At 72.4% G+C, this 57,169-nt stretch carries 53 protein-coding genes and 2 pseudogenes (2 of these 55 only partly in view); 31 read left to right on the top strand and 24 right to left on the bottom strand.

The genetic code is table 11. The features are described from left to right. The 4 genes from abc-f to V1633_RS31435 form a co-directional block, all read left to right on the top strand. Positions 1-1,563: the 3' portion of a ribosomal protection-like ABC-F family protein gene (gene abc-f / locus V1633_RS31450; RefSeq protein ID WP_331217936.1), read on the top strand. Its footprint begins 75 nt before the window's first position; the window shows 1,563 of its 1,638 coding nt (coding positions 76-1,638); its start codon lies beyond the left edge, outside the window; its stop codon occupies positions 1,561-1,563. A 24-nt stretch (positions 1,564-1,587) separates the two neighbouring features. Then, positions 1,588-3,309, top strand: coding sequence for an ABC-F family ATP-binding cassette domain-containing protein (locus tag V1633_RS31445; protein WP_331217935.1), 1,722 nt, complete (start codon positions 1,588-1,590; stop codon positions 3,307-3,309). Positions 3,310-3,439: 130 nt separating this feature from the next. Beyond that, positions 3,440-3,745 carry a DUF5522 domain-containing protein gene (locus V1633_RS31440; protein ID WP_331217934.1) on the top strand — a complete coding sequence of 102 codons (306 nt, stop codon included), beginning with the start codon at positions 3,440-3,442 and terminating at the stop codon, positions 3,743-3,745. 133 nt (positions 3,746-3,878) lie between these two features. Further along, a complete protein-coding gene (locus V1633_RS31435; protein ID WP_331217933.1) occupies positions 3,879-4,424 on the top strand; it encodes a hypothetical protein in 546 nt (181 codons plus the stop codon). A gap of 45 nt (positions 4,425-4,469) precedes the next feature. On the opposite strand, the gene V1633_RS31430 is transcribed toward V1633_RS31435, so the two are convergent. Further along, entirely contained in the window at positions 4,470-5,159 is a 690-nt protein-coding gene (locus V1633_RS31430) for a metal-dependent transcriptional regulator (RefSeq protein WP_331217932.1), read from the bottom strand. Between the two features lie 98 nt (positions 5,160-5,257). Between V1633_RS31430 and V1633_RS31425 the strand changes: the two genes are divergently transcribed. Continuing rightward, complete coding sequence (locus tag V1633_RS31425; RefSeq protein ID WP_331217931.1) at positions 5,258-6,124, top strand: sulfurtransferase; 867 nt, start codon at positions 5,258-5,260, stop codon at positions 6,122-6,124. A gap of 70 nt (positions 6,125-6,194) precedes the next feature. Then, positions 6,195-7,376 carry an acetoin utilization protein AcuC gene (locus V1633_RS31420; protein ID WP_331217930.1) on the top strand — a complete coding sequence of 394 codons (1,182 nt, stop codon included), beginning with the start codon at positions 6,195-6,197 and terminating at the stop codon, positions 7,374-7,376. Between the two features lie 204 nt (positions 7,377-7,580). Here V1633_RS31420 and V1633_RS31415 read toward each other — a convergent pair whose 3' ends face one another. Next, complete coding sequence (locus tag V1633_RS31415; RefSeq protein ID WP_331217929.1) at positions 7,581-8,561, bottom strand: TetR family transcriptional regulator; 981 nt, start codon at positions 8,559-8,561, stop codon at positions 7,581-7,583. A gap of 134 nt (positions 8,562-8,695) precedes the next feature. On the opposite strand from V1633_RS31415, the gene V1633_RS31410 reads away from it, so the two are divergent. Beyond that, positions 8,696-9,622: an ABC transporter ATP-binding protein gene (locus V1633_RS31410; protein WP_331217928.1), complete on the top strand. Its 927-nt coding sequence runs from the start codon at positions 8,696-8,698 to the stop codon at positions 9,620-9,622. Beyond that, positions 9,619-11,247, top strand: a complete 1,629-nt coding sequence (locus tag V1633_RS31405) for an ABC transporter permease (protein ID WP_331217927.1) — start codon at positions 9,619-9,621, stop codon at positions 11,245-11,247. Before V1633_RS31410 ends, V1633_RS31405 begins: the two co-directional genes overlap by 4 nt. Before the next feature lie 72 nt (positions 11,248-11,319). Here the strand turns inward: V1633_RS31405 and sigB are convergent, their stop codons facing one another. Further along, entirely contained in the window at positions 11,320-12,375 is a 1,056-nt protein-coding gene (gene sigB, locus V1633_RS31400; RefSeq protein WP_407952139.1) for an RNA polymerase sigma factor SigB, read from the bottom strand. Between the two features lie 333 nt (positions 12,376-12,708). Here sigB and V1633_RS31395 point away from each other — a divergent pair, with 333 nt between their 5' ends. Continuing rightward, positions 12,709-13,497, top strand: a complete 789-nt coding sequence (locus V1633_RS31395) for a sporulation protein (RefSeq protein WP_331217925.1) — start codon at positions 12,709-12,711, stop codon at positions 13,495-13,497. A 52-nt stretch (positions 13,498-13,549) separates the two neighbouring features. Here V1633_RS31395 and dtd read toward each other — a convergent pair whose 3' ends face one another. The 6 genes and pseudogenes from dtd to V1633_RS31365 form a co-directional block, all read right to left on the bottom strand. Then, entirely contained in the window at positions 13,550-13,972 is a 423-nt protein-coding gene (gene dtd, locus V1633_RS31390; RefSeq protein WP_331217924.1) for a D-aminoacyl-tRNA deacylase, read from the bottom strand. A gap of 5 nt (positions 13,973-13,977) precedes the next feature. Beyond that, positions 13,978-15,462: a DUF7782 domain-containing protein gene (locus V1633_RS31385; protein WP_331217923.1), complete on the bottom strand. Its 1,485-nt coding sequence runs from the start codon at positions 15,460-15,462 to the stop codon at positions 13,978-13,980. A 159-nt stretch (positions 15,463-15,621) separates the two neighbouring features. Next, positions 15,622-16,272 (bottom strand): annotated as a pseudogene (locus V1633_RS31380) (lytic polysaccharide monooxygenase auxiliary activity family 9 protein); the annotation flags it as partial. Positions 16,273-16,701: 429 nt separating this feature from the next. After that, complete coding sequence (locus V1633_RS31375) at positions 16,702-17,142, bottom strand: cupin domain-containing protein (protein ID WP_331217922.1); 441 nt, start codon at positions 17,140-17,142, stop codon at positions 16,702-16,704. A gap of 252 nt (positions 17,143-17,394) precedes the next feature. Next, complete coding sequence (locus V1633_RS31370) at positions 17,395-17,979, bottom strand: hypothetical protein (RefSeq protein WP_331217921.1); 585 nt, start codon at positions 17,977-17,979, stop codon at positions 17,395-17,397. Positions 17,980-18,412: 433 nt separating this feature from the next. After that, entirely contained in the window at positions 18,413-18,814 is a 402-nt protein-coding gene (locus tag V1633_RS31365; protein WP_331217920.1) for a hypothetical protein, read from the bottom strand. Positions 18,815-19,112: 298 nt separating this feature from the next. Between V1633_RS31365 and V1633_RS31360 the strand changes: the two genes are divergently transcribed. After that, positions 19,113-19,691, top strand: a complete 579-nt coding sequence (locus tag V1633_RS31360; RefSeq protein WP_331217919.1) for an HhH-GPD-type base excision DNA repair protein — start codon at positions 19,113-19,115, stop codon at positions 19,689-19,691. A 172-nt stretch (positions 19,692-19,863) separates the two neighbouring features. After that, positions 19,864-21,081, top strand: a complete 1,218-nt coding sequence (locus V1633_RS31355; protein ID WP_331217918.1) for a low temperature requirement protein A — start codon at positions 19,864-19,866, stop codon at positions 21,079-21,081. Positions 21,082-21,156: 75 nt separating this feature from the next. Here the strand turns inward: V1633_RS31355 and V1633_RS31350 are convergent, their stop codons facing one another. Together V1633_RS31350 and V1633_RS31345 are read right to left on the bottom strand one after the other, a co-directional pair. Continuing rightward, positions 21,157-21,531: a hypothetical protein gene (locus V1633_RS31350; protein WP_331217917.1), complete on the bottom strand. Its 375-nt coding sequence runs from the start codon at positions 21,529-21,531 to the stop codon at positions 21,157-21,159. Positions 21,532-21,550: 19 nt separating this feature from the next. Then, positions 21,551-21,838 carry a hypothetical protein gene (locus V1633_RS31345; protein ID WP_331217916.1) on the bottom strand — a complete coding sequence of 96 codons (288 nt, stop codon included), beginning with the start codon at positions 21,836-21,838 and terminating at the stop codon, positions 21,551-21,553. A 161-nt stretch (positions 21,839-21,999) separates the two neighbouring features. On the opposite strand from V1633_RS31345, the gene V1633_RS31340 reads away from it, so the two are divergent. After that, the gene (locus tag V1633_RS31340; RefSeq protein ID WP_331217970.1) at positions 22,000-22,356 is read left to right on the top strand and encodes a DUF3099 domain-containing protein; all 357 of its coding nucleotides are present in this window, start codon (positions 22,000-22,002) and stop codon (positions 22,354-22,356) included. Between the two features lie 130 nt (positions 22,357-22,486). Next, the gene (locus tag V1633_RS31335; RefSeq protein WP_331217915.1) at positions 22,487-22,861 is read left to right on the top strand and encodes a DUF4259 domain-containing protein; all 375 of its coding nucleotides are present in this window, start codon (positions 22,487-22,489) and stop codon (positions 22,859-22,861) included. Between the two features lie 59 nt (positions 22,862-22,920). Here the strand turns inward: V1633_RS31335 and V1633_RS31330 are convergent, their stop codons facing one another. Next, on the bottom strand, positions 22,921-23,853 hold the full coding sequence (locus tag V1633_RS31330) for a carbohydrate kinase family protein (RefSeq protein ID WP_331217914.1): 933 nt from the start codon (positions 23,851-23,853) through the stop codon (positions 22,921-22,923). Next, positions 23,850-24,770, bottom strand: coding sequence for a pseudouridine-5'-phosphate glycosidase (locus V1633_RS31325; protein WP_331217913.1), 921 nt, complete (start codon positions 24,768-24,770; stop codon positions 23,850-23,852). The genes V1633_RS31330 and V1633_RS31325 overlap by 4 nt, the downstream gene beginning before the upstream one ends. 78 nt (positions 24,771-24,848) lie before the next feature. Here V1633_RS31325 and V1633_RS31320 point away from each other — a divergent pair, with 78 nt between their 5' ends. From V1633_RS31320 to V1633_RS31310, 3 genes are all read left to right on the top strand, one after another. After that, complete coding sequence (locus V1633_RS31320; RefSeq protein ID WP_331217912.1) at positions 24,849-25,124, top strand: DUF3039 domain-containing protein; 276 nt, start codon at positions 24,849-24,851, stop codon at positions 25,122-25,124. 150 nt (positions 25,125-25,274) lie between these two features. After that, positions 25,275-25,907, top strand: coding sequence for a trimeric intracellular cation channel family protein (locus tag V1633_RS31315; RefSeq protein ID WP_331217911.1), 633 nt, complete (start codon positions 25,275-25,277; stop codon positions 25,905-25,907). Positions 25,908-26,127: 220 nt separating this feature from the next. Then, a complete protein-coding gene (locus V1633_RS31310; protein ID WP_331217910.1) occupies positions 26,128-27,855 on the top strand; it encodes a DEAD/DEAH box helicase in 1,728 nt (575 codons plus the stop codon). A gap of 207 nt (positions 27,856-28,062) precedes the next feature. Here V1633_RS31310 and V1633_RS31305 read toward each other — a convergent pair whose 3' ends face one another. After that, a complete protein-coding gene (locus V1633_RS31305) occupies positions 28,063-28,296 on the bottom strand; it encodes a DUF7455 domain-containing protein (protein ID WP_101371992.1) in 234 nt (77 codons plus the stop codon). Positions 28,297-28,540: 244 nt separating this feature from the next. After that, positions 28,541-30,187, bottom strand: coding sequence for an RNA polymerase sigma factor (locus tag V1633_RS31300; RefSeq protein WP_331217909.1), 1,647 nt, complete (start codon positions 30,185-30,187; stop codon positions 28,541-28,543). Positions 30,188-30,476: 289 nt separating this feature from the next. On the opposite strand from V1633_RS31300, the gene V1633_RS31295 reads away from it, so the two are divergent. Next, on the top strand, positions 30,477-31,301 hold the full coding sequence (locus V1633_RS31295; RefSeq protein WP_331217908.1) for an inositol monophosphatase family protein: 825 nt from the start codon (positions 30,477-30,479) through the stop codon (positions 31,299-31,301). A gap of 189 nt (positions 31,302-31,490) precedes the next feature. On the opposite strand, the gene V1633_RS31290 is transcribed toward V1633_RS31295, so the two are convergent. Beyond that, on the bottom strand, positions 31,491-32,030 hold the full coding sequence (locus V1633_RS31290) for a LytR C-terminal domain-containing protein (RefSeq protein WP_331217907.1): 540 nt from the start codon (positions 32,028-32,030) through the stop codon (positions 31,491-31,493). A 423-nt stretch (positions 32,031-32,453) separates the two neighbouring features. Between V1633_RS31290 and V1633_RS31285 the strand changes: the two genes are divergently transcribed. Together V1633_RS31285 and V1633_RS31280 are read left to right on the top strand one after the other, a co-directional pair. Continuing rightward, entirely contained in the window at positions 32,454-32,750 is a 297-nt protein-coding gene (locus tag V1633_RS31285) for a DUF4193 domain-containing protein (RefSeq protein WP_101370510.1), read from the top strand. A gap of 135 nt (positions 32,751-32,885) precedes the next feature. Next, positions 32,886-33,806 carry a hypothetical protein gene (locus V1633_RS31280; protein ID WP_331217906.1) on the top strand — a complete coding sequence of 307 codons (921 nt, stop codon included), beginning with the start codon at positions 32,886-32,888 and terminating at the stop codon, positions 33,804-33,806. 54 nt (positions 33,807-33,860) lie between these two features. Here V1633_RS31280 and V1633_RS31275 read toward each other — a convergent pair whose 3' ends face one another. Beyond that, on the bottom strand, positions 33,861-34,379 hold the full coding sequence (locus tag V1633_RS31275) for a DUF3093 domain-containing protein (protein WP_331217905.1): 519 nt from the start codon (positions 34,377-34,379) through the stop codon (positions 33,861-33,863). A 95-nt stretch (positions 34,380-34,474) separates the two neighbouring features. Here V1633_RS31275 and dut point away from each other — a divergent pair, with 95 nt between their 5' ends. From dut to V1633_RS31255, 4 genes are all read left to right on the top strand, one after another. Further along, entirely contained in the window at positions 34,475-34,978 is a 504-nt protein-coding gene (gene dut, locus V1633_RS31270; RefSeq protein ID WP_331217904.1) for a dUTP diphosphatase, read from the top strand. 107 nt (positions 34,979-35,085) lie between these two features. Further along, the gene (locus V1633_RS31265; protein WP_331217903.1) at positions 35,086-35,817 is read left to right on the top strand and encodes a DUF3710 domain-containing protein; all 732 of its coding nucleotides are present in this window, start codon (positions 35,086-35,088) and stop codon (positions 35,815-35,817) included. A 276-nt stretch (positions 35,818-36,093) separates the two neighbouring features. Continuing rightward, the gene (locus tag V1633_RS31260; RefSeq protein ID WP_331217902.1) at positions 36,094-36,474 is read left to right on the top strand and encodes an OB-fold nucleic acid binding domain-containing protein; all 381 of its coding nucleotides are present in this window, start codon (positions 36,094-36,096) and stop codon (positions 36,472-36,474) included. Between the two features lie 43 nt (positions 36,475-36,517). Further along, positions 36,518-37,219: a DUF3159 domain-containing protein gene (locus V1633_RS31255; protein WP_331217901.1), complete on the top strand. Its 702-nt coding sequence runs from the start codon at positions 36,518-36,520 to the stop codon at positions 37,217-37,219. A 38-nt stretch (positions 37,220-37,257) separates the two neighbouring features. Here the strand turns inward: V1633_RS31255 and V1633_RS31250 are convergent, their stop codons facing one another. Continuing rightward, positions 37,258-37,953: a potassium channel family protein gene (locus V1633_RS31250; protein WP_331217969.1), complete on the bottom strand. Its 696-nt coding sequence runs from the start codon at positions 37,951-37,953 to the stop codon at positions 37,258-37,260. Beyond that, positions 37,950-38,615: a potassium channel family protein gene (locus V1633_RS31245; protein ID WP_331217900.1), complete on the bottom strand. Its 666-nt coding sequence runs from the start codon at positions 38,613-38,615 to the stop codon at positions 37,950-37,952. The genes V1633_RS31250 and V1633_RS31245 overlap by 4 nt, the downstream gene beginning before the upstream one ends. A 244-nt stretch (positions 38,616-38,859) precedes the next feature. Here V1633_RS31245 and V1633_RS31240 point away from each other — a divergent pair, with 244 nt between their 5' ends. Both V1633_RS31240 and V1633_RS31235 read left to right on the top strand, forming a co-directional pair. Further along, the gene (locus V1633_RS31240) at positions 38,860-40,941 is read left to right on the top strand and encodes an APC family permease (protein ID WP_331217899.1); all 2,082 of its coding nucleotides are present in this window, start codon (positions 38,860-38,862) and stop codon (positions 40,939-40,941) included. Further along, the gene (locus V1633_RS31235) at positions 40,938-42,320 is read left to right on the top strand and encodes a class I SAM-dependent RNA methyltransferase (RefSeq protein ID WP_331217898.1); all 1,383 of its coding nucleotides are present in this window, start codon (positions 40,938-40,940) and stop codon (positions 42,318-42,320) included. Before V1633_RS31240 ends, V1633_RS31235 begins: the two co-directional genes overlap by 4 nt. 38 nt (positions 42,321-42,358) lie before the next feature. Here V1633_RS31235 and V1633_RS31230 read toward each other — a convergent pair whose 3' ends face one another. From V1633_RS31230 to V1633_RS31220, 3 genes are all read right to left on the bottom strand, one after another. Continuing rightward, entirely contained in the window at positions 42,359-42,847 is a 489-nt protein-coding gene (locus tag V1633_RS31230) for a hypothetical protein (RefSeq protein WP_331217897.1), read from the bottom strand. Between the two features lie 164 nt (positions 42,848-43,011). Further along, positions 43,012-43,791, bottom strand: a complete 780-nt coding sequence (locus V1633_RS31225) for an RNA ligase family protein (protein WP_331217896.1) — start codon at positions 43,789-43,791, stop codon at positions 43,012-43,014. A 101-nt stretch (positions 43,792-43,892) separates the two neighbouring features. Further along, entirely contained in the window at positions 43,893-44,144 is a 252-nt protein-coding gene (locus V1633_RS31220) for a hypothetical protein (protein ID WP_331217895.1), read from the bottom strand. Positions 44,145-44,476: 332 nt separating this feature from the next. On the opposite strand from V1633_RS31220, the gene dxs reads away from it, so the two are divergent. Further along, positions 44,477-46,513, top strand: coding sequence for a 1-deoxy-D-xylulose-5-phosphate synthase (gene dxs / locus V1633_RS31215; RefSeq protein ID WP_331217894.1), 2,037 nt, complete (start codon positions 44,477-44,479; stop codon positions 46,511-46,513). Between the two features lie 189 nt (positions 46,514-46,702). Here the strand turns inward: dxs and V1633_RS31210 are convergent, their stop codons facing one another. Further along, positions 46,703-47,971, bottom strand: a complete 1,269-nt coding sequence (locus V1633_RS31210; RefSeq protein WP_331217893.1) for a hypothetical protein — start codon at positions 47,969-47,971, stop codon at positions 46,703-46,705. A gap of 423 nt (positions 47,972-48,394) precedes the next feature. On the opposite strand from V1633_RS31210, the gene V1633_RS31205 reads away from it, so the two are divergent. After that, entirely contained in the window at positions 48,395-50,209 is a 1,815-nt protein-coding gene (locus V1633_RS31205; protein ID WP_407952138.1) for a hypothetical protein, read from the top strand. Then, positions 50,206-52,278 (top strand): hypothetical protein, encoded by a 2,073-nt coding sequence (locus V1633_RS31200; protein WP_331217891.1) that lies wholly within the window; start codon positions 50,206-50,208, stop codon positions 52,276-52,278. Before V1633_RS31205 ends, V1633_RS31200 begins: the two co-directional genes overlap by 4 nt. A gap of 70 nt (positions 52,279-52,348) precedes the next feature. Here the strand turns inward: V1633_RS31200 and V1633_RS31195 are convergent, their stop codons facing one another. After that, entirely contained in the window at positions 52,349-54,154 is a 1,806-nt protein-coding gene (locus V1633_RS31195) for a hypothetical protein (protein WP_407952135.1), read from the bottom strand. Positions 54,155-54,245: 91 nt separating this feature from the next. On the opposite strand from V1633_RS31195, the gene V1633_RS31190 reads away from it, so the two are divergent. The 3 genes and pseudogenes from V1633_RS31190 to V1633_RS31180 all read left to right on the top strand — a co-directional run. Beyond that, entirely contained in the window at positions 54,246-55,622 is a 1,377-nt protein-coding gene (locus tag V1633_RS31190) for an outer membrane protein assembly factor BamB family protein (protein WP_331217890.1), read from the top strand. Between the two features lie 66 nt (positions 55,623-55,688). Then, positions 55,689-56,375, top strand: a complete 687-nt coding sequence (locus tag V1633_RS31185; RefSeq protein WP_331217967.1) for a response regulator transcription factor — start codon at positions 55,689-55,691, stop codon at positions 56,373-56,375. 8 nt (positions 56,376-56,383) lie between these two features. Next, positions 56,384-57,169: pseudogene (locus V1633_RS31180) on the top strand (sensor histidine kinase) (its annotated part continues 360 nt past the right edge of the window); the annotation flags it as partial.

The following is a 57,169-nucleotide window of genomic DNA, read 5'->3' as shown; positions in this document are numbered from 1 at the left end:
TCCTTCACCGTGCCGGGCGGCCGGACCGGCCTGGTCGCGCCGAACGGTGCCGGGAAGAGCACTCTGCTCAAACTGATCGCCGGCGAGTTGCGCCCCGGCTCCGGGAGCATCGCCGTCCACGGGGTGCTCGGCTACCTTCCGCAGACGCTGCCGCTGACCGGTGACCTGACCGTCGCCGACGTGCTCGGTATCGCCCCCGCGATCCGGGCACTGCACGCGATCGAGGCCGGCGACGCCAGCGAGGAGCATTTCGCCACGATCGGGGATGACTGGGACGTCGAGGAACGCAGCCGGGGAGAACTCGACCGGCTCGGGCTCGTCGACGTCCCGTTCGACCGGCCGCTGCGTACCCTCAGCGGCGGCCAGGTCATCTCCCTCGGCATGGCCGCACAACTGCTGAAACGACCCGACGTCCTGCTGCTCGACGAGCCGACCAACAACCTCGACCTCGACGCCCGGCACAAGCTCTACGCCGTACTGGAGGAGTGGGGCGGTTGCCTGCTGCTGGTCAGCCACGACCGTGCACTGCTCGACCGGATGGACCGGATCGCCGAACTCGACCGTGGCGAACTCCGGTTCCACGGTGGCGACTACACCGCGTACGAAGCGGCGGTCCAGGCCGCGCAGGAGGTCGCCGAGAAGAACGTCCGCAACGCGGAGCAGGAGGTCAAGCGGGAGAAGCGGGAGATGCAGCAGGCCCGTGAACGGGCGCAGCGGCGGGCCAGCAACGCCCAGAAGAACCTCAAGAACGCCGGCCTGCCGAAGATCTTCGCCGGCACGATGAAGCGGGGCGCCCAGGAGGCGGCGGGCAAGGCGAACGAGACCCACGCCGCCCGGGTCAGCGAGGCCAGGACCCGGCTCGACGAGGCGAGCCGGGCACTGCGCGAGGAGCAGCGGATCGCCCTCGAACTCCCGGACACCAGCGTCCCGGCCGGCCGTACCGTCTTCCTCGGCGAGCAGTTGCAGGTCCGGTACGCGGACCGCCCGCTCTTCGCCGGCGACGGCCTCGACCTGACGATCCGGGGGCCGGAGCGGATCGCGCTCACCGGGCCGAACGGCGCCGGCAAATCCACCCTGCTGCGCCTGCTCAACGGCGACCTGGAGTCGGAGGGTGGCCAGCTGAGGCGGGCCGAGGGCCGGGTCGCCCACCTGTCGCAGCGGCTGGATCTGCTGGACCTGGACCGGACCGTGGCGGAGAACCTGGCCATGTTCGCCCCCACGAGGCCGGAGGCGGAGCGGATGAACCTGCTCGCCCGCTTCCTGTTCCGGGGCTCCCGGATCCATCTCCCGGTCGGGGTGCTCTCCGGCGGCGAGCGGCTGCGCGCCACCCTGGCCTGCGTCCTGTACGCCGAACCGGCACCGCAGCTGCTCCTGCTCGACGAGCCGACGAACAACCTCGACCTGGTCAGTGTCGGACAGTTGGAGGGCGCGCTCGGGGCGTACCAGGGCGCGTTCGTGGTGGTCAGTCACGACGAGCGGTTCCTCGCCGAGATCGGGGTGGACCGCTGGCTGCGGCTGGCGGACGGCCGACTACGCGAGACGAGGGGACCGGACGAGGCCTGAGCACGGAATCTGTCGGTGACCTCCATGTCCAGACCAGCTCTGCTCGCCCACGATCTCGTCCGCACCTTCGGCGGTCGCCGGGTGCTCGACGGAGTCTCGCTCACCGCCGCGCCCGGTCACCGGATCGGGCTGATCGGCGAGAACGGCACGGGCAAGTCCACACTGCTCCGGTTGCTCGCCGGGGTGGACCGACCCGACTCCGGCACCGTCGTACGTCCGCCGGACCTGGGTTTCCTGCCGCAGGAGACGCCCTTCGACCCGACGTCGACGGTGGCGCACGTGCTCGACGACGCCCTACGCGAGGCCCACGAGGTGCTGGTCGCCCTCGACCGGCTCACCGGTGCGCTCGCCACCACCCCGGAGCACTCGCCGGACTACCCCGACCTGCTCACCGAGTACGCCGAGCGGCTCGACCAGGCGCAGGAGAGCGACGCCTGGGACGCCGACCGCCGCGCCGAGGTTGTCCTCGCCGGGCTCGGGCTCGGCGCGATGCCGTACGACCGGTCCCTGGCGTCGATCTCCGGCGGGCAGCGCGGCCGGCTCGGCCTGGCCGCGCTGCTGATCCGCCGACCCTCGGCGCTGCTGCTCGACGAGCCCACCAACCACCTCGACGACGCGGCGGCGACCTTTCTCGAGGAGCAGTTGCGTGGCCTTCCCGGGGTCGTCGTGCTGGCCAGCCACGACCGGGCGTTGCTCGACGCGGTCTGCACGGACCTGATCGACCTCGACCCGGCCGTGGACGGACCGGTTCGCTACGGCGGCACGTACCTGGACTACCAGGCGGCGAAGCGTGCGGCGCGGGCACGGTGGCAGCGGCGCTTCGCCGAGCAGCAGGCGGAGCTGGCCGAACTGCGCCGCTCGGTCGGAGCGACCGCACACCAGGTCGCGCCGGGCCGGGACCGGCGCGACAACGAGAAGATGGGGTACGGCCACACCGCCGGCCGGGTGCAGAACCAGATCTCCCGGCGGGTACGCGACGCCGCCCGCCGCCTCGACGAACTGGTACGTGACCAGGTCCCCGCGCCGCCGGAGCCACTGCGCTTCCGGACCACCGGGCCGACCGTCGGCGCCGGCACGGTCAGCGTCGTTCCCGGCGTCCGCACCGGCCGGGCCGACACTGCCGGCGTCCCCACCGACGGATCCGGCGTGCCCACCGAGCCGGCCGACGCTGTCGGCGGCCCGCTGGTGTCGCTGCGGAACCTGCGGGTGCCCGGTCGGTTGACCCTCGACCGGCTCGACGTGTCGGCCACCGACCGTCTCCTGGTCACCGGGGGGAACGGAACAGGTAAGTCGACCCTGCTCGCGGTGCTGGCCGGGCGGTTGGCAACCGGCGGCGGGTGCCACCGCCGACCCGGACTGCGGGTGGGCCTGCTGACCCAGGACACCGTCTTCGACGAGCCGGACCGTACCGCCGAGGAGATCTACGTACGGTCGATCGGGCCGGAGCGGGCGGACGCCGTACCGCTGCGTTCGCTCGGCCTGCTCGGCCCGGCCGACCTGGACCGTCGGGTGGGTGAACTGTCGGTCGGGCAGCGCCGTCGCCTCGCCCTGGCGCTGCTGGTCGCCGACCCGCCCGAGCTGCTGCTGCTCGACGAGCCGACCAACCATCTCTCCCCCCGGCTCTGCGACGAGTTGGAGGAGGCGTTGGGCACCGGTCCCGGCGCCGTGGTGTTGGCCAGCCACGACCGGTGGTTGCGGTCCCGCTGGCCGGGGCGGGAGATCCGACTACGCGCGGCGGGGCACTGACGGCCCGCCGACGGCGGTCGACCGTGTCGTCGACGGGAGGTGGGGCGTCCCGGCCGCCCGGCGGTCCGCCGGTGGGGTGGCGGCGGGGGCGGGGCGGTGGGGCGCCGCCGGTGTCGTAGGGTCGGCGGCGATGGAGGCTGAGGGAGCGCGGGGCCGGCGGCGACCGCTGGCGGCGCGTCCGCTGGACCAACCACACCCGTCCCGGCTGCCCACGGACCACCCGGACCGGGCGCGGATCCTGGCCGCCCACGCCGCGGCTCTCGCGGCCGACGAGGCCGGCTACCCGGACCCCGCCACCGGGCTGTTCGTGCTCACCGCGGCCTTCCTCGCCCGCCGGGGCACCTGTTGCGGGCGCGGCTGCCGGCACTGCCCGTACGTCGACGATCCGCCGGTAACCCGGACGGGTGACACGAGTCAAGCGGCATCCCCGGAATAACCGTCAGAAGGGTGTCAACCGCCCAGCGAGTGCCTGTGCGGGAACGCGGTCGGGTTTCGCCCGTCGGCCCGGACGCCGTACGGTGTCCGACGGGTTCCCGGTCAGGTGGACCGGGACGGGTGGAAGGGGAGAGATGCGCGGGCGACTCTGCCTGATCGGCGCCGGACTGTTGCTGCTCGCCGGGTGTGGTGACGACCCCACGCCACAGTCGAGCCTCCCGGCACCGGAGGTGGTACGGCTGCCTGCGGCGTCCGCCGGAGGCGCCTGCCAACTGGTGGACTACCCGACGATCGAGGAGGTCATCGGCACCCGGTTCGATGTGTCGGCGGCGAGCCGGCACGGCAAGACGGACACCTGTGTGCTGCGCGGGGAGGACGCCGACCAGCCTGAACTGGCCCTTTCGGTGAGTCCGACCACGGCCGACGCCGCCATCTTCGCCGACGAGGTGGTGCCGAGCGGCGGCAAGACGGTCAAGGGGCTCGGCAAGGCGGCCTACCGGGCGGAGGTGAAGGCGGCCAGGAACTCCGGTCCGAGCCTGGAGGTGGGGTGGCTCACCGGCGACAAGCGGCTGGTCAACCTCCGCTACACCTTCCCGGACGGGGAGGCCCAGGCGGGTGGGGACGACTTCGCGGACAAGCTCGTCGCCCTGGCCAAGAAGATCGACACCAGCAGCCTCTGACCCGGTGGTCGACGGGTGACCACGGACCGGTTCAGTACGAGCGGGTCAGTGCGCGGCCACGAAGACCCGGGAGGCGACCTCGCGGGGGAGACGGATCTTGTCGCCGGACCGGTCGATCGTCACGCCGTCGCGCTCCTGGGCGACGGTGACCGTGGCGCCCGGGTCGACGCCCGCGGCGTGCAGCTGCCGCAGCACGTCACCGTCGGTCTGCACGCTCTCGCAGATCCGCCGGACGACAACCTGGCCGCTCAGGCCCGGGAAGGCGAGGTTCCGCTCGCCCTCCGTCGGGGTGTCGGAGGCCGGTACGTCGGGGTGGCTGCCCAGCGACTCGAGCCCGGGGATCGGGTTCCCGTACGGCGAGCGGGTGGGCCGGTTCAGCAGCTCGTAGACCTTTTTCTCCACCGAGTCGCTCATCACGTGCTCCCACCGGCAGGCCTCCTCGTGGGCCTCCTCGTAGGGCATCCCGATGACGTTGACCAGCAGCAGCTCGGCCAGCCGGTGCTTGCGCATCACGGAGACCGCGTGCGCCCGCCCCAGGGCGGTGAGCTGTAGGTGCCGAGCGTCTTCGATGGTCAGCAGGCCGTCGCGTTCCATCCGGGCCACGGTCTGGCTGACGGTCGGACCACTCTGCCGCAGCCGCTCGGCGATCCGGGCGCGGAGCGGCGGCACACCCTCCTCTTCCAGCTCAAGGATGGTGCGCAGGTACATTTCAGTGGTGTCAACGAGGTCGTTCACGTCAGCGGTCCTCCCGAAATACGATGCTACCCCGGGACACCGACAATCAGTGTCACCGAGCCGGGCGCTTCTGGGCCCGATGGTGTTGACTGGACGCCGTGTCCGGACAAGACGATCTCCTGGTGGACGTGACGGATCTCGCGGCGGCGCTGGCCTCCGAGGACCCGCCCACGGTGCTGGACGTCCGGTGGCGGCTCGCCGGGCCGTCCGGCCGGGCTGACTATCTGACCGGCCACCTGCCCGGCGCGGTCTTCGTCGACCTCGACACCGAGCTCTGTGGGCCGCCGGGCGCCGGCGGACGCCACCCGCTGCCCGACCCCGCCGTCCTCGAGGAGGCGCTGCGGGCCGCCGGGGTGCGGTCCGGCCGGCCGGTGGTGGTCTACGACGGCGGGGACGGCCTGGCCGCGGCCAGGGCGTGGTGGACCCTTCGCTGGGCCGGGCACGACCAGGTCCGGGTGCTCGACGGCGGCTTTCCGGCCTGGCGCGCGGCCGGGCTGCCGGTGACCACCGGGCAACCGGCGCCGGAGCCGGGCGACGTCACGGTCCAACCGGGCGGCCTGCCGACCCTCGACGCCGAGACCGCCGCGGGCCGGGCCGCAGGCGGTGTGTTGCTCGACGTCCGGACCGGGCCTCGGTACCGAGGTGAGACCGAACCGATCGACCCGGTCGCCGGACACATCCCGGGCGCGGTCAACCTGCCGGCCGCCGAGTACGTCGGTCCGGACGGCCGACTCCCGGCCGCCGACGTCCTCCGGGCCCGGTTCGCCGAAGCCGGGGTCCGGCCGGGTACGCCGGTCGGCGCGTACTGCGGCTCGGGGGTGACCGCCGCGCAGGCGGTGCTGGCGCTGCACCGGGCCGGTTACCCGGACGCCGCCCTCTACGTCGGCTCGTGGAGCGACTGGCTCACCGACCCCGCCCGACCGGTCGCGACCGGTGGTGCCGGAGCGGCGACCGGGGGTTCCTGACCGACGGCTCACGTCCGGCGGGTCGGCTCCGTTCCCACAGGCCGGCGGTCGGCCGTGCGACGATGGCGCCATGTCGGATGACACCGTGGTGATCTGGGACGAGAGTCTGCTGGCATACGACCTGGGTGATCATCCACTTGACCCGGTCCGGGTGGAGCTGACCATCGCGCTGGCGCGGGAGCTGGGCGTCCTCGACCGGTCCGGCGTACGGATGGTGGCGCCGACCCCGGCTGACGACGCCGCCCTGGCCCGGGTGCACCGACCGGATTACCTGGACGCGGTGCGGGCCGCCCCGCACGATCCGCTCTTCTCCGGCTACGGCCTCGGCACTTCGGACAATCCCATTTTCGACGGCATGCACGAGGCCAGCGCGCTGGTCGCGGGGGCCAGTCTGGCGGCGGCCGAGGCGGTCTGGCGGGGGGAGGCCCGGCGGGCGGTCAACGTCGCGGGTGGCCTGCACCACGCCATGCCGAGCCGGGCCGCCGGTTTCTGCGTCTACAACGATCCGGCGGTCGCCATCGCCCGGCTGCTCGACCTGGGCGCGGAACGGGTGGCCTACGTCGACGTCGACGTACACCACGGTGACGGCGTGCAGCAGGTCTTCTACGAGGACCCCCGGGTGTTGACGATCAGCCTGCACGAGACCCCGTTGGCGCTCTTCCCGGGCACCGGGTTCTCCGACGAGACCGGCGGCCCGGGTGCCGAGGGGACTGCGGTGAACCTGCCGCTGCCCCCGGGTACGGGTGACGCCGGGTGGCTGCGGGCCTTCCACGCCACCGTGCCGTCGCTGCTGCGGGCGTTCCGACCGCAGATCCTGGTCACCCAGTGCGGTGCGGACAGCCACCGTCTCGATCCCCTCGCCGACCTGCGGCTGACCGTGGACGGACAGCGGGCGAGCTATCTGGCACTGCGGGCGTTGGCCGACGAACTCTGCGACGGCCGGTGGGTGGCCACCGGTGGCGGCGGCTACGCGCTCGTCGAGGTGGTGCCGAGGGCGTGGACGCACCTGCTCGGGGTGGCCACCGGTGAGCCGATCGACCCGGCCGCGCTGACCCCGCCGAACTGGCGCATGTTGGCCCGGAACCGTCGGCCCGAACGCGAGGTGCCGCTGCGGATGACCGACGACGCCGACATCTCGTACGAGCCGTGGCAGCCGTCCGGGGAACCCGACGCGGTGGACCGGGCGATCATGGCCACCCGTAGGGCGGTCTTTCCGCTGCACCAGCTGGATCCACAGGACCCGTCACGCTGACCCCCGACCCCGACCCCGACCCCCGACCCCCGACCCCCGGCCGTCGGTCCGTCCTGTCCGGACGACCGCTCCGTGGCGGACGTCGTTTCCGGGACCGGGCTCGCGCCGGTCCGGTCACCACACCGCGTCCCGTTTCGTCGTCAGGGCGGTTCCCGTAATGGTTCCGGCCTGGACGACCGTCGGCAAGCGGTCTCACAATCGTCTCTAAATAGTGTCGAAATCCGTCTCACAGATCTGCTCCGCCGACGGTCCGTCGGCCCGTAGGTGCCGGTAGAGCGTGGCCCGGGAGACGCCGAGACCGGCGGCGATCTGGTCGACGGTCTGCGAACCCTCCGCGTGCAGCGCCCGGGCCGTCCGGACCTGCTCGCCACTCAACGCCCGGGGCCGGCCGGCCGTGCGTCGCCCACCCATCCGGACCAGCGTGGGTCGGGACCGGCCCACCGGCGCGACGACCGGGGTGGGTGTGCGGTCCATGGTGGGCGTCGCGGGCTCCACCGGTACGGAGCCGGCCCCGGCCGCCGAGGCGCTGCCGTCCCCGCTCCCGGTGCTGCCGCCTCCGCTTTCGGCGCTGCGGTCCTCGCTTCCGGCGCTGCGATCCGCTGCCGGACGCGGTGTGGCAGGACGCTCCGCCCGTCCGGGCACCGGTTCACCCAGCAGGCGGCCCACCCCGTCCAGCATCTCCGCGCGCAGCACCTCGTCCGGCACGTCGGTGAAGAAGACGATCGGGTCACCGAGCATCGCCGTCGCCTGCACCGCCCGGATCCGCTCGATCCTGGACGCGTGCGCCCCGGCGACCAGGTCGTACGTTTGCATGGCGAGTCGCATTATCCGGGTGAACGTGCTGCCGGTACGGAGTATCGCCAGGTCGTGGAAGAGCATGCCGAGCGGACGGCGGTGCGCGAGCAGGGTGTCCAGCCAGCCTTCGAGCGCCGCCCAGCGGGCCGCCGGCCAGGGGAGCCGGGCCGCCCGCTCCAGGGTCGACTCCAGATCGGCGACCAGTGGCTCGGTGAGCGCCACCAGCAGGTGCTCCTTGGTGGGGAAGTGGTAGAGCACGCCCGCCTTGGTCAGTCCGAGCCGTTCGGCGATCTCCCGGAGTGAGGTCCGTTGGTAGCCCCGGGTGGCGAACAGGTCGAGTGCGATCTGCAGGATCCGACCGCGGGTGTCCAGGCTGGGTGGTCGGTCCATCCGTGCAGCGTACCGGCTCCTGACCGACGATCAGAAATCCGTCAGGATCACCCTTACCATCGGTCAGTACACTGTGTGCGGACACATGTCGTCACTGAGGGAGACGGCGTGAACGGCACTAGTGAGGGGGCGTCATGACCGCGATCTCGGTGGCCGGCCTGGTGAAGACCTTCGGAACCACCCGCGCGCTGGACGAGCTCGACCTGACCGTCCGGACCGGCGAGGTGCACGGGTTCCTCGGGCCCAACGGGGCGGGCAAGTCCACCACGATCCGGATCCTGCTCGGACTGCTGCGCCGGGACGCGGGAGAGGTCAGTGTGCTGGGTGGTGACCCGTGGCGCGAGGCGGTGCCGTTGCACCGCAGGTTGGCGTACGTGCCCGGCGACGTCAACCTCTGGCCGAACCTCTCGGGTGGTGAGGCGATCGACCTGTTCGGCGCGTTGCGCGGCGGGCTCGACCGGAAACGTCGCGACGAACTGCTGCGCCGGTTCGACCTCGACCCGACCAAGAAGTGCCGCACCTACTCCAAGGGCAACCGGCAGAAGGTGGCCATCGTCGCCGCCTTCGCCTCCGATGTGGAACTGCTCGTCCTCGACGAGCCGACGTCCGGCCTCGACCCGTTGATGGAGGCGGTGTTCCGGGAGCACGTCCGGGGACTGCGGGACGCCGGCCGCACCGTGCTGCTCTCCAGCCACGTGATGTCCGAGGTCGAGGCGCTCTGTGACCGGGTCAGCATCATCCGGGCCGGCCGGACGGTGGAGTCCGGCACCCTTGCCGAGTTGCGCCACCTGACCCGTACGCCGATGACCGTCGAGAGCGAGCGGCCGGTCGACGGGCTCGCCGACCTGCCCGGGGTGTCCGGGGTGGCTGTCGAAGGGACGACCACCCGGTTCGAGGTCGAGTCCGGCACGCTGGACCCGGTACTGCGGCACCTCGCCCAGTTCGGCGTACGGACGCTGACCAGCACCCCGCCGACGCTCGAGGAACTGTTCATGCGGCACTACGGCGAGGACTCCGGCGGGACCGTGGAAGCCCGGCCGGTGGCGGCGGGTGTCCGGTGAACGGCTTCACCGGCACCCTGCGACTGACCCGGCTCGCCGTCCGGCGCGACCGGGTGAAGCTCCTGGTCTGGGCGGTGGCCGTGCCGGGCGTCGGGGCGGCGGTCATGCAGAGCGTGGCCAACATCTACGCCACCGAACAGGACCGTCTCCTCTACGCCGGCAGCAGTGCGGCCAGTGTGGTGGCCCGGGCGTTCAACGGGCCCGCCTCCGGGCCGAGCCTCGGCGCGGTGGTCAACGCCGAGTCGTACACCAGCCTGGCCCTGCTCGCCGCGCTGCTCAGCACCTTCGCGGTGACCCGGCACACCCGGCAGAACGAGGAGACCGGCCGCGCCGAACTCCTCGGCTCGGCGGTTGTCGGCCGGTACGCCCCGCTCACCGCCGCCCTGCTCAGCACGGTGGCGGCGAACCTGCTCAGCGGTCTGCTGCTCGCCGCGGTCCTGATCGCCGGCGACCTGCCGGTGGCCGGCTCGGTGGCGCTCGCCGCGGCGATCGCCGGGATCGGCATCTCGTTCGCCGCCGTCGCGGCGGTCGCCGCCCAGGTCTCCGGTACGGCACGCGGGGCCAACGGGGTCGCCGCCGCGTCGGTCGGTCTCGCCTTCCTGCTCCGCGCCGCCGGGGACGCCTGGGGCGAGGTGACCGCCGACGGGCTGCGGGTGACCAGTGCCTGGCCCTCCTGGCTCTCCCCGTTCGGCTGGGCCAACCAGGTCCGCCCCTACGACGCCGACCGGTGGTGGGTGCTCGGGGTGACCGCTGCCTTCACGGTCACCGTGGTCGGGGTGGCCTTCCTGCTCACCACCCGACGGGATCTCGGCAGTGGACTGCTGGCTGTCCGGCGCGGGCCGGCCACGGCGCCCACCACCCTGCTCGGCCCGGTGGGTCTGGCCTGGCGGCTGCAGCGGGGGGTGCTGCTCGGCTGGGCGGTCGGGGTCGCCGTGATGGGGTTGGCCATGGGTTCGGTCGGCAACGAACTGGAGAGCTTCGTCGGCGAGAACCAGGCCGCCGCCGACCTGATCGCCCAGCTCGGTGGTACGGACCGCCTGGTTGACGCGTTCCTCGGCGCGATGATGGGCATGTTCGCCCTGGCCGTCGCCGGTTATGCGACGCAGGCGGTGCTGCGGCTGCGCGGTGAGGAAGCGGCCGGAACGTTGGAGGGTGTGCTCGCCACCGCGGTCAGCCGTCCCCGCTGGCTGCTCAGTCACCTGTGCTGTGCCGCGCTCGGCACGGTCGGGCTGCTGGCGCTCGGCGGTGCGGCCACCGGGCTCGGCTACGGCCTGGTCGCCGACGACGTCCCGGGCCAGCTCGGCCGGCTCACCGTCGCCGGACTGGTGCAGGTGCCGGCCGCGTTGGTCCTGGCCGGTCTGGCCGTGGTGCTGTTCGGGTTGTTCCCCCGCTGGTCGGTGGCGCTCTCCTGGTCGGCGCTGCTGCTCTGCGTCCTGCTCGGACAGCTCGGTGCGCTGCTGGAACTGCCCCAGGCGGTGCTGAACGTCTCGCCCTTCACCCACCTGCCGGCGGTGCCGGCCGACGATCCGGCCGCCACTGCGCTGGTGGCGCTGTTGCTGGTGGCGGTCGCGCTGCTGGGCGCGGGTCTGGCGGCGTTCCGCCGCCGCGACCTGGTGGTCGGCTGACCGTCCGGAGCCGGCGGAGCCCGGTCACCAGCAGTGGTGACCGGGCTCCGCCGGACAGTTCGGGAGGGCTGGTCAGCCCGCGTAGGACTCGAGCCGCTCCGCCCGCGACGGGTGGCGCAGCTTGAGCAGCGTCACCTTCTCGATCTGGCGGATCCGCTCCCGGGAGAGGCCGAACTCCCGGCCCACCTCGTCGAGAGTGCGCTGCCGACCGTCGTCGAGACCGAACCGGAGCCGGATCACCGCCTGCTCCCGGTGGGAGAGGGTCGCCAGCACGATCTCCACCTCGTTGCGGAGCATGCCCTGGGACACCGCGTCACCCGGCTCCTCGCGCGGGTCGACCGAGGCCACGAAGTCGCCGAGCGCGCTCTCGCCGTCCTCGCCGACCGCCTGGTCCAGGCTCACCGGCTCACGGTCGTACGAGATCAGCTCGATGACCTGGAACTCCGGCACGCCCAGTGCGACGGCGACCTCGGCGACGGTGGGCTCCCGGCCGAGCGTGGTGGCCAGGTCACGACGGGTCCGGACCATCCGGTTGACCTGCTCGACCATGTGCACCGGGATGCGGATGGTGCGGGCCTGGTCGGCCATGGCGCGGGTGATCGCCTGGCGGATCCACCAGGTGGCGTAGGTGGAGAACTTGTAGCCCTTGGTGTAGTCGAACTTCTCGACCGCCCGGATCAGGCCGAGGTTGCCCTCCTGGATCAGGTCGAGGAAGGCCATGCCCCGCCCGGTGTACCGCTTCGCGATGCTGACCACCAGCCGCAGGTTCGCCTCCAGCAGGTGGTTCTTGGCGGCCCGGCCCTGTGCGGCGATCGTCGCGAGGTCGGCGCGGAGTCCGGCGGAGAGAGTCGCCGCGGCCGTCGACCCGTCCGGGGTGGATGATCCGTCGGCCAGCCGGTCGTCGGCGGTCAGCTTCTCCTCGGCGTACAGTCCCGCCTCGATGCGGCGGGCCAGCTCCACCTCTTCGACGGCGGTGAGCAGCTTGGTCCGGCCGATCCCGTTGAGGTACGCCCGGACCAGGTCGGCCGAAGCGCCGCGCTCGTCGGTGGCGTCGAGGTCGACCTGGCCGGTCACACCCTCGTTGGCGGACTCGTTATCGGATCCGGCCGCCCGGGCCGGGTGGGACATGCCGCCGTCGTTGCGCATGACCATCATCTGTCGCCTCCCCGCTTCGACAATGTGGCGCGTCCCAGCGGAAACCTCGCTGGTGACACATAGCTTGGCCGGTAGGGCGTGAAGCCGGGGTGAGGAGATCGTCCGGTTGGCATGAATCCGGGAGTTGTCGAGCGGCGGTTTGTTCAGAACTCCCGCTTTGTCGCGTCCGGCGGACGGTGTCGGCCGGACCTACGCTTGCCGGGTACCGCTAACGTGCCAGCGGTCGGGCGGTTCCGGCGACCCGTGGTGCGGCCGGCTCCCGGCACGGGCCCGGGAAGTCGAAGCTGACCATGGATGGAGGAGACAATGGTCTTCAAGCGCTTGATGCAGGCGATGGGGGTGGGTGGCCCGTCGGTGGAGACGGTGCTGGTGAACCCGAACTGTCGACCGGGCGGATATCTCGAGGGTCAGATCCACGTCGCCGGCGGTGACCATCCGGTCGACATCTCGTACGTGTCGCTGGGTCTGGTCACCCGGGTCGAGGTGGAGAGCGGCGACGCCGACTACGACACCACCCAGGAGTTCCACCGGAAGCAGATGACCGGCCCGTTCCAACTCGGCGGCGGAGAGCGTCGGGACATCCCGTTCCGGTTCGAGGTGCCGTGGGAGACGCCGATCACCGAGGTCGCCGGCCAGCACCTGCACGGCATGACGATGGGGCTGCGGACCGAACTCGAGGTGGCCCGGGCGGTGGACAAGGGGGACCTCGACCCGGTGGCGGTCTATCCGCTCCCGGCCCAGGAGCAGATCATCGCGGCCCTGCTCCGGCTCGGTTTCCGGTTCAGCCGGGCGGACGTCGAGCGGGGCCACATCTACGGCGTACGCCAGACGCTGCCGTTCTACCAGGAGATCGAGTTCTACCCCGGCCCGCAGTACGCCCGGGCGATCAACCAGCTCGAGCTGACCTTCGTCGCCACGCCCCAGGAACTGCAGATCGTGCTGGAGATCGACAAGCGGGGCGGACTCTTCACCGAGGGCCGGGACGCGTTCGGGCGGTTCGTCGTCGACTACGCGACGGTGGACCGGACCGACTGGGCGACCGAGCTTGACGGCTGGCTGCGGCAGTCCCTGCAGAAGCGCGGCCTGTTCCACTGAGACCCGCCCGTCGGCCGGCCGGCCGGCCGGTCGGTCCGGCCGGCGGGGCCGGTCAGAGGTCGAGCAGCACCGTACGCGGACCGACGTTCACGCTCTCGACCAGCATCTGTGCCCGGAACCGGCCGGTCTCCACCTTGGCGCCACGGTCGCGTAGCGCCTCGACGACCGCGGTCACCAACGGCTCGGCCACCTCGGCCGGGGCGGCCGCGGTCCAGCTCGGTCGGCGCCCCTTGCGGGCGTCGCCGTACAGGGTGAACTGACTGACCAGCAGGATCGGCGCCCCGGTCTCCGCGGCCGACCGGTCGTCGTCCAGGATCCGCAGCTCGTGCACCTTGCGAGCCATCGTCGCCGCGGTGACGGCGGTGTCGGAGTGGGTCACCCCGAGCAGCACCAGCAGGCCGTCGGAGATCGTCCCGACGACCGCGCCGTCCACCGTCACGCTGGCCCGGCTGACCGTCTGCACCACCGCGCGCACGGCGGTCAGCCCGCCACGGGCTCGAGGAAGCCCCGCTCGACCAGGTGGCCGATGATCGGGCCGGCCACGTCGGCGAGATCCTCCGCGGGTACGTCGTGGGCGAGCGCCAGCACCGCGAGCTGCTCACGGAGCGGCACCTGGCCGTTGGCGCCACTGACCAGGGCGAGCACCAGCGGGTCGACCTCCTCGGTCCAGCGCAGCCCGTGCGACATGGCGAGCACCTGCCGGTCCACCACCCAGTCGTCGTCGCCCATGGTCGCCTCCTGGCGCAGCTGCAGCCCGTCCGCCGCCCGGAAGCGGGTGGTCAACAGCCCCGCGTCGCCCCGGGCCCGCAACCAGTCCTGCCGGTCGAACCAGGCGGCGATCTGTTCACCCAGCGGCGACGGCACCTGCTGGCGCAGGTCCTCGACCCGGACCACCGGATCGTCGTGCCCGGCCCGGCGCAGGCTGACCAGCCCGAAGCCGACCGCCTCCACCTTCTGCGCGTCGAACCAGTCCAGCCAGGCCGCCGCCCGCTGCGGGTCGGCCGCCTCGCTCGCGTCGGAGAGCCACAGGTTGACGTACGCCATCGGGTCGGCCACCTCACGCTGGATGACCCAGGCGTCCAGGCCGGTGCCGGCGAACCAGCCCGCCACCCGCTCGCCCCAGTCCTCGCCGGTCACGTGCAGCCAGTTGGCCAGGTACTGCATGGTGCCGCCCTCGGTGAGCAGACCCGGCGCGGCGGCGGCCAGTTCCGCGGCGACGCCGTCGCCGACCCGGCCCGAGTCCCGGTAGCTGTGCGTGGTCGTACCGGGGCCGACGACGAACGGCGGGTTGCTCACCACCAGGTCGAACCGGCGACCGGCCACCGGAGCGACCAGGTCGCCCCGGAGCAGTTCCCAGTGGTGTCCGTTCAGTGCCGCCGTGGTCGCCGCGAAACGCAGCGAGCGCGCGGAGACGTCGGTCGCGGTGACGGATCGGGCGTGGCCGGTCAGGTGCAGCGCCTGCACGCCGCTGCCGGTGCCGAGGTCCAGCGCGGTGTCGACGGGACGTCGGACCGTCGCACCCACCAGCGTCGTGGTGGCCCCGCCGATCCCGAGTACGTGGTCCGGCGCCAGCGGCTGGCCGGGTCGGGCAGTCGCCGGTACGTCGGAGAGCACCCACCAGGAGTCCCCGTACGGCTCCAGGTCGACTCCCTGACGCAGCCCGTCGCCGTACGGCTCGACCAGCCCGGCGGCGAGCGCCTCGGCCAGCGGCAGTGGCGCGAGCGCGGCCCGTACCGCCGGCTCCGACTCGGTCTGGGCGCAGACGAAGAGCCGGATCAGCGTGCCGAGCCGGTCCCGATCCTCGGTGGCCCGCAGGGCCGCCCGGTAGTCGTTGCGGGCCAGGCCGTTCGTCGCCTGCGGGCCGATCCGTTCGGCGATGCCGCCCGACGTGTACCCCGCGCTGGTGAGCGCCTCTCGGAGCTGGTCCACCCCGGCGGGGGACAGCAGCATGTCGTCTCCGTCCACGGCGTCCATCCTGCCCGGCGCCACCGGCGGGCCCGCCCGCAACCCCCGGGACGGGCCGGCAAGCGGTCTTCCGGCCGACCCGAACGGCTCGTCCGGCCGGAACCCGGTGCAGGGTTCCGGCCGGACAACGGGCTGTCCGTCAGGTGCCGCGAGGCGTCAGAAGGTCACGTCCGAGCAGCCGTAGAAGGTCTCCTGGCTGTCGGATCGGGTCCACACCGAGTAGATGATGTGGTGGCCGCTCTTGCCGGAGGGCAGCCGGCCGCTCCAGTAGTAGTGACCGTCGTTGCTGCCCACGCTGCCTCGCTGCGGCGGGTTGGTGACCGAGGAGAACGGCGTGCTCTCAAGGTCGTTCCAGCTCAGCGCGCGGGTGGGGCTCCAACTGTCGCGGGTGACGTACAGGTCGAACCGGCCGGGGTGGGCCGCCCAGTTGCTGTACCGGAACTCGACGTTCGCGCCCGAGCTGACCCGGGCCTTCGGGAAGTCGTTCCGGGCCAGGTCCCAGCCCCGGAACGTGGAGTTGCCGCCGCTGCACAGCTGTCCGTCCGGGATGAAGCCCCGGGTGCGGCCGGCGCCGTCCGAGCGCAGCACGCTGAACCAGTTGTAGAGCGGGCTGACGCCGCTGATGTTGGCCGCGGCGACGCAGCCCGCGTTCTTGTTGACGATGTTGCCCTGCGGGGTCAGCCCGTCGATGTAGCAGGCGTACGTCCGGCTGGCCGGCAGCATCAGCGCGCCGTGCGCGGACGCGGCGTTCGGCGAGATCACGGTGAGGAGTCCGGCGGTCAGTACGGCGGCCACGCCGACGACCGTCAGTTTGCGCAGCAGTTTCACGAGGGGTCCCTTCTGTACGACCACGGCCGGGGGTTTCTGGCGGCGGCGGTCGGGTAGGTGCCGGTGGGGCGCGCGGGACGTGATGGTGGCGTCCCGGCGACCGGTGTGTCGGAATCAGGCCCGGATCCCGCTGTTGACGCAGCACGTTTGCCCCCGTACTGCGGGGATATGAACCATTGCAGCATGGCTCGGTCGAGTTATCAATAGGTGGACGTCGATGTGGTCGCTCGTCGGAGATGCCCGGCATGCCGGGACGGGACACCACTCGGCGTGACCTTCGACGGAGCCGGGAAGGGTCGGGAAGGGCCGGGAAACGGACCCGGCGGCACGGCCGGCCGCCGCGGGTGACCTGCCCCGTGACAACCCGCCGGTGGGCGCGGCCCGGCCGTGACGGGCGCGGTGGTGCGCCGCTCAGTCGAGTCGGAAGTCGGCGAAGTCGAAGCCGGGTGCGACAACACAGCTGACCAGCACGGGCTGGTCGCCGGCGGGCTCGGCCGCCTGCCACACGCCGCCCGGGATCAGTACCTGAGGCTGCTCTCCGGCGGCCAGGTCCGTGCCGAGCAGGATCTCTTCCGGCCTCGGGTCGGGCGTCTCGGCCGCACCCGCCAGGCACAGCCGGAGCGGCCCGCCGGAATGCCACAGCCACAGCTCGTCCGAGCGGACCACGTGCCAGCGGGACCGCTCGCCCGGTTGCAGCAGGAAGTAGATCGCGGTCGCCGCGCTGCGGGGTCCGGGGTACCCGGCCGGGGTGAAGGTCCGCGTCGAGCGCCAGGTCTCCCGGAACCAGCCACCTTCCGGGTGGGGCGCCAGGTCCAGCCGCTCGGCCAGGTCGGGTCGGCGCGACGTGGTCACGGGTTGACCTCCACTCTGGTACGGCCGCGGCCGTACCGCCCGGGGGTGGTACCGACCCGGGGACGCCGCCTCGGAGCCGAGACCGCCTCGGGTCGTGGCGCCTCGGGTCGTGGCGCGGCCGACCGTGGTTCCTGGTCCCCGACGGCTGCCGGAGCCGCCCGCGAGTCTATCCGCCGGGTGTGCGGCAGCCCGGCTCGCCACCGGCCCGGTGTACGCCCCACCGGGGTCGGGACGCCACGGCGTGTTCCAGGGTCACAGTCCGGCCGCTGAGTCGTACCGACGCCGCAGGTCCGCCATCTCCGACTCGGGGAGGGCCTCCTTGAGCGCCTGTTCCTCGTACTTCTCGGGGAACATCTCCCGGAGCCGGTCGACGAACCGGACCTCGGCGGTCGCCTCGACGACCTGGATGCCGGGCGGGTCGGTCGACATGTCCATGATCACTGGGCCGGCCAGTTTGACCGCCCAGTCCCACGGGCGGTTCTGCTCGGCGACGCCGCACAGGTGGAACGCGTACACCGTCTTGACCTCGGTGAGGGCGGCGGCGGTGGGCGGCTCGAAGCCGTACACGTTGACCCCGCAGACCACCGGCACCTTTCCGCCCGCCGCCTGCTGGTTGTTCGCCGCGTGGTGGCCCTGGTGCTGGTGCGCGCTCGCGTCGGCCTGTTCGAGGACGCCGCGTATCCGACTGGTGAGCTGGGCCTTCAGGTCCGCCGGGCGAGCCTCCGAACCGGCCGTGTTGACCAGTACGACCGCGGTGGCGGACGCCGCCAGCAGGATGACACCCACCCACACGAAGCGGTTGCGGTACCACCCCGCGAAACTGCTACGGGAAAACATGATCGTGCCTCACCTCGCCGGTCTGGTCAGTACGTCGGTCCGGACGCGTCCATCCGCGTCCGGCTGCTGCTGCCCGGAGGGTGTGCCGTCGTGTGGACCGCCGGCCAGGGACGGAGATGCCGCGGCTCGTCCGCGTACTGTGCTGATCAGTGGGCGGCGTTGATCGGCGGCTGTGCCGATCGACGGGCGCACCGATCAGGCCGGTGGTTGCTCCCGGTGGTGGCCGTTCCCAGTGTGGTTGCCCCCGCACTGCGGCGATATGAGCCATTCCAACACGGCACGCCCGGGTCCGGCAACATCGACCGTCGTCGTGCCGTGGAAGTCTCGGTCGGCCCAGCCACGCGGCCGGCCGTGTGGTGGCGATCGAGGCGGTCACCGTGGATTGGTGACCGGGGCAGCGCGTTCCGCCGCGGGTGCCCCGGCCGCTGGCGGATCAGCCGGCGGACGACGGACGGGGTGTCAGGCCCAGGGTGGCACTGACCAGCAACGGCAGAGTTGACGGCAGGAAGGCGACGCCGAGTCCGCCCAGCGCCAGCAGCAGACCCCAGATGCCGATGACCGCGGCCGCCCCCAGGTCGACGAGCGCCGCCCGCCCGCCGAGGCGCTGGGCGAGCACCGGAAGCGCGGCGGCGATCACCGGTACGCCGAGCAGGAAGGACGCCGCCGCCCCGGAGTCCCGTACGGTCAACGGCGTCAGCGCGGCGGCCACCAGGACGGTGATGGCCAGTGCCGCCCAGCGCATCAGACGTTGCGGGTCGGCGGGTCGGCGGAACAGCGCCAGCAGGCCGACTGCCACGACGGCGACCAGGGCGGCGATAGTGGTCACGACGATCATTTCTGCTCCATCCCGGAGAGAGGTGATCCGCTGTCGGAGTCGGGCGGTCGCTGACCGCTTCCGCCGCCATCTCGGCTCTGGATCCGCGGTACCAGGGTACCCACGGAAGCAACACACGGTGACGGTGCGCGCGGCCGGTGCTGATGACCGGTGGGTGCCGACCCGGCGCCCGTGCCGACCGGTTCACTACACCCCGATCCCGCCTTCTCCGGGTTCTCCGCGTCGCGAAGTGCGCGTTCTCGCCAGGCCCGGGCGGGTTCCCGGTACCGACCGGTGAGGGTGGTGACAGCATGTCGCCATGACGCTGTCACTGCCCATCGCCGCCGAAGCCAACGAACTGCTCCGGCGTGACCCGCTGGCACTGCTGGTCGGCATGGTGCTCGACCAACAGGTCTCGATGGAGAAGGCTTTCGCCGGCCCGTACGAGTTGGCGCGACGGCTCGGCCACGAACCGGACGCGGTCGAACTGGCCGGCTACGACCCGGAGGCGCTCACCGCGATCTTCGCCGAGCGGCCCGCCCTGCACCGGTTCCCGAAGGCGATGGCGGCCCGGGTGCAGGAGGTGTGCCGTACCCTCGTCGACCGTTACGACGGTGACCCGAGCCGACTCTGGTCCGAGGCGGAGAACGGCGCCGACCTGCTCGACCGGCTCACCGGACTGCCCGGCTTCGGTCGGCAGAAGGCGCAGATCTTCCTCGCGCTGCTCGGCAAGCGGTTCGGTGTCCAGCCGCCCGGCTGGCGGGAGGCGGCCGGGACGTACGGGGCGGACGGCATCTTCCACTCGGTCGCCGACGTCACCGACGAGGCGTCGTTGCTCCGGGTACGCGAACACAAGCAGCAGGTGAAGGCCGCCGCCAAGGCCGCCTCGGCAGGCTGAGGGGCGGCGCCCGGCGCCGGCCCGACGCTCCCGGGCAGCGCCCGGTGGCGGTACTGACTCGTTGAGTGTGGAGATCGTCGGCATTCAACGGGGGCAGGGGGCGCTGTGGTCGGTACGGCGGACGGCGGCGTACCTCCGTCGCCGGTCGCGGGTGGCGCCGGGTCGGCGGCCGATGGCTGAGAGACCGACGTACCGGCTTCTGCGCGGGGAGGCCAGTTCACAGCGGGCGACGTTCCTGGAACTCTTCCTGGACCTCGTTTTTGTCTTCGCGCTCACCCGGGTCTCTGAGCGGTTGATCCTGGACTTCACCACGGAGCAGCGGATCCTGTTCTCCGAGGGCGGTCAGACGCTGCTGCTCTTTCTCGCGCTCTGGCACATCTGGGCGACGACGGCCTGGATAACCAGCCGGGCCGAGCCCGCCGTGCCGACCGTGCAGATGCTGGTCATCCTGACGATGGTCGGCAGCATGGTGATGGCGGTGGCGTTGCCCCGGGGCTTCGGCTCGCAGGCGGTCGCCTTCGCCGGCGCGTACGTTGCGGTGCAGTTCGGTCGTACCCTGGTCGCCACCGTCGGCGCCCACGGCAATCCCGATCCGACCAGCCCGCACGCCCACGTACGGCTGCTCCTCTGGTCCGGGCTGACCGCCGTGCTCTGGATCCTCGGCGCCGTGACCAACGACCGCGTGCGGCGGAGTGTGCTGTGGAGTCTGGCGCTGACGCTGGACTACCTCGGCACGGCGTCCGGCTGGCCGGTTCCCCGACTGGGCCGCTCCCGGTACGCCGGCCAGGTCATCGCCGGCGAGCACCTCGCCGAGCGGTACCAGCAGTTCCTGCTGATCGCACTCGGCGAGTCGATCTTCGTCATCGGCATCACGTTCAGCGGCGGCGGTGGCAACTTCACCCCCGCCCGGACCGCCGGATTCGGACTGGCGCTGCTCACCACCGTGCTGCTCTGGCGCATCTACTTCCATCGGGCCGGTGACGTGCTGCCGCTGGCCATCACCCGGGCACGGCACCCGGCCCGGCTCGGCCAGGCCGCGGGCTACAGCCACCTGGTCATGATCGCCGGCATCGTGCTCACCGGTGCCGGCTACGAGTTGTTCATCGCGGAGCCGGTCGGCACGACCATGCCGGTCTGGCTGCTCGCCATCCTCGGCGGTCCGGCCCTGTTCCTGGCCGGACGGGCCGGGTTCGAATTCCTGACCTTCGCCCGGATCTCCCGGTCCCGGGTTGCCGGCCTGCTCGGGTTGGGCGCCGTGGTGCCCGCGATGTTCCACCTGCCGCCGCTGGCGGTGGCCGGCACCGCCGCCGTCGTACTGTCCGGGGTCGCCCTGGCCGATCTGTGGCGCTCACACGGTCGGGCCCCGGAGCAGCCGGCACCCCCGGGCTGACCGGTCGAGTGGTTGACCCAGCCCCGGCCCGCGCCACCGTGTCGGGCGGCGCGGGAGGGCCTGCGCGCACCCGGCTCAGGCGGCGGTCGGGCGGGCGGCGAGCGCGGCCAGCGCCCGGCGTACGTCGGCGAGCGAGACGGTCGCCGAGTCGTCGAGGTCGGCCAGTCCCGCGTCGATCCACTGCCGCATCAGGGTGGTGACCCCGATGCCCCGGGCATCGGCCGCCGCACGCACCCGTTCGTAGGTGTCCAGTGGAAGCCGTACCGACCGGCTGACCATCGGGACGTCGGTGTCCGGGGTGGGCAGCTCGACAGGTGGCGCGTCGTCGATCAGATCCGCGACCTGCTCGTCGCCGGAGTGGAACCGCTTCGTCGCGTCGTGTCGGTTCATGGTCAGCGCCTCCTCCTCATCGTCGTGCCCGGTACGGGGGTTCTGATGGGGCTTCCGCACCCGCCCGGCGTCGGCGGACTCATCGTCGTCGCCCCTGGAGCGTCTCCTCGTAGCGCTTGGACTCGATGTCGGTGAGGTCACGCGCGGAGAGGACGTCCCAGTCGTTGTCATCCTGATCGGCTTCGGCGAGCAGGATCGCCAGTCGTCGCCCCTTCCGTGCGGTCGCGTAGACGACCATCACGTCGTCGCCGAGGTGCCGGATGACGCGGCGCGTGCTGTGCAGCGCCTCCCACACCTCGCCCGGGGTGACGTCATGGACCCGCAGGTTTCCCAGTGCCTCGTCGGTGAAGCTGAACCTACTGCCCACGTGGGGGAGCGTACCACGGGCGTAACACGCGGGTGGAGGGGAAGAATCCGCTTCAGCGGCTGCCCGTCGCCGCGCCGACGCGGAGTGCAAGGATGGGTCGTGGCATCCGGGGACGGAACCGCCTCCACGGACGGGTGCCCAGCAACCCGGGGAGGGCCGTGGTGAAGCATCAGGCGTACCAGCCGATCCTGATCACCGACGCCTCGCGTAGCCAGGACGACCAGCTGCGCAGCCGCCAACGCCGGTACATCGTGATGATGGGCATCCGGGCGGTCTGCATCATCGCCGGCGCCATCCTGGTCGGCGCGAAGGCGCCACTGCTCTGGCTCTGGCTGCCGCTCTGCGTCCTCGGCATGGTCCTGATCCCGTGGCTGGCGGTGCTGCTCGCCAACGACCGGCCACCGAAGGAGGAGCACCGGCTGGCCACCCGGCTGCGCCGCCGGCACGTCGACGAGACCCCGCCCCGCGCGCTCTCCGCCGAGGAACGCCCGCACCGGGTCATCGACGCCGAGCCCTGACCGACCGCCGTCTCCGCCGTCGTACGGGGACGATCAACAGGCCGGACGACAGGTAGTCTCACCGGTCGATGATCAGTTCCCGGCTTCCGGTCGCCCGGCCGGGGCGGGAACCGGGTGAGGGAGAGCAGCCGTGGGTGCCTGGGGTAACCGGAACTTCGACAACGACACCGCGGCGGACCATCTCTCGATGATCACCGGCCGGCTGCTCAAGGAGATCACCGAGGCGATGTCGGGCGATCCCGAGGAGATCGAGCCGGACGAGTACTGGGGGGTGGCGGTGCCATGCAACGTCGAACTCCTGTACCGGCTCGCCGAACTGTCGTACGTGGGTGTCATGCTGCCCACCCCGGAGGTCGCGACCGGGTGGAAGCGGCAGTACCTGGCGGTCTGGGACGAGACGATCGACGAACTGGTGTCCTCCGCCGAGCACCGGGCGGCGCGACGCGCCGTACTGGTGGAGACGTTCGACCGGCTCATCGACGCGGCGCGACGCGAGACGGAATGACGGAGGGCCGTCGCGCCCGACGCGACGACCGACGTGGGCCGGTGTGACCGGCTGACCGGTCAGGCTCCGCCGGGCACCGGACGGGCGCCGACCACCGAGACCGCCACCGCGCCCAACTCGGCGGCGTGACGCAGCGCCTCGGCCGGACCCGCCCCGGCCACCCAGGCCGACAGCAGGCCGGCGGCGAACGCGTCCCCGGCCCCGGTCACGTCTCGGACCGGCACCCGGCGGGCCGCCGACTCGACCACCACCCCGTTCCGCTCGGCCCAGACCGACCCGGCGGCGCCGTTCTTCACCACCCCGTGCCGGGCCACCCCGGTCAGCACACGGGCCCGGGCGGCCGGTGAACCGGGTCCGGCCAGCACCGCCGCCTCGTCCAGGTTGGCGAGCAGCAGGTCCACACCACGTACCCAGCTCAGGAACGCCGTCGTACCGACCTGGCGCAACGGCGCCGCGGAGGCCGCGTCGACGCTGGTGGTGAGCCCACGCCCGCGCGCCACGGCCAGTGCGCGCAGCCCGGCCGGACGCGACGCGGCGTCCAACATCGGGTACGCCGACAGGTGCAGGTGCCCCGCGTCGGCCGCCTCGGCCAACGCCGCCGTCACATGCTCGGGCGTCAACCGGAGGTTGGCCCCCCGTTCGGTCACCATGGTCCGCTCCCCGTCATGGGCGAGCACGATCACCGTGCCGGTCGGGGTGTCCGGGCAGCGACGCACCAGGCAGTGCACGCCCAGCCGGGCCAGCTCGGCGAGCCGGGCCTCGCCTTCCCGGTCCACGCCGACCGCGCCGACCAGGGTCACCGGGTGGCCTCGCCAGGCCAGCCAGGCGGCGGTGTTGGCCGCCTGACCGCCGCCGGTGAAGCGGATCGCCGCCGGGGTGTCCGAGCCCGCCGTCAGCGGGCCGGCGAGCACCGCCACCACGTCCGTGACGATGTCGCCGACCACCACGATCCGCGGCGAGGTGCTCCGGTGCCGCCGCGCCGGCGACGTCATGTCCGTTCGGCGGCGGCGACCGCGATCCGCGCCGCGAGGGCCGCGTTGCGCAGGATGATCCGTACGTTCACCGCCAGGCTGGCGCCCTCGGTGGCGGAGTGGAAGTGCGCCAGCAGGAACGGCGTCACGGCCTTGCCGGTGATCCCGTCGGCGGCCAGTCGGGCCAGACCGTCGGCCAGGGTCCGGTCGTGCAGTGCCGGGTCGAGCTGCTCGTCGGCGGGGAGCGGGTTGGCCACGACCAGGGCACCGGGCTGCACCCCGTGCGCCGCCCGGGCCGCCAGTACGGCCGCGATCTGCTCCGGCGACTCGACCGTCCAGTCGAGGTCGAATCCGCCGTCGGTGATGAAGAACCCGGGGAATCGCCGGGTACGGTAGCCGACCACCCCGACACCCAGCGTCTCCAACCGTTCCAGGGTCGCACCGACGTCGAGGATCGACTTGACGCCCGCACAGACCACCGCGATCGGGGTACGCGCGAGGGTGGTCAGGTCGGCGGACTCGTCGAAGGTCTGCGACGCCTCCCGGTGCACCCCGCCGAGCCCGCCGGTGGCGAAGACCGGGATGCCGGCGGCGGCGGCCAACGCGCTGGTCGCGGCGACCGTGGTCGCCCCGTCCGCGCCGGTCGCGGCGGCCACCGCCAGATCCCGGACGGAGAGCTTCGCCACCCCGTCCGTGCTGGCCAACCGGGTCAACTGGGCGTCGTCGAGGCCGACGACCACCTCGCCGCCGACCATGCCGATGGTCGCCGGCACCGCGCCGTTGTCCCGGACCGCCTGCTCGATCTCCCGGGCCACCCGCAGGTTGTCCGGGCGGGGCAGCCCGTGCGAGACGATGGTGCTCTCACAGGCGACAACCGGGCGTCCCGCCCGCAGTGCCTCGGCGGCCTCGGCGCCGTACCGGATCTGAAAGTCGTTCACGGTCGCCTACCGTACGCGGGCGGCGCCGGCCGGCTGTTGCGGTGGACCGTCCGGCGGTGGACCTGTAAGACTGAAAGGGTGAGTACACCTGTCGCCCCCCAGAGCAGTGGCAGCATCCTCGAACGGCCCGTCGAGCGTCCGCTCGAGCACGGCGACCACGAGCGTTTCGCGCACTACACCGCCAAGGACAAACTGACCGAGGCTCTCGTGCTCGGCACGCCGGTCAAGGCGCTCTGCGGCAAGGTGTGGGTCCCGTCACGTGATCCGAGCCGCTTTCCGGTCTGCCCGGAGTGCAAGGAGATCTTCGAGGACAACAAGCGGTTCTTCGACCCGAAGCCGGATCCGCCGCAGTAACTCCGCCCGTCACCGTGGCCCGGGTCGGGGGCGACCAGGCGCGCGACGGGATCAGGTCTCACCGCCCGGAGCGGCGGCGCCCCTCCCCGCCACCCGGGCCCGGAGTCGCCCCGGTGGCCGGCGTGACGCGCGCGTCGTAGCCTCCATCCGGTGACCGCATCGACCGCCCTGCTCCTCGCCGACCTGCTCGGAGTCGCCGTCTTCGCCGCTTCCGGCGCCTCGGCGGCGGTGGCCAAGCGGCTCGATCTGTTCGGGGTGACCTTCGTCGGCTTCGTCGCCGCACTGGGCGGCGGGATCCTCCGCGATCTGGTGATCGGCGAGACACCGCCGCTGGCCTTCGCCGACTGGCGGTACGCGGCGACGGCGGCGGTCAGCTCCGCGGCGGTCTTCTGGCTGCATCCGCAGTTCAACCGGTTGCGTACCACCGTGCTGGTGCTCGACGCGGCCGGACTGGCCCTCTTCACCGTCACCGGTACGATCGTCGCGCTCGCCGCCGGCGTACCGGCGGTCGGGGCCTGCCTGGTCGGCATGCTCGCCGGGATCGGCGGCGGCCTCGGCCGTGACCTGCTCACCGGGGAGATCCCGGCGGTGTTGCGCCGGGAGATCTACGCGGTGGCGGCGCTGGTCGGCGCGGTCGCGGTGGTGCTGCTGGACCGGACCGGTCTGGCCGGCCCCGGTCCGTTGGTCACCGCCGCCGTGGTGATCTTCGCCGTCCGGCTGGTGGCGCTGCGCCGCCGCTGGTCCGCCCCGGTCGCCAGTGACCGGAGCGGCCCGTCCCGCTGACGTCGCCCGGGTGGGGCTGGCTCGGCGGACCCGGCTGCCCTGGGCGCCGACGTCCTCGCCGACCCGGCGGACGTCGCCGCTGTGACGTGTGTGCCGCTGGTGTCGCCTGGGTCGCCGGGGGTCGGCTGGTTATGCTGATATGGCCTTCGCGCTCGTTCCGGCCGCGGAGGCGTTTCCGTGTGGGGGTCGGATTTCCGGTCGTCGGAGGGGAGTGTTCTGCGTGGGAGCCCGGCTGCCGACCATCGAGTCGTTCCCGGCGCTGCGCGCGTGGCAGCGCAAGGCGTTGGTGGAATACCTGCGGCGTCGCTCCGAGGACTTCCTGGCGGTGGCGACACCCGGCGCCGGCAAGACCACCTTCGCGCTGCGGATCGCCGCCGAACTGCTCGCCGACGGCACCGTCGAGGCGGTGACCGTGGTCGCCCCGACCGAGCATCTGAAGACCCAGTGGGCCAGCGCGGCCGCCCGGATCGGCATCCAACTCGACGCCGCGTTCCGGAACGCCGACCTGCACTCGTCGGCGGACTTCCACGGGGCGGTCGTCACGTACGCCCAGGTCGGCATGGCGCCCCAGGTGCACCGTCGGCGGACGATGACCCGTCGGACCCTGGTGATCCTGGACGAGATTCACCACGCCGGTGACTCCCGGTCCTGGGGGGACGGCGTCAAGGCGGCCTTCGAGCCCGCCGTACGTCGCCTGATGCTGACCGGTACGCCGTTCCGGTCCGACGACAACCCGATCCCGTTCGTGACGTACGAGCGGGGCGGTGAGGGCCTGCTGCGGTCCCGCGCCGACTCCGTGTACGGCTACTCCGACGCGCTCACCGACGGCGTCGTCCGGCCGGTGATCTTCCTCGCCTACTCCGGGGAGACCCGGTGGCGGACCAGCGCCGGGGACGAACTCGCGGCCCGGCTGGGCGAGCCGATGACCCAGGACCTGATCGCCCAGGCGTGGCGTACCGCGCTGGATCCGGCGGGGGACTGGATGCCGCAGGTCCTGAGGGCCGCGGACGCCCGGCTGCAGGTGCTACGGGCCGGCGGGATGACCGACGCCGCCGGGCTGGTGATCGCCACCGACCAGCAGTCCGCCCGGTCGTACGCCCGGCTGATCGAGCGGGTGACCGGCGAAAAGGCGGTGGTGGTCCTTTCCGACGATCAGGGGGCCTCGGACCGCATCGCGGCGTTCTCCGTCTCGGAGCAGCGCTGGATGGTCGCGGTGCGGATGGTGTCCGAGGGGGTCGACATTCCTCGGCTGGCGGTCGGGGTCTACGCGACCAGCGCCTCCACCCCGCTGTTCTTCGCCCAGGCGATCGGCCGGTTCGTCCGGGCCCGCCGGCCGGGGGAGACCGCCTCGGTCTTCCTGCCCAGCGTGCCGCACCTGCTCGGGCTGGCCAGCGAGATGGAGGCCGAGCGGGACCACGTACTCGGCGAACCGAAACGCCGGGAGGGGTTCGACGACGACCTCCTCGAACGGGCACAGCGTGCCGAGCAGGCGAGCGGGGAGTTGGAGAAGCGGTTCGAGGCGCTCTCCGCGACCGCCGAACTCGACCAGGTGATCTTCGACGGGGCCTCCTTCGGCACCGCCGCGCAGGCGGGTACCCCGGAGGAGGAGGAATATCTGGGTCTGCCCGGTCTGCTCACCGCTGACCAGGTTGCCACGCTGCTGAACAAGCGACAGGCGGAACAGTTGGCCGCGCAGCGTCGTCGCCGGCAGGCGGGTGGCGAGGTGGTCGCGGCTCCGCAGCCGGTCGCCCGGCCGCTCAGCGCGGCGGAACGTCGGGTCACGCTGCGACGTCAGCTCAATGCCCTGGTCGCCGCGCACCACCACCGGACCGGACTGCCGCACGGCAAGATCCATGCGGAGTTGCGTCGCCGGTGCGGGGGGCCACCGAGTGCCCAGGCCACCATCGAACAACTTGAGGAGCGGATCGCCACCGTGCAGAGCCTCTGACGGAGGCGCCCGCGATCCGCAGCGGGCCTGCCTGGTGGTGGGCAGACCGTACCGGTCGAAGGAGTTGGTTCCGGCGCACGGGCTGAACGGTCCGTTTCCGGACGCGCCGGGCTGAACGGTGCTTGCCGGGCGGGGCGCCGATCCAGGGAAGAGACGACCGGAGGTGCCCTGTTACGGGCACCTCCGGTCAACTATGTCCTGAATCGATTAGTTCGCCATCAAATCGGCGCCACGCCAGCTGAATTCCGGGTCAACCGCGTAGCGCACCGTGATCTTGACTAGATCCTCGGCGTACTTGTTCGCGTGATGCCCACAGAACACCAGTTCGCTCCCACCCGCGAGGGTGATCCGGAGCTTTCCGGCGGCGTTACAGCGGTCGCACCGTTCATCGGCGGCTGGGGGAGCCACCGTCTCGGGCGGCGGCGTGAGGGTCGGGGTCATCGCCTTCCTCCTGCGGTCGTCACCGATGAACACTCTCGTCGGTCATTGCTCACCTATCGTGCAACACCCTTGTGGGGTGTGGCCTTCCCAGTGTGCCCCCGGGGGACCGATGTCACACGTGGTAGAGACAGTGTGCCGTGCAACCAGGGTGCCACGTCAACGATCACCGGTGGGAAACCGACCGACTACCACGAGTCGATATACGTCCGGTGATCAAACCGACACGACTGGTTGACTTTTTGGATCAGTCGAGATAATCCCGAAGGACCTGCGAGCGCGACGGGTGCCGGAGTTTCGACATCGTCTTCGACTCGATCTGCCGGATCCGCTCGCGGGTGACGCCGTACACCTGACCGATTTCGTCCAGGGTCCGGGGCTGCCCGTCGGTGAGCCCGAAACGCAGCCGTACCACGCCCGCCTCACGCTCGGAGAGGGTCTGCAGGACCTGCTGGAGCTGGTCCTGGAGCAGCGAGAACGACACCGCGTCGACCGCGACGACCGCCTCGGAGTCCTCGATGAAGTCGCCGAGCTGACTGTCGCCCTCGTCACCGATGGTCTGGTCGAGGGAGATCGGTTCCCGGGCGTACTGCTGGATTTCCAGCACCTTCTCCGGTGTGATGTCCATCTCCTTGGCCAGCTCCTCCGGGGTGGGCTCGCGGCCCAGGTCCTGGAGCAGCTCACGCTGGATCCGGCCGAGTTTGTTGATCACTTCGACCATGTGCACCGGGATGCGGATGGTGCGGGCCTGGTCGGCCATGGCGCGGGTGATCGCCTGGCGGATCCACCAGGTGGCGTAGGTGGAGAACTTGTAGCCCTTGGTGTAGTCGAACTTCTCGACCGCCCGGATCAGGCCGAGGTTGCCCTCCTGGATCAGGTCGAGGAAGGCCATGCCCCGCCCGGTGTACCGCTTGGCCAGCGAGACCACCAGCCGCAGGTTCGCCTCCAGCAGGTGGTTCTTGGCCCGCTCACCGTCCCGGGAGATCCAGCTCAGGTCGCGGACCATCTCGCGGGGGAGCTTCTCCTCGCCCTCCTCGGCGGCGCGCAGCCGCTCGGCGGCGTAGAGCCCGGCCTCGATCCGCTTGGCGAGCTCGACCTCCTGCTCGGCGTTGAGCAGCGGAACCTTGCCGATCTGCTTCAGGTAGGCCCGTACCGAGTCCGCGGAGGCGGTCAGCTCGGCGTCCCGCCGGGCCTGCTTGAGTGCCTCCGACTCCTCGTCGTCCCATTCGAAGTCGTTGTCGGTCGCCGCGTCGGCCGCGTCCGCCTCGGCGGCCTTGGTCAACTCGACCGGCTCGTCGACAACCACGTCCTCGATCTCGGCGGCGAGTTCCTCGGGATCGATGTCGCCGTCACCGGGGCCGTCCGGGTCGCTGTTCTTGGCGGTCGCCTTGGCGGCCTTGGCGGGGCCACCCGGGGCGCCGGTCGCCTTGGCGGCCCGGGTGCCCTTCGCGGCGGCCTTGCCGGGCGCCTCGGCGGACTTCGCGGGCGCCTTGGCACCCGGGGTCGGGGAGGCGCCGTCGGCGGCGAGAGCGGGCTTACGGGCGGCGGGCTTGCGCGTCGCGCCGGTGGTCTCGTCGGCGGCGGGCGCCTGCTTCGGCGCCGGCGGTGCCGACTTCTTCGTCGCCTTGGCGGTCGTCGCCCGGGACGCGGGAGTGGCGGAACGGGCGGCGGCGACCCGACGACGGGTGCTCGCCGAACCGTCGACCACCACGGTCACCCCGGCGTCCGAGAGCGCCCGCAGGATCTTCTTGGCCTGGGCCGGAGTCACCTCAGCAGACTCGACAGTGCGCGCCAGCTCGGCCGACGTGAGCTGGCCGCCGGCGTTCTGCGCGTGGGCGATCAGGGTGTCGGTGAGCGAGCGTACGTCGGCGCCGATGTGGCGGGGTTCTGTCACGAATGACCTTCCGGAGGCGATGAGCGAGCACGGCCGGTTTCGGCCGGCGCAGCGCGAAGCGTCGTGCCGGGCCGATGTGGTTGAGGAACCCCCGTGTCCCGGGCCGGCCGGTGCTCGGCGGTCCGTGGCGCGTGGGCAGGCGTGAATTGTAACGCCGTCTGCGGCGATCATCCCGCGCCGCACGCCGGAGAGGCGGTCGGGGGCTACCGACTCGATACATGTGTGGACTTTGTAAGGATGATACTCGCGGTCGGGCCAGCACGTCACAGGCGTGCGGGAAGGGGACAACATGCGGGTGGGTACTCCGGCTCCGGAGGAACTGCTGAAGGTCGCGGTCGAGGTCGTCCGGGAGGCGGCGGACACCGCGCGACGGATGCGCGCCGACGGGGTGTCGGGAATTACCACCAAGAGCACCGCGACGGACGTGGTCACCGCCGCCGACCGGGCGGTGGAGCGGGAGGTGGTGGCCGCGCTGCGGGACCTCCGGCCCGACGACACCGTGCTGGGCGAGGAGTACGGCGACTCCGCCGGCTCCGCGGCGGCCGGTCCGCAGACCGTACGGTGGATCCTGGATCCGATCGACGGCACCGTGAACTACCTGTACGGACTACCCCAGTACGCGGTCTCGCTGGCGGCCGAGGTCGGTGGTGAGGTGGTCGCGGGGGTGGTGCGCAACGCGGTCACCGGTGACGAGTGGACCGCCACCCGGGGTGGGGGAGCCCACCGGGCCGGCCGGCGGCTGCACGGCTCGACCGAGAGTGATCTGGGCCAGGCGCTGGTCGCCACCGGCTTCGGCTACGACCCGGCGCGTCGGGCGTACCAGGCCGGCGTGCTCGGTGAGCTGATCTCGTACGTCCGGGACATCCGTCGGTTCGGTGCCGCCTCCCTCGACCTCTGCATGGCGGCCGAGGGTCTGGTCGACGCGTACTACGAGCGGGGGCTCAACCTCTGGGACCACGCGGCCGGTGGGCTGATCGCGACGGAGGCCGGTCTGCGGGTCGCCGGCCTGGCCGGGGTCGCCGCGGGGCCGGATCTGCTCATCGCCGCGCCACCGGCGCTGTTCGGGCCGTTGCACGACCACCTGGCCCGGCTCGGTGCCGCCGGCGGGCCGTGACGTGACCGACGGCTCGGCGTCGACTTCCCGACGTCCGGCCCGGCAGTGGCGCGGCGGCCGTCCGCCGACTCCCGGTTCGGCGTCGGGTCGGCGTCGGCCCGCAGGCCGGCGACCGCCGTCGGATCCCGGCCCGTTCCCGTTGTCCCGCCGCCCGGTGCCTGCCCGGGGCGGCGGGACAACCGGACCGGCTCAGGTCAGGTTCGGGTCGGCACAGGTCCCGTCCGGCAGCTGCGGTCCGCCGCTGCCCTGGGCCAGTGCCTGGCTGACCTCGGTGATCGTGGCCAGCTGCTTGAAGTCGCTGCCGATCACCACGTCCACCACGTCGTCGGTGCGGTCGATCTGGAACTCGGGCGTCGCGTCGTTCAGGAAGTACGCCTTCAGCACGTGGTAGGAGCCGAGGCCCTTCGGGCCGAACCGCAGTACGGCGATGCCGTCGACACCCTTGTTCTTCGGCTCGTTGCCCGACTTGAGGACCTGGAACTGCCGGTTCTGGAAATCGGTCTTGACCGAGTTCGCCAGCCCCTGCGTGTCGGTCGCGTTGTAGACGTTGATCTTGATGTCCTTGTTCAACCGCAGTCGAGTGTCGGCCAGCTTGGCGCCGGGCGGGCACGCACTGGCGGCGTCCTTGCCCGCCTGGGTGTCCCGGACCAGCGTGACCGCGACGAAGACCACGGCGATCACCGCGAGCACGCCGACGACGACGAGGGCCCGGACGCGCGCGAAACTCATCTAGTTGGCTCCCCGAAGCTCGTCTGTGACAGATACCGGCCAACCGACGCCGGTCGGCCGTCGTTGGCTACCGAGTATGCCGGGGGCGCCGGACGATGTCCGACCGGGTGTGGAAACCGGCGGATCCGTCGGCGCGCCGACGACGATCGGCCCACCACTGACCCTATCTTCGTGTCGCCTGAGTCACATTGGGAACAACTCCGGGCGCTCGGACGTACAAGCATGCCGCAGGGACGGTATACATGCCTCGCCTGAAGGGGGGTAAGGTACCCCGCTCGGCGGGGGAGTTCCGCCCGGCGGCCCGCGATCCGGACATGCGCCGGGGCGGGTAACCGGAAGTGACGGCCGGCCAGCGGGAACCGAAACAGCGTCTTCCGGCGTTACAACCGGAAGCGACTATATCGATATGGGAGAGTGAAACCGATGGCCACCGACTACGACGCCCCGCGTCGCGACGAGGTCGACCTCGGCGAGGACAGCCTGGAAGAGCTCAAGGCTCGGCGGGTCGACTCACAGTCGGCCGCCGTGGACGTCGACGAGGCCGAGGTCGCCGAGAGCTTCGAACTGCCCGGTGCCGACCTGGCCGACGAGGAGCTGACCGTCAAGGTGCTGCCGATGCAGTCGGACGAGTTCCGCTGCGCGCGCTGTTTCCTCGTGCACCACCGCAGCCAGCTCGCGGTGGAACGCAACGGCGATCTGATCTGCCGCGAGTGCGCCTGAGTTCCTCGGGGGGAGGGGCGGCGGCCTCCGCGGACGGGGGTCGCCGCGGACGATTTGACGTGCGGTGCGGGTGGGTAACTGCTTGACTCGATCCGCGTGGTTCGACGGCGGTCCGCGCACGCGCTGGAGGTCACGATGAGCCGTTCCGACCCGGCACCGCAGAGTCCGGCACCGGCCGACCGGTCCGCTTCGCCGGATCCGGCCGACCGGTCCGCTTCGCCGACACCGGCTGGGCGGAGCACAGTACCGACACCGGCCGCCCGGTCCGGACCGTCCGTACCGGCGTCCGCCGACGGCGACCCCGGTACGACGCCGCCGCCCGCGAACGGCGAAGAACTGGGTACGACGGTGGCCGCGCTCGCCGACGACGAACTCGACCGGGCGGGCCGCCGGAGGATCTTCGGCCGGCTCGTCGACCAGGTGCGTGCCCGCGGCGGCGTGCGGCTGCTCAAGCCCAAGGCGGCCCTGCGCTGGTTGACCGACGTGGTGGCGGAGATCGCCCCGCACGTGCCGATCCGCGACCGGGAGACGCTGCTGCGGCACTTCGACGGTCTGGACGGCGACGTGCTCGCCGAACGCCTGGTGCGCAACGCGACCCGGGCCACCGCCGGGGTCGGCGCGGCCGGCGGCGGCGTGGCGGCGGTGGAGTGGGTCGCCACCCCGACACTGCTCTCGGCGCCCGTACTGCTGGCCGCCGAGACCGTCGCCGTGGTCGCCATCGAGCTGAAGCTGATCGGCGAGCTGCACGAGGCGTACGGCGTAGCACTGCCGGGCGCCACCGGCCAGCGCGCGACGATGCTGCTGCGGTCCTGGGCGGCGCAACGGGGGGTCAACCCGCTGCTGCCCGGGGTGGGCGTCGGTGCCGTGCTCGGTACCGCGGCCCGCAACGAACTGCGGGACCGGCTGCTGCGGCGGTTCGGACGCAACCTGACCACGCTCGGGCCGTTCCTCACCGGAGCCGCGGTGGCGGCCTTCCTGAACGGCCGGGCCACCCGTGGGCTCGGCAACCGGATCCGGGAGGACCTGCGCCAGCACCCTCCGGCGATCGGTGGTTGACGGCCGGGGTCACCAGGTGGTGGGTCGGCGGGATCCAGCGGAAGGCCGGCGCGGTCAGGCGTCGCCGGGTGTCGCGTCCCGGGCCGCCAGGATGGCCTCGGCGAGCCGTACCGGATGACGGGAACTGACCACCCAGTACGGGGTCGGGTCGGCCGGATCGTCCAGCACCACCTGTACCGCGCCGGAGACCCAGGGACGCTGCACCACGAAGGCGAGCGGGTCGGCGCCGACCCCGAGCACCTCGCGCCGCCCGGCGGCGTCCAGGGCGAGCACGTCCGCGACGAACCGCAGCGGCAGCCGGGCGTCGTCGACCAGGAACTCGTCGTCGCGTACCGCGACCCGGATCCGACCGAGCCAGCCGAGCCCGACGACGGCGAGCGGCAGCAGGACCGCGAACGGCAACCAGGCCCGGACACCTGTCCCGCCGAGCCAGAGTTCGAGGGCGAGCAGCGCGGCCACCCCGATGCCGGCCAGCCACAGCCACCACGGCAGACTCAACCGCTCGGCGTACCCGGCCCGGGCGGGTGCGGCGGCGGGATCTGCGACGGCGGGATCAGGACTCGTCGGGGCCACGCTGTGAGGGTACGGCGCGGCGCGACCGGTTGACCCGGCAGGATGGGGGGACGACCGTCAGATGGCTCCGTGGAACCTGCCAGGAGAGTGACAACGTGACACACGTGGTGCCCGTACCGGTCCGGCGGCTCGACCCGGACCTGCCGTTGCCGTCGTACGCCCATCCCGGTGACGCCGGAGCCGACCTGGTGGCCGCGGAGGAGGTCGAGATCGGGCCGGGCGACCGGCGACTGGTCCGTACCGGGATCGCGATCGCCCTGCCGGAGGGGTACGTCGGGCTGGTCCATCCCCGCTCGGGACTCGCGGCCAGGCTCGGTGTGACGGTGCTCAACGCGCCCGGTACGGTCGACGCCGGTTACCGCGGCGAGATTCTGGTCAACCTGATCAACCACGACCGGGCCCGCCCGGCGAAGATCTCCCGAGGTGACCGGATCGCGCAACTCGTGGTGCAGCGGGTGGAGCGGGCGGAGTTCCGGATGGTTGACGAGTTGTCCGCCGCCGTACGCGGGGAGAACGGGCACGGCTCGACCGGCGGGCACGCCGAGCTGGTCGCCGCCCACGACCCGAGCCAGGAAACTGAGGGGGCGGTCCGCCGGTGACCGTGCGCACGCGCTTCCGTGGCGGTTGTCACCGTCCGCGGTGGTCCCACCCGCCGGTGACACCGGCCCGTCCCGCAGCCGTGAACGAGAGGTAGCAGGTAAGCACGATGATCTTCTCCCGAGGACGCGGCGGTGGGCGACACGCCCGCGACGAGCGGTCGGACCAGCCGACGGCCGACACCCAGGACATTCCCGCCGAGACCGGGGTCGACCGGCGCCGAGGTGGTCCGTACGACAGCGCCGAGGACTTCCCCGACCTGCCCCGACTCGATCTGGGCAGCCTGCAGATCCCGGCCGTGCCGGACGTCGAGGTGCGGGTCCAGGCCAATCCCGACGGCGTCATCCAGCAGGTCGTCCTGGTGCACGGTGAGAGCGCCCTGCAACTGGGGGTCTTCGCCGCGCCACGATCCGAGGGCATCTGGGACGAGTGGCGGGAGGAGATCCGGACCTCGCTGGCCGCCGACGGTGTGGTGGCCGAGGAGAACGAGGGCGACTACGGCACCGAACTGAGGGCCCGGGTACGCACCCCGGACGGCGGTGTCGCCGACCTGCGCTTCGTCGGCGTCGACGGGCCGCGCTGGATGGTCCAGGGGGTCTTCCAGGGACGGGCCGCCAGTGACCCGGAGGCCGCCCGGGCGCTGACCGGGTGCCTGGACGGGCTTGTCGTCGACCGGGGCAAGGAGGCCAAGCCGGTGCGGGAGCCGCTGCCGCTGCGGCTGCCGAGGGAACCGGGGAACGCCGCCGACGGGACGGCGGAGGCTGCCGCCCCGGTGCCGGACGGTGCGGTCAACGGAACGGTCTCGGGTCGGCAGACACCACGGCGCGGCAACTCCGCCTGACGCCGGATGCCGCCCCGGGACGCGGACCGTCGCTGGGTGCCGTCCGGCTCGCCCGGGGCGGTGACCGGTCGGGCTTCGTACGCCGCGGTGCGCCGCCCCGTGACGCGGGGCGGCGGGCAGCGCGGGGGAGCCGGTGCCGGGCGACCGGAGGGCCGGTACGAGCCCGCCGCGCCGAACGGCCGGACCTGATCGGGCGTACGCTTGCGGGACGGCTGTCGACCAGCCGTGTCGAGTGGACGCGCCGACGTGGCGCGTCGGGGAGGGTGACACCGGGTCATGGCGACCGACCAGGGCCGGACGTCGTTGCGAGGCTTCCTGCAGCGGCTGACCGCGAGCGAGGCCGAGATCGAGGCGCAGGAGCTGCAGCGGGAGAGCGCCGAGGTGGGCGGCATGCCGGCCCGGCAGTGCACCCGGGGCCAGGTGGTCTGCGTGTCGGGGCGGCTGCGCACGGTGGTCTACACCCCGCGCACCAACCTGCCCACCCTCGAGGCCGATCTCTACGACGGCAGCGACATCGTGACGCTGGTCTGGCTGGGGCGTCGACACATTTCCGGCATAGAACCGGGGCGGCATTTGACGGCTCGTGGTCGCGTGGCCGTCCGGGATGACCGTAAAGTCATCTACAACCCGTACTACGAGCTGGAGCTGCCGCGATGAGGTTGTCGACCGGTGACGCCAGCCGCGACCGGAAGACGCCCAGATGACAGCTGGACAGCCCCGAACCGACAAGACGGAGCGCACGCCGCACGCTGGCGGGACCGGACCGGACGAACCGCTCCCCAGCCTGACCGAGCAGATGGCCGAGCAGCTCGGCGGCTGGCGCGGGATGGTCGAGTCCAGCATCCCGGTGCTCGTCTTCGTGGTGGTCAACATCATCGGCGAGCTGCGGCCCGCGGTGATCGCCGCGGTGGCGGTCGCGGTGGCGATCGCCGGGCTGCGGCTGGCCCAGCGGCGGCCGATCCGGCACGCGGTGAACGGCCTGTTCGGCATCGGTGTCGGCGCCCTGATCGCCTGGCGGACCGGTGACGAACGGGACTTCTACCTTCCCGGCATCCTCTACGGCTACGCCTATGGCGCGGCGCTGCTCGGCTCCGCCGCGCTGCGGCAACCGCTGGTCGGCTGGATCTGGTCGATCATCGCGGCCGGTGGACGCTCGGAGTGGCGGCAGAATCCACGACTGGTCCGGACGTTCACCTGGCTCACCGTGCTCTGGGGCGTGGTCTGGATCCTCAAGGTCGGTGCCCAGCACGCCCTCTACGTGGCGAACATGACCACGGCGCTCGGCGCCGCGCGACTGTTGCTCGGCTACCCGCCGTACGCCCTGCTGCTGGTGATCACCATCTGGGTCGTCCGGCGGGTGAACCGGCGGGAGCCGGCGGTACCCGCCACCGTCCCCCACTGACCGGCGGCGCCACCGTCACCGGTCGAGCGGGGCCGGGGTCAGTTGGTGCGCCGGGTCCGTTCGACGCTGTCCGGACCGAGGATCACCGCACGCACCTCGTCCTCGACCTCGGCCGTGCAGACAAAGATCAGTTCGTCGCCGGCCTCCAGCGGATCGTCCGGGCTGGGCACCAGTACCCGCTTGCCGCGCAGGATCGCGACCAGGGCGGAGTCGCGGGGCAGCGGTACGGCGTGGATGGGGTGACCGACGTACGGCGCGGTCGGCGGGAGGGTGATCTCGACGAGGTTCGCCTCTCCCTGACGGAAGGTCATCAGCCGGACCAGGTCACCGACGGTGACCGCCTCCTCGACCAGTGCGGCCATCACCCGTGGCTTGCTGACCGCCACGTCGACCCCCCACTGGTCGGTGAAGAGCCACTCGTTCTCGGCGCGGTTGACCCGGGCGACCACCCGGGGCACGGCGAACTCGGTCTTGGCCAGCAGCGAGACCACCAGGTTGACCTTGTCGTCACCGGTCGCGGCGACCACGACGTCGCAACTGGCGATGTCGGCCTCCTCCAGGCTGGTCAGCTCGCAGGCGTCGGCCAGGATCCACTCGGCGGCCGGTACCCGTTCCGGGCGGAGCATCTTCGGCTTCCGCTCGATCAACATCACCTGGTGGCCATTGTCGATCAGTTCCTGGGCGATCGAGCGGCCCACGTTGCCGGCGCCGGCGATGGCGACCCGCATTGTCAGCGCCCTCCTTCCGGCGGCAGGCTGGCCACCCTCGTCACCTGGTCGGCGATGTCGTCGGTGACCAGCATGGCGAGCTGGTCACCCTCCTGCAGCACGGTGGAGCCGGTCGGCAGGGTGGCGATGCCGAACCGGGTCAGGTACGCGACCCGGGCGCCGGTCGCCTCCTCCAGCCCGCGCAGCGGCCGGCCGACCCAGTCGTCGTGCAGCGGCACCTCGATGATCGACACCGTGCTCGTCGGGTCGCGGAAGACCTCCACGTGTCCCTCCGGCACCAGGTGCCGGACGATCCGGTCGGCGGTCCACCGGACGGTGGCGACGGTCGGGATGCCGAGCCGCTCGTAGACCTGCGCCCGCTTCGGGTCGTAGATCCGGGCCACCACGCGGGAGACGCCGAAGGTCTCCCGGGCCAGCCGCGCGGAGATGATGTTGGAGTTGTCGCCGCTGGAGACAGCGGCGAAGGCGTCGGCCCGTTCGATGCCGGCCTGGCGCAGCACGTCACCGTCGAAACCGGCGCCGGTGACCGTGATGCCGCCGAAGTCCGAACCGAGGCGGCGGAACGCGTCCGCGTCCTGGTCGATGACGGCCACCGAGTGGCCGCGCGACTCCAGACTGTCGGCGAGGGACGAGCCGACCCGTCCGCAGCCCATGATCACGACGTGCACGTACGTCCTCCCGGGTGACCGCGCGACCGGCCCGCCGCCGTCTGACGGGCTCACCATGAGCGTGCCATGTGGTCCGTCCCCGGCGCCGCCCGACCTACCCGTCCGCCCGACCGGGCTCAGCGGATCCGATGATCCGCCGGAATATACCCGTTTCATCGGGAACATCCGGTGTAAGCCGGCTCACTCTCGAAGATCGGGCCCGCCAGTCGGTCGGCCCACCGCGGCAGCCGTACCCTTACCCCTTGTGGCTAGACCCGCCTCGCTGCTGAAGCGCTTGCTCCTGGGCCGACCCTTCCGGTCCGACAAGCTGCAGCACACGCTGCTGTCCAAGCGCATCGCGTTGCCGGTGTTCGCCTCGGACGCGCTCTCCAGCGTCGCGTACGCCCCCGACGAGATCCTGCTGACCCTCTCCATCGCCGGCACCTCGGCCTACCTGTTCTCGCCGTGGGTCGCCCTCGCCGTCGTGGTCGTGATGCTGACCGTGGTGGCGAGCTACCGGCAGACGGTGCACGCCTACCCCTCCGGCGGCGGTGACTACGAGGTCGCCACGGTCAACCTCGGCCCGAAGTTCGGCGTCGGGGTGGCCAGCGCCCTGCTGGTCGACTACGTCCTGACCGTCGCGGTCTCGGTCTCGTCCGGTGTGGCCAACCTCGGCTCGGTGCTGCCGTTCGTCTCCGAGCACCGGGTGATGATCGCGGTCACCGCGGTCATCCTGCTGACCGCGGTGAACCTGCGCGGGCTACGGGAGTCCGGCACCGCGTTCGCGATCCCGACGTACGGCTTCATGATCGTCATCATCGGCATGATCCTCACCGGCCTGGTCCGGGTCTTCGTCCTCGGCCACGACCTCAGGGCCCCCAGCGCCGACCTGGTGGTCAGCGCCGAACACGCCGACATGACCGCCGCCGCCATGCTCTTCCTGCTGCTGCGCGCCTTCTCCTCCGGATGCGCCGCGCTGACCGGCGTCGAGGCCATCTCCAACGGCGTGCCCGCGTTCAAACCGCCGAAGAGCCGCAACGCCGCCACCACGCTGCTGCTGCTCGGTTCGGTCGCGATCGTGATGATCCTGGGCATCATCTGGCTGTCCCGGCTGACCGGCCTGCAGTTCATGGAGAATCCGGCCCGCCAGCTGGAGCACGGACCGGCCGACTACGTGCAGAAGACGGTCACGGTCCAACTCGGCCAGACGATCTTCGGGGACAACGTCCTGCTCTTCGTGGTCGCCGGGGCGACCGCGCTGATCCTGTTCCTCGCCGCCAACACGGCGTTCAACGGCTTCCCGGTGCTCGGCTCGATCCTGGCGCAGGACCGCTACCTGCCCCGGCAGCTGCACACCCGGGGCGACCGGCTGGCGTTCTCCAACGGCATCGTCTTCCTCGCGGTGGCCGCCAGCCTGCTGATCGTCGCCTTCCAGGCCGAGGTGACCCGACTGATCCAGCTCTACATCGTCGGCGTCTTCGTCTCGTTCACGCTCTCCCAGGCGGGCATGATCCGGCACTGGAACCGGCTGCTGCGCACCGAGCGGGACCCGCAGGCCCGCCGGCGCATGGTCCGGTCCCGGGCCATCAACACCTTCGGAATGGGTCTGACCGGCACCGTCCTGGTGATCGTCCTGCTCACCAAGTTCCTGCTCGGCGCCTGGATCGCGATCGCCGCGATGGCGGTCATCTACGTGACGATGCTCGCCATCCGACGGCACTACGACCGGATCGCCGCCGAGCTGACGCCGCCCGAGGGCCGCCCGGTGCTGCCGGCCCGCAACCACGCCATCGTGCTGGTCAGCAAGGTCCACCAGCCGACCCTGCGGGCCGTCGCCTACGCCAAGGCCACCCGGCCGGACACCCTGACCGCGTTGACCGTCAACGTGGACGAGGCCGACACCCGGGCGGTGCAGGCGGACTGGGAACGGCACGGGATCCGGGTGCCGCTGACCGTCATCGACTCGCCGTACCGGGAGATCACCCGGCCGATCCTCGACTTCGTCGCGTCGGCCCGCCGCGAGTCACCGCGCGACGTGGTCACGGTCTTCATCCCGGAGTACGTCGTCGGCCACTGGTGGGAGAACCTGCTGCACAACCAGAGCGCGCTGCGGATCAAGGGGCGGCTGCTCTTCGAGCCGGGGGTGATGGTGACCAGCGTCCCCTGGCAGCTGGAATCCAGCGCCCGGAAGAACCTGGACCGGTTCGACGCCACGCTGAGCCGTGGACCGGCCCGGGGGCCGCGCGGCGCCACCCTGGGCGACCTGGTCGCGCCGTCCCGCCGACCCGACCGGGACGTCAACGATCCGCCACCGGCCCCCGGCCACGACGAGGCGGGGCCGCGATGAGCGTCGCCGACCTGGCGGGTGGTGCCGGCGCGCGGTCCCGTCCCGCCGACCCGTCCGGCCCGGGCGAGGCGGAACGGGTCGAGCTCACCGTCGGTCCGGTGGCGCACGGCGGACACTGTGTGGCCCGACTCGACGGCCGGGTGGTCTTCGTCCGGCACGCGCTGCCCGGTGAGCGGGTCGTCGCCGAGATCACCGAGATACGCCGCGACTTCCTCCGGGCCGACGCGGTCGAGGTACTGGAGGCGGCGCCCGAGCGGGTCGAGCCGCCCTGCCCGTACGCCAGGCCGGGCCGGTGCGGCGGCTGCGACCTGCAGCACGTCGCACCGGACGCGCAGCGGGCCTGGAAAGCGGGTGTGGTCCGCGAGCAGTTGCTCCGCCTCGGTGGCCTGACCCCGGCGGAGGTCGACGAACTGGACGTCCAGGTGCACGCGCTGCCCGGCGGCCCGCTCGGTTGGCGATCCCGGGTCCGGTACGCCGTCGACGCCGCCGGTCGGGCCGGCCTGCTCAAGCACCGCTCGCACGAGGTGGTCCCGATCGACCGCTGCCTGATCGCCCACCCGGCGATCCAGGAACTGCCGGTCCTGTCCGCCGACGGTCGTCGGTGGCCGGACGCCGACGCGGTGGAGACGATCGCCTCCACCGGCGGTGACGTGGTGGTCCGCGCCCTGCGGGACGGCGGCCTGCGCGCCGGCGGCGACCTGGCCGAGCCGGACGTCCGGACCGGACCGTCGCACGTCGTCGGGTCGTCTCCGGAGCCGGACCCGGCACGGCCGTACGGGGCGCCGGGCGCCGGTGTGCCGGCGGCCGAGACGGTACGGGAGCAGGCCGTCGGCCGGACCTGGCGGCTGCCGCCGGAGTCGTTCTGGCAGGTGCACCCGGCCGCCGCCGACACCCTGGCGGCGGCGGTGCTCGACCTGCTGGATCCGCGACCGGGCGAGTCGGCCTGGGACCTCTACGGCGGGGCCGGCCTGTTCGCGGCGGCGTTGGCCGGCCGGGTCGGACCGACCGGTCGGGTCACCGTGGTCGAGTCGGCGCCGGCGGCGGTCGAGGCCGGCCGGCAGAACCTGCGCGACCTGCCCCGGGTCGAGTTCGTCCGGGCGTCGGTCGGGCCCGCGCTGGCCCGGCGGCGGATCATCGGCCCGGTGGACCTGGTGGTGCTGGATCCGCCCCGGGCCGGGGCCGGCGCCGCGGTGGTCCGGGACGTCGTCGCCGCCACCCGGCGCGCGGTCGCCTACGTGGCCTGCGACCCGGCCGCCTTCGCCCGGGACGTCCGCACGTTCCGGGCCGCCGGCTGGCGGCTCGCCGCGCTGCGGGGCTACGACCTCTTCCCGATGACCCAGCACGTCGAACTGGTGGCCCTGCTGGTCCCTGCCGGATAGCCGATGAGGCCGGACCGGCCGCGACGAGGCGTCCCCGTTCAGTGGTCGAACCAGAAGACGATCCGAACATCCGCCGGGTCACCCAGGCTGGCCAGGGCGGCGAGCCGATCGAAGTACCGCCGCCCCAGGAAGTCCCGCAGCGTCAGATGCGCACCCTCGCCCTCCACGGCCAGGGCGGCACCGTCTCCGTCACGGGTGACGCGCCGGTCCCAGATCACCTGGTCGTAGTCGTAGCCGAGCAGTTCGGCGAGGGTCAGCCACGAGGCGTGGTGTACGTCGCAGGCCCATGCGTCATGTTCGACACGCAGGCCCGGCGACACGTCACCCGGCAGCCCTCGCGGGCTGGCGATCACCGGCGAGCGTGAGCGGTTGCGTACGTCGGCGAGGAAGCCGAACAGCCGGTAGTCGCGTTCCGGAAACACCTCGTCACGGTCGTTCTCGTCCGCTCGGTCCGGAAACAGGTCCCGGGTCCACCGCCACTCACCCCGGACGCGGACCTCCGCGTACGACCAGATGTCACACCCCATGACCAGTCCACTCCTCCGGCGTGGTGTTTCGGACCCGGCGGCGACGCGGCGAGCCGGGACGCCACAGCCTGTGCCGCCCGGCTGGTCGGCACCGGCGCGGGACCGTCGACCGGCCCTGCCCTGCCCGAGGTCCCCGGACCGTGGCGGCGAACGGCCTCGACCACCTACCGCGCGCCGCGTCGCTTCAGCGTCCGCCCGTAGTCCTGGAACCGGGCCTTGGCGATCGCCGAGCGGGTGGCCGACCGCAGCACGATGCCCTCCGCCCGTCCCGGCGGACCGTCCAGTGCCACCCGGGTCTCCGGCAGGTACTCCCGGAGCAACTGGTACGTCTTGTCGAGGTCGGTCGGCAGGTCCGCCGCCTCGAGTACGTCGAGCCGCGGCACGATCTCCAACCCCTCGACCCCGGCGGTGGCCAGCAGCGCCGACTCGTCCAGGAACCGCTGGCCGCCGCCCTCACGCCAGGACGAGAGCCGCTGCGCCGGCCAGTCCAGCAGGTCGGCGTAGTCGTCGAGGACCGCCACGTCGAACAGCCGGGCTCCGACCGTGCGGCTCGCGGTGTAGTGCTTGCTGGCGCCGGTCACCTTGCCGCCGTAGACCTCCAGGTAGCGGACCACGATCCGGTCCCCGTCCACCGGCGGCAGCCGCTCGGCGATCGGACGCAGCGCGTCGACGATGCCGAGGGCGGGATTGGCGATCAGGTCACCCCGGGCGTGCAGCAACTCCTCCCGGCTGCCGATCAGGTAGCTACCGTCCGGCAGCGAGACGATCCGACCGTTCGTGCCGTCGACTTTCTCGGTCAGGCTGACCCGCCCGGTGAACGGTACGGTTCCGTCGAGCAGACCGCCGTCGCGCGGGTCGAGTGTGTGGTAGGTCGGGATCGACGGGTACTTGGTCATCGAGTTGACAGCCCGCAGATCTGTGTCACGAACGCTGAACCTGGACACCGCGGCTCCCCGTGTTCGCCTGCCATTGATCGTCAGGACAACTCAACGGGACGCGGGACGCTGTCGGCAACACAAATACCGCCGCGATCAGCCGGACCGGGTCAGGGTGCGGCGGGCGCGGGCATACCGGCACGGGTGGAGGCCGCCTCCGAATCGCGGCGGGTGGCCCGGGCGGCGGCCCGGTCCCGCAGCCGGATCCAGGCGACGATCAGCAGAATCAGCGGAAGCAGAGGCAGGGCAACGATCAGGACGACGATCGCGGCGAGCAGTTGTCCGGCGGCGTACCGGCCGGAGACGGCGGAGCGTCGGCCGTGGAAGGCGGCGGGATCCTGGGGAAGATCGGCAGGCGGCATGGCAGACCTTAGGGGAGGGTGGGGTTACCGGCCATCCTACGGCCCTTGGGGGCTTCTGCCCGATTTTTCGGTCGTTCGGTGGAGGTACGCCCGGCCACTCGCCGTACCGATGTGCCAACTGTCCGCGACGTCGGGCCGTCCGGTCAACGGGACTCTGCTGATCGACGGCACGACCGGTGCCATCCCCCGATCCGGCGTCCCCGGATCGGCTGCCCGGCTCCGGCTCCGGCGGTCCCGATAGACTCAGCGGCTATGAGCCTGCGTAGGGAGCGACTGAGCCAGCCCACCGCCGTGCGGCCCGATACTCCTGCCGAGCGGGGCGGGGTGACGGCATGACCGTGGAGGAGGAGACCATTCCCACCGGACGGATGCTGAGCGCGGTACGCGGCCCGCAGGACGTCAAGCGGATGTCGGCCGAGGAGCTGGCACTGCTCGCCGCGGAGATCCGGGACTTCCTGGTCGCCAAGGTCTCCCGCACCGGCGGACACCTCGGCCCCAACCTGGGCGTCGTCGAGCTGACCCTCGCCCTGCACCGGGTCTTCGACTCGCCCCGGGACCGGCTGCTCTTCGACACCGGCCACCAGGCGTACGTCCACAAGATTCTCACCGGCCGGCAGGAGGGCTTCGACCAGCTGAAGCAGCGCGGTGGCCTGTCGGGCTACCCGAGCCGGGCCGAGAGCGAGCACGACCTGATCGAGAACTCGCACGCCTCGACCGCGCTCTCCTACGCCGACGGGCTCGCCAAGGCGTACGCGCTGCGCGGCGAGTCGCGCACCGTGGTCGCGGTGGTCGGCGACGGGGCGCTCACCGGCGGCATGTGCTGGGAGGCGCTGAACAACATCGCCGCCGCCCGCAATCCGCTGGTCATCGTCGTCAACGACAACGGTCGGTCGTACGCGCCGACCATCGGCGGGCTCGCCGACCACCTGTCGACGCTGCGGCTCAACCCCGGCTACGAGAAGGTCCTCGACACCGTCAAGGAGGCGCTCGGCTCGACCCCGCTGGTCGGCAAGCCGATGTACGAGGTGCTGCACGCGGTCAAGAAGGGCATCAAGGACGCGGTCGCACCGCAGGCGATGTTCGAGGACCTCGGCATCAAGTACCTCGGCCCGGTGGACGGGCACGACGTGGCCGCGGTCGAGTCGGCGCTGCGTCGGGCCAAGGGCTTCGGCGGCCCGGTGATCGTGCACGCGGTGACCCGGAAGGGTCTGGGCTACCGCCCGGCCGAGGAGGACGACGCCGACTGCCTGCACAGCCCGAGCGCGTTCGACGTGGAGACCGGCAAACTGCTGGCCGGCCCCTCGGTTAAGTGGACCCAGGTCTTCGCCGACGAGCTGGTGGCGATCGCCGACGAGCGGCCGGACATCGTCGGCATCACCGCCGCGATGGCGGAGCCGACCGGCATCTCCACGCTGGCCCGGAAATACCCGGAGCGGGTCTACGACGTGGGCATCGCCGAGCAGCACGCCGCCACCTCGGCCGCCGGCCTGGCGATGGGTGGCCTGCATCCGGTGGTCGCCGTGTACGCCACCTTCCTCAACCGGGCCTTCGACCAGGTGCTGCTCGACGTCGCGATGCACAAGCTCCCGGTGACGTTCGTGCTGGACCGGGCCGGTATCACCGGCCCGGACGGGCCGAGCCACTACGGGATCTGGGACATGTCGGTCTTCGGCGTGGTGCCCGGGCTGCGGATCGCCGCCCCCCGGGACGCCGCCACGCTCCGCGACGAGCTGCGCGAGGCGGTCGCGGTCGAGGACGGGCCGACGATCCTGCGGTTCCCCACCGGTTCGATCGCCGCCGACCTGCCGGCGATCCGCCGGGTCACCGCCACCGACTCGGTCTCCGGCGGGGTGGACGTGCTGGCCGAGTCGGCCCGGACCGACGTACTGCTGGTCGCGGTCGGCTCCTTCGGGCAGCTCGGCGTCGAGGTGGCCGCCCGGGTGGCGGAGCAGGGCTACGGGGTCACCGTGGTCGACCCGCGCTGGGTCCGGCCGGTCCCGTCCGAGCTGGTCACCCTGGCCGGCGCGCACCGGCTGGTGGTCACCGTCGAGGACGGCGTACGCGCCGGTGGTGTCGGCGACGCGCTGGCCAAGGCGATGCGGGACGCCGACGTACGGGTGCCGTTGCGGGACCTCGGCGTGCCGTCGGTCTGGCAGCCGCACGGCAGCCGGGCGCAGATCCTCGCCGACTTCGGGCTGACCGCCCAGGACGTGGCCCGTGACGTTACCGGCTGGGTGTCCCGGCTCGACGACGAGTCGATCACCCCGGTCCGGGCCGCCGCGAACGGCGACGCCAACGGTGGCCGGATGGGGGCCAACGGCGGGTCGAACGGCGAGCGGGTGACCAAGGGGCGCAACGGCCGCGGCTGACCGATCCGAACGGTCGCCTCCGGGCGGCCACCCGTACCGAACAAGTCCGAGGGGCCCGGCCGGTCAGGCCGGGCCCCTCGTCGGTCGTCACGCCGGTCCGGGCACCCCCGCGCCAGCCGGTCGACCCCGGACGGCCGACAGCGGTGGCCGACCCCGGTGGGGGACAGGCGGCGCAGGGGACGGGGACGGTCAGTTGGGGCTGACCGAGCGTTGGGTGGTCTTGTCCGGGGCGATCAGCGTGAACGTCGCCCGGGTGGCCGGCTTGTCCAGCACCGCCAGGCCGGGCCGGTCGACCCGGCGTACCGTGTCGGGTGGCGGCACGAGACTGCTGTCCGTGGTGTTCTTCCAGGTCAGCACCACGACGGGGCGGGCCAGCGGCACGACGTACAGCTGGAGTGGCTCGACCCGGTCGGCGGCCGACACCGCCGGCGGACCGCCGGCGGGGCGGATGACGGCGGCCGTCATCATCCCCTCGTCGGTGCGCCAGGTGAGTTCGTCGAGCCGGGCCGGAGTGCCGGCACCGTCCAGGTCGACCTCGCCGAGCGTCCGGGTCGCGACCCGGTCGATCGGCCAGGACGCCGGCACCGACTCCGGACTCGCCTTGTCGTGTACGCGGTGCGCGATGCTGCCGAACGGTCCGGTCCGGGCGCCGAGTCCACAGGTGTCGAGGCCGGCCAGGGCCCGGCTGCCCGACCCGGTGTCGTCGCCGATCAGTGGGTAACGCGGGCCCGGCGTGCCGGTGCCGAGGTCGAGGAGACGCTCGGCGGCCTTGCCGTTCGGCAGCGACTCGCTGGGACGCAGCCGGGCGGTGACCGTGACCGCGGCGCAGGACGGTACCGGCACCGGGCCGGTCAGTCCGTCGGTGACGGGCAGCGGGTCCCGGTTCGGCCCGAGCAGCCGGTCCACCCGTGCCGACACGAGGTAGCGCCGTCCGGAGGGCAGTTGCAGCGGCAGGACGTCGGAGTAGACCAGGTAACCCGGCTCGGTGTACTCGACCGCCCGGTCCACGGTGAAGCGGTCGCCGTCGGCGGTCAACTGCAGCAGCCACGACGCCGACTCGCCCGGTACGTCGGCGGCGACGACCGCGAGCCGGGCCCCGTCGAGCTCGCCGAGCCAGAGGATGCCCGAGGTCGGCAGATGCACCCGGTCGTTCACCGGCGAGCGCCACTCGTCGACCGCTTTCGCGACGGCGGCGGTCGCTTGTGGATCGGTGGCGAGGCCGCCCCGGGCGGGCCACACCGGCAGGGTGCCGTCCAGCGTGTCGTAGCCGACCCGCAGCGCCACCGCGGGCTCGGTCGGAATCGTGCCGCATCCGCCCGCGAGGAGAGCCGCCGCCAGCGCCACACCGGTCAGCCCGAGCCGGGCCCGACCGGGCCCGGCGGACCGGCGCCGGTTCAGCCCGGACCGCGTGGCCCCCGGCCGCGTCATCCCGAGCCGGGTGATTCCGAGCCGCGTCATCCCGAGACGAGGGACTGAGCCCACCTCTGTGCCCCCGATCCGCCTCAGCTGACTACAGATGCCACATCCTACGAGATCTCGGACGCCCGCCGGGCGTCACCCGGGAAAGGTGGACCGATCGGGTCGGCCCGCCACGCCGAGCCACCGCCACGCCCGCTCGCCCAGCGGTAACCGGCAGCCCAGGCGCCCGGGACCCCGGACATACTCCTGTAGACTCCGCCGACTGTGACGCTTGCCGCACCACGTCTCGAAACCACGCCGGATCCCGAGGCCACGGAGGCCGGGGGGCGGACGGTGACCGGAACCGGCGCGGGCGCGGCAGGTGCCGGCGCCGCCGCGTCGACCGGGTCGGGCCGCGACGCCGACGACGGTGCGACGGCCGGCTCCGGGACCGGGCCGACGGCCGACGCCCCGACCGATCCGGTGCCGGCCCGCTCCGGCGAGGAGCCGGGCACGCCGGACCGGAACACCGGCAGCGGTACGGACCGACCGCCCCGCTGGCCCACCTGGCGGCGCGACCTGGCGGTGTACGGCGCCTTCCTGGTCGCCGCGCTCTGGGTGACCAGTCAGATCTGGCTCGACCCGGCCGGCCGGGTGGCCGCGCTCTACAGCAGCGACCCGGCCCAGGTGCAGTACTTCCTCGCGCACTCGGTCCGGGTCGTGTTGCACGGCGAATACCCGTTCTTCACCGACCGGCTGAACTATCCTGACGGCGTCAACCTGATGGCCAACACGGCGATCCTGGGGCTGGGCATCCCCATGATCCCGGTGACCCTGCTGTTCGGGCCGGCCGTCTCGTTCGTGGTGCTGGTGACGCTCGGCCTCGCCGGCACCGCCTCCGCCTGGTACTACGTCATCTCCCGCCACCTGGTCCGGGCGCCGATCGCGGCGATCGTCGGCGGCTGGTTCTGCGGCTTCTCCCCGGCGATGCTCTCGCACGCCAACTGGCACCCCAACATCATCTCCCAGTTCCTGCTGCCGTTCATCGTCTGGCGGGTCATGGTGCTGACCCGCTCCACCCGCGTGGTCCGGGACGGGGTGATCCTGGCGCTGCTGGTGACGTACCAGGCGTTCATCAACGAGGAGATTCTGCTCTTCACCGCGTTGGCCTGCGGCGTCTTCCTGATCGGTGTGGTCGTGCAGCAGCCGGGCCGGTGGCGGGCGGCGTGGCGGCCGCTCCTCGGTGGACTGGCGGTCTGCGCCGTACTCGCCGGGGCGCTGCTGGCGTACCCGCTCTACGTGCAGTTCGCCGGGAAACAGGCGTACCACGGGCTCAGCGACGCGGTCCGGGACTACGGCAACGACATCGCCGCCTTCTTCGCGCCCGGTTCCACCACCCTCGGCGGCGACCAGCGGGCCAACCTGGATCTCGCCCCGAACTACTCCGAGGAGAACGCGTTCTTCGGCTGGAGCCTGGCGCTGCTGACCGTGGCGGTGGTGGTCTGGCTCCGCCGGGAGGTGCTCATCCGGGCGCTCGCCGCCACCGGTCTGATCTTCGCGATCCTCTCCCTCGGCGAGCGGATCTCCTGGTGGAACCGGGGCGCCTACTGGGGGCCGTGGGACGTGCTGGTCAAGGCACCGCTGCTCGACGCCGTCGTCCCGACCCGGTTCGGCCTGATCACCTCGGTCGTGATCGGACTGCTGCTCGCCCTGGCCACCGACCGGGCCTGGGCGATGCAGCGCGCCGACCGCCGTACCGTCCGGACCGTGGTGGTGACCGCGCTGGTCATCGCGCTGCTGCCGATCCTGCCGCTGCCGTTGCGGGAGGTCAGCCGGCCACCCGTGCCGGACTTCATCACCTCCGGGCAGTGGCGGCCGTACGTCGGCACCGACCAGACGCTGGTGCCGGTGCCGATCCCGGCGATGGGACACACCAACGGCATGCGCTGGGCGGCCTACACCAACCTGGACTTCAAGATTCCGGGCGGGTACTTCCTGGCGCCGCGCAACGGCAACACCGGTGACGCGGGCCGGTTCGGTGGCCGGCCCAGCGGACTGAGCGCCATGCTCGACCGGGTGTCGACCACCGGCCGGCCGGCGACCCTGACCGACCGGCAGCGCCGCCGGAGCCTGGACGAACTGCGCCAGTGGCGGGCCGCGATCCTGGTGCTGCCGGCCCGGCAGACCAACGTCGAGGCGCTGCGCCGTACGGTCGACCAGCTCGCCGGTCCGGCGCAGCGGGTCGACGACGTGTGGGTGTGGGACGTACGGCCCCTGACCAGCCGTACCGTCGGGTGAGCGGGCCGCGCCGACCCGACGGGACCGCGTCGGGGACCGTGGTCCCGACCGACGTCCCGGAGACCGGCGGGACGTCCGGGCCGCCCGACGGCATCCGTGACCGCGCCGACCGGCCCCGCGCGGACCGGCTCCAGGCTCCGGGTGACCGGTTGCGCCGCCTCCGGCTGGTCGACCGGACCCGGTGGCGGCGTGCGCCGCTGCTGGACGCGGCGGTCGCCCTGCTCTACCTCGCCGTCGCGGGCTACGTCACCGCCGAGCTGTGGCTGCACCGGGACCGGATGACGTACGCCGACAACGACATGATGCTCTTCGAGTGGATGCTCGCCCGGGCCGCACACGCGGTCACCGAGCTGGAAAATCCGCTCTACAGCACCGCCCTGAACGCGCCGGACGGGGTCAACCTGATGGCGAACACCTCGGTGCTGGGGATCGGGGTGCCGCTGACCCCGGTGACGGTGCTGTTCGGCTCGCAGACGACGTACCTGCTCGCCGTCGTGCTCTCGCTGGCCGGCACCGCCACCGCCTGGTACCTGTTCCTCTCCCGACGGCTGCGCACCGGCCGGGTCGGCGCCCTCGTCGGCGGCCTCTTCTGCGGATTCGCCCCCGGGATGATCTCGCAGGCCACCGGGCACCTGCACATGATCGCCCAGTTCCTGGTGCCGGCGATCCTCGCGGTGGTCTTCACCCCCCGCACCGACCGGGTGGTCCGGCACGGCGTCCTGCTCGGCCTGCTGGTGACGTACCAGGTCTTCCTCGGGGAGGAGGTGCTGGTCTTCCTCGTCCTCGCCTGTGGACTGTTCACCCTCGGCCACCTGGTGGCGGCCCCCCGGGACGTACGCCGGGTGGCGCCGGCCTTCCTCGGACGGCTCGGTGTGGGCGCGCTGACCGGGACGGTCCTGCTGGCGTACCCGCTCTGGTTCCAGTTCTTCGGACCCGGGCACTACCGGGGGCTGCCCTTCGACCCCGCCGGGTACGCCCTGGACCTGGAATCGTTCACCGCCTCCGCCCGACAGTCGATCACCGGCTTCGACTCGGTCCCCGGTCTGCTCTCGCCGAACCCGACCGAGGAGAACTCCTTCTTCGGGCTTCCCCTGATCGTGCTCTGCGTGGTGATCGTGATCTGGCAGTGGCGTCGACCCCTGGTCAGGGCGCTGGCGCTCTGCGCGGTGGTCTTCGCCACCCTGGCACTGGGCCGGGACGTCCGGCTCGGCGGGCAGCTGATCGACGTACCGGGACCGTACCGGCTGGTCGCCGAACTGCCCCTGATCGACCTGGCGGTGCCGGCCCGGTTCCCGCTGATCTGTGTACCGGTCATCGGCATCCTGCTGGCGATCTCCCTCGGCGAGGTCCACCTGCGGCCGGCCCGATCGGGCACTGCGGCCCGACCGGATTCGGTGGCCGGTGCCGAGGCGCCGGTCGGTTCGGGTTCCGCGGCCGGTTCGGAGGCTTCGGTCGGGTCGGATCCGGTGGCCGGTGCCGAGGCGCCGGTCGGGTCGGGTCCTGCGGCCGGCGGGGTGCCGCCCGCGCGGGAGCGGACACCGGTCCGGTTGCTCTGGACCGGTGCGGTGGTCGCCGCCCTGCTGCCGCTGGTGCCGGCGCCGCTGCGGACCAAGCCGGTCTGGCCGGTGCCGGAGTTCGTCGCGAGCGGCCAGTGGCGGGCGTACGTCCCGCCGGGGCGCACCCTGGTGCCGGTGCCGCCGACCACCGGCGGTGAGGCGACGGCCGGGATGTACTGGTCGGCCCGGACCGGGCTGGCGTTCACCGCCCCCGGCGGATACTTCATCGGCCCCACCGGCCCGGACGATCCGCAGGGCCGCTGGGGTTCGCCGGACCGGCCCACCGCCGTACTGCTGGACCGGGTGGCTTTCACCGGCGAGGTGCCGGTGATCGGCGACCCGGAACGACGTCAGGCGGTCGAGGACCTGCGGCACTGGCGGGCGGCGATCGTGGTGCAGGGTGGCCTGCACCGGGGCGCGCCGGTGAAGGAGACCCTGGACAAGCTCCTCGGTCCGGGCCGGGAGATCTCCGGGGCCTGGGTCTGGGACGTCCGGCCGCTGGTCGACGGCTGACACCGCTCCGGGTGTTAGGAAGGGCCCCTTCCTATACAGAAAACGTTAGGAAGGGGCCCTTCCTAACACCTCAGCCGACCAGGGGGCGGACGTCCCAGAGCCAGACGTCGTCGACCCGCTGCCCGGGGCCGAGCAGCCCGGCGAGCAGGACGTGCAGCGCGGGGGCGGACGGGTGGTCGCCGAGCACCACCACCGAGGCCCGCCAGAACTTCAGGTCCTCGACCGCCTGACGCCGGTTCTCCTCGGTGATCGCCGGTGCCGCGCCCCGGTCCATGGTGCCGTAGATCAGCATGCTGGTCGGTCGGGTCGGGGCGCCGAAGACCCCGAAGCCCTCCGCGTCCGGGCCGATGAAGTAGCCGGCCGGGATCGGGAACTCCTGCTCGGTCAGCGCGCTCCAGCGCAGCGTGGAGAGCCCGTGCACGTTGCTCGGCACCGGCACCGGCACGAGGGTGCGCCCCGCCGGGACGTACGGCCGCCAGGCGCCGGAGGTGATGAAGTGCGGTGGCGGGTCGACGTGCTGGGCCGGCAGCGGGCGGGGGAAGATCGGCAGCAGGGCGAGCGCCACCGCCGCGTACGCCAGGACCTTCACCCGGGCCGGGCGTATCTCGACCTTGGCGATCTCGTCCCAGGCGAGCGCGACGAGGACGCCGATCGCGCCGACGGTGACCAGACTCAGCCGGGTCGGCATCATCATCTCGACCAGCGGCAGGTTCTCCGGCAGCAGCTTCCAGGGACCCTCGAACTCGGTCAGCTCCCCGTTGTACCGGACCTGCCGGCCGACCGAGGCGACGGCGAAGCCGGCGGCGACCAGGCTGGCGATCCGGGCCGTCACCGAGGTCCGCCAGAGCAGGACGGCGACCAGCACGGCCAGCCCGACCAGCGGCCAGCCGAGCCAGGTGTTCTGCTCGGTCAACCCGATGGTCTTCTCCACCTCGGGGATGCCGCCGAGGCTGTCCCGGGGGAAGGTGACGAACGCCTTCAGGTCCTCGCCCCAGTTGTGGAAGACGCCGCCCTGCAGCCCCCGGTAGGACTGCGGCCCGTTGAACTGGTACCAGATCGGGTAGCCGGCGAGCAGCAGGGCCAGGCCGCCGCCGACGCCGAGCGCGCGCAGGAAGGTCCAGAGCCGGGCCCGGGTCTCCGACCAGCGGAAGACCGCGAGCAACACCATGATCACCGCACAGGCCAGCGCGGTGAGCAGCAGCATCTCCTCGTTGATGAAGATCTGGTACGCCACCAGCAGGCCGAGCACGATCCCGTTGCGCAGCCAGCGGCCCGGCTCGCCGAGGCGCAGCACCCGGACCACGATCAGCGGGAGCAGGAAGTTGGAGACGAAGTTCGGCTGCCCGTTGGCGTGGTGGATGATGCCGGGCGCGAAACCGAGGAAGGCACCGCCGGCGAACGCCGCCGCCCGGGAGGTGACCAGGTGGCGGGAGAGCATCCAGTACGAGGTCGCGGCGGTGGCGGCCAGCGCCCCGCCGAGGTAGATCGCGTACGTCACCTGCGGGCCGAGCAGCAGGGTGAGCGGTGCCAGCGGGATGCTGATGCCGAGCACCGACGTGTTGGCCATCATGTTGACCCCGTCCGGCGCGTTCTGCCGGGCGGAGAAGAGCGGGTTCTCCAGGTGCCGTACCGAGTAGGCGCCGTGCGAGAGCAGCCACTCGAACCAGCTGTGGTCGGTGGGCAGGTGCGACGAGACCCGGTGGTTGATGTCGGCCCAGTAGTTGGCGCAGACGAAGACACCGAGGAGGACGTACGCTCCGATGACCAGTACGTCGGCCCGCGCGGGAAACCGGAACCTGCGCCAGAGGCGGGATCGACCGGCATCGGTCGAGCCGGCCTCGGCATCCGTTGAGTTCTTCACCACCGGAGCTGCCACGAGGCGCCATCGTACAGGTGGCGGGGTGCCCGATTTGCCGCCACCCGCCGTGGTTGTGTCCGTGCGGGGCGAGCCCCGGGAGGGAGACGGAGTGCCCACGATCGAGCTGGGTGAACTCGGTCCCGGGTCGACGGGCGGGCCGGTCCGGGCGGTCGGGGGCGGGTCGGGCCGCGACATCGGTCGATCCGCCCAGGGACGGCGGGACAGCCTCCGGTACGGGCTCGTCGCGGTGCTGGCCGGTGCGCTCACCCTGGTCACCGCCGGGAATCCGCTGCCCCGACCACTGCCGGAGCTGAGTGTGCCGGCCCGGCTGGGCGCCGCCGTGTACGCGGTCGGCGAGTGGCTCTTCGTCTCCGACCCGCTCGGGCCCGGCGCCGCCGGGCAGGACCTCGTCGCGTACCGGATCCCGACCGACGCCCGGGACGCCCCGGCCGAGCTGGTGCCCCGCTGGCGGACCGTGCTGCCACCGGGCGAGCTCCACACGCCGACGGTGCTGGGCGCCACACTCGTGCTCTCGACGCGGTCGTACCGGGTGGCCGACGATCCGGGCCGGGTGCTGGCGCTGGACCTCGACACCGGGGTCGTCCGGTGGACGCGGGAGGCGTACCTGGAGGTGGTCAACCCGGCCGGCCAACTGCTGTTCGCCGGCCCACCGGAATCGTCGGTCGACCCGCCGGGCGCCACCCTGCACGCGGTGGACCCGCACTCCGGAGCGGTCCGCTGGTCGCTGCCGGGCCCGGCCGGCGTCCGCCGCCACTACCCCTGGCTCGGTGGTGCGGCGCCGCCGAGCGTGGTGGTGGTCGAACCGTCCGGCCGGGTGGAGACCCGCGACACCGGCACCGCCGCCCTGATCCGGACGATCGAGCTGCCGCCGCCCGGCGACGGCCGCGATCCCCGCTGGCACGGCGGGATCGTCGGCGAGCTGTTCCTGGTCCGCGCCGCGGAGACGATCACCGCGTACGGGGTGCCGGCGCTGGACCGCCGCTGGTCGGCGACCGTCGACGACAGCCGCGAGTTCGGCCCGATCCCCTGCGGGGAGGACCTGTGCAGTTACGGACGCCACGGCGGGGTACGGGTCTGGGACACCGCCACCGGTCGGACCCGGTGGACGTCCGACCGGTGGGACGGCCTGCACCGGGCCGGGGAGGAACTGCTCGGCGTCTCCCGGTCGGAACCCGACCGGGCCGGGACGTTGAGTGTGCTCGACGCCGCCACCGGCCGCCCGGTCGCCGACCTGGGCGCCTGGCAGATCCTCGACGAGGCGCGGGCGGCGCCCCGGTTCATCGGGGTACGGATCGACGCCGACCGGCGTACCTGGGTGGCGGAGATCGACGCGAGGTCCCGGCAGGTACGGCTGCTCACCGTACTGCACGGGATCTCCGACGACTGCGGGTTGGCCGAGGGGTGGCTGTACTGCCGGCGGGTCGACGCCTCCGTCGGACTGTGGCCACTGCCGACTCGGCCGTGAGGCTGCCCGGCGGGCTTGTCCACCGCCGATAGGTTGTCGGTGAACAGGCGGTCCGGGGAGGTCGTGGTGCGGGTACTGGTGGTGGAGGACGAGCGCAACCTGGCGGATGCGATCGTCCGTGGACTGCGCCGCAAGGGGATGGCGGTGGACGTCGCCTACGACGGGTCGGCGGGGCACGAGATGGCGTTCGTCACCCGGTACGACGTGGTGGTGCTGGACCGGGACCTGCCGGGGATCCACGGCGACCAGATCTGCGCCGACCTGGTCACCTCGGGGGCGCTGACCCGGGTGCTGATGCTGACCGCGAGCGGCACGGTGGCGGACCGGGTGGAGGGCTTGCAGCTCGGCGCCGACGACTACCTGCCGAAACCCTTCGCCTTCGACGAACTGGTCGCCCGGGTGCAGGCGCTCGGCCGCCGGGCCACCCCGGCGGCTCCGCCGGTGCTCAGCGTCGCCGACCTGGTGGTCGACCCGGCCCGGCGGGTCGCCACCCGCCGGGGCGCGGTGGTGGACCTGACCCGTAAGGAGTTCGGGGTGTTGGAGGAGCTGCTCAAGGCCCGGGGCGCGGTGGTCTCCAGCGAGGAGCTCCTGGAGCGGGTCTGGGACGCGAACACCGACCCGTTCACCACGACGGTCCGGGTCACCGTGATGACGTTGCGGAAGAAACTCGGCGATCCGCCGCTGATCGAGACGGTGGTCGGCGCCGGCTACCGGGTGCCCGACCCGTATCTACCCGGCCAGGTGAACTCGTGACCGTCTATCTGACCCGTCGCCGCCCCCGGGTCCGCCCGACGTTGCGGCTGCGGCTGACCCTGCTCAACGGCGTACTGCTGATCGGCGCCGGGGCGATCCTGCTGGTGCTCGCCTGGCTGCTGGTCGGCGACGCGCTGCGCCCGACCGACCAGCTAAAACCGGGCACCACCGTGGAGTTGACCGACGGGCGGCTGCTGGACGCCCGCCTGTGGCAGGAGCAACTGCTCCAGGCGCAGTCGCAGGAGCTGCTGGCCAAGGGGCTGGTGGCGTTGCTGGCGATCAGCATCGTCGGCGTCGCCGGGGCGTACGCGGTGGCGGGTCGGGCGCTGCGTCCGCTGCACCAGGTCACCTCGACCGCGCGTCGACTCGGCGAAGCCACCCTTGACCAGCGGATCCGTTATTCCGGCGCCGACGACGAGGTGGCCGAGCTGGCGGCCACCTTCGACGCGATGCTGGACCGGATCGGTGACGCCTTCGAGGCGCAGAAACGGTTCGTCGCGAACGCCTCGCACGAGTTGCGTACCCCGCTGGCGGTGATGCGGACCGAGATCGACGTGACGATGGCCGACGACGAGGCGGACGTGGCGGAGTACCGCCGGATGGCGACCGTGGTCCGGGACGCCTCCGAACGGGCCAACAACCTGGTCGACGCGCTGCTCGTACTGGCCCGCAGCGAGGCCCAGTCCGGCCGCCGGCTGGCCCGCAAGGCGCCGACCGATCTCGCGGCCGGAGCCAGTGCGGCCCTGTCGGCGGTACGGGCCGAGACGACCCGCCTGCGACTCGCGATCGACACG

Origin of the sequence: Plantactinospora sonchi, assembly GCF_036422035.1 — a bacterium.
GTDB classification, from domain to species: Bacteria; Actinomycetota; Actinomycetes; order Mycobacteriales; family Micromonosporaceae; genus Plantactinospora; species Plantactinospora sonchi.
This window is presented reverse-complemented; position numbering and strand designations above follow the sequence as displayed.

Coding starts and splice junctions, on each gene's coding strand:
- V1633_RS31360 (WP_331217919.1), top strand. CDS start 19,113: ATGACGCTGTCACTGCCCATCGCCGCCGAAGCCAACGAACTGCTCCGG.
- V1633_RS31235 (WP_331217898.1), top strand. CDS start 40,938: ATGAGCGTCGCCGACCTGGCGGGTGGTGCCGGCGCGCGGTCCCGTCCC.
- V1633_RS31445 (WP_331217935.1), top strand. CDS start 1,588: ATGTCCAGACCAGCTCTGCTCGCCCACGATCTCGTCCGCACCTTCGGC.
- V1633_RS31355 (WP_331217918.1), top strand. CDS start 19,864: ATGGCTGAGAGACCGACGTACCGGCTTCTGCGCGGGGAGGCCAGTTCA.
- dxs (WP_331217894.1), top strand. CDS start 44,477: ATGACCGTGGAGGAGGAGACCATTCCCACCGGACGGATGCTGAGCGCG.
- V1633_RS31435 (WP_331217933.1), top strand. CDS start 3,879: ATGCGCGGGCGACTCTGCCTGATCGGCGCCGGACTGTTGCTGCTCGCC.
- V1633_RS31265 (WP_331217903.1), top strand. CDS start 35,086: ATGATCTTCTCCCGAGGACGCGGCGGTGGGCGACACGCCCGCGACGAG.
- sigB (WP_407952139.1), bottom strand. CDS start 12,375: ATGTCCCACCCGGCCCGGGCGGCCGGATCCGATAACGAGTCCGCCAAC.
- V1633_RS31330 (WP_331217914.1), bottom strand. CDS start 23,853: ATGACGTCGCCGGCGCGGCGGCACCGGAGCACCTCGCCGCGGATCGTG.
- V1633_RS31440 (WP_331217934.1), top strand. CDS start 3,440: ATGGAGGCTGAGGGAGCGCGGGGCCGGCGGCGACCGCTGGCGGCGCGT.
- V1633_RS31370 (WP_331217921.1), bottom strand. CDS start 17,979: ATGTTTTCCCGTAGCAGTTTCGCGGGGTGGTACCGCAACCGCTTCGTG.
- V1633_RS31230 (WP_331217897.1), bottom strand. CDS start 42,847: ATGGGGTGTGACATCTGGTCGTACGCGGAGGTCCGCGTCCGGGGTGAG.
- V1633_RS31305 (WP_101371992.1), bottom strand. CDS start 28,296: ATGACCCCGACCCTCACGCCGCCGCCCGAGACGGTGGCTCCCCCAGCC.
- V1633_RS31420 (WP_331217930.1), top strand. CDS start 6,195: ATGTCGGATGACACCGTGGTGATCTGGGACGAGAGTCTGCTGGCATAC.
- V1633_RS31285 (WP_101370510.1), top strand. CDS start 32,454: ATGGCCACCGACTACGACGCCCCGCGTCGCGACGAGGTCGACCTCGGC.
- V1633_RS31255 (WP_331217901.1), top strand. CDS start 36,518: ATGACAGCTGGACAGCCCCGAACCGACAAGACGGAGCGCACGCCGCAC.
- V1633_RS31220 (WP_331217895.1), bottom strand. CDS start 44,144: ATGCCGCCTGCCGATCTTCCCCAGGATCCCGCCGCCTTCCACGGCCGA.
- V1633_RS31260 (WP_331217902.1), top strand. CDS start 36,094: ATGGCGACCGACCAGGGCCGGACGTCGTTGCGAGGCTTCCTGCAGCGG.
- V1633_RS31280 (WP_331217906.1), top strand. CDS start 32,886: ATGAGCCGTTCCGACCCGGCACCGCAGAGTCCGGCACCGGCCGACCGG.
- V1633_RS31395 (WP_331217925.1), top strand. CDS start 12,709: ATGGTCTTCAAGCGCTTGATGCAGGCGATGGGGGTGGGTGGCCCGTCG.
- V1633_RS31365 (WP_331217920.1), bottom strand. CDS start 18,814: ATGATCGTCGTGACCACTATCGCCGCCCTGGTCGCCGTCGTGGCAGTC.
- V1633_RS31410 (WP_331217928.1), top strand. CDS start 8,696: ATGACCGCGATCTCGGTGGCCGGCCTGGTGAAGACCTTCGGAACCACC.
- V1633_RS31290 (WP_331217907.1), bottom strand. CDS start 32,030: ATGAGTTTCGCGCGCGTCCGGGCCCTCGTCGTCGTCGGCGTGCTCGCG.
- V1633_RS31295 (WP_331217908.1), top strand. CDS start 30,477: ATGCGGGTGGGTACTCCGGCTCCGGAGGAACTGCTGAAGGTCGCGGTC.
- V1633_RS31210 (WP_331217893.1), bottom strand. CDS start 47,971: ATGACGCGGCTCGGAATCACCCGGCTCGGGATGACGCGGCCGGGGGCC.
- V1633_RS31415 (WP_331217929.1), bottom strand. CDS start 8,561: ATGGACCGACCACCCAGCCTGGACACCCGCGGTCGGATCCTGCAGATC.